The following is a 53568-nucleotide window of genomic DNA, read 5'->3' as shown; positions in this document are numbered from 1 at the left end:
ATTTTTAAATGGTGCTATCTTTACATATATCAAAACTAAGCAGTATGATTTAGCCGCAAGATTAATGTTCAAAACTTTGATTAAATCTGGGATGAAAGTTAATGCAGCGTCTCTTGCAATAGAGTTGGGATACTATGGATGGAAATGTCGAGGGAAGTGGTAAAAATGTCTCCATTAACAATAGTTGAAGTCATCTTAGCGTTAACCGTTTTAGGTTTATTTGCATGGACATTTAAAAGTAAAAAAAGTGCTGATGACGATGATGTGTATAGATATGCAAGGTACATGATTTATTTACTTGTAGCTGAAGTTGCGATATACGTCATATTCAGTTTCATTTAAAAAAACCCCCATTTGGGGGTTTTTATTGTGCATAAAAGAATTTTGAATATCGCCAAAAAATTTTCTTTACTTTAACAGAGATTCAAGTTTCGCCTTTGTCTTCGGTCCGTAAATACCGTCGGCAGACAGCCCGTGCATCATTTGGAACCGCTTGACCGCATTTGCCGTTTTCGGCCCATAATAACCATCAATACCGTTATTTTTGGCACCCTTGTCTGGGTAATAATAAAGGGCAGCTAACGCCTCCTGAATCTGCCGGACAGCCGTTCCTTTCATCAGCGGGCTTTTGACTTTATAGATACCAGACGGCAGCGTGTAGGATGATTTTTTGCCGCTTGATGATGATTTTTTCTTTTTCGCTTCAATGGTCGCGAGTGCCTTTTCGGTAGCCGGTCCATAAATTCCATCTGCTGTAATCCCTGATTTCTTTTGAAGGGCTTTGACAGCTTGCACTGTTTCATTGCCATACGAGCCATCGGCCCCGTACTTCGGCAGCGAGAAGCCCGCAGCAATCAAACGTTTTTGCAGCTCTTTTACTTTGGAACCTGACGATCCCTTTTTGAGGATGGTCCCTGTTGATTTGCTCGACTGGCTGGTGGGTGCCGTCGTGTTTGACACAGTTTTATTCCCAAGCAAGGCGGCGACTTTTTTCCGAAAAGCTGTAAGCTGGCTGGAATCGCTCACCCAAGGCGCCGGACAGTTTTTGTTTGTCACATCGTAATGCCGGACAATTCTGTCTGTAGAAAGGCCGTAACGCTTGCACAGATCGGCAACCAATTCAGCAGCATTTTGAACGGTTTCGCTGTGAATCTTGCCGTCTTTTTCAACGCACATTTCAACACCGATTGCCGTCGTGTTGGCATTCGGCTTTAGGAAGCTCACAAAGCAGCGGTTCCCGTCATGTGCATGGTATGCGACTTCATTTTCAGGAATAATCAGTTGCGCTTCTTTACGGTCCACAAAATAATGAGCTGAAGCTTTGCGTTTAATGGCTATACATGTGCCATTGAAGTAATCCCTCTCATTCAATGCAGAAGCGCCCGGCGTCGCCGTATAGTGCATAACAATCCCTTTCACTCCCGCCAACTTCAGCCCTGGCCGGGTATACTGATTGACTTTCACATAATTCTTCACAACTTTAACCATCTGAACCACTCCTATTTTGTTTTAAATAAAAAAAAGGCTGCCGGTCGGCAACCTCATTTCGTTAACCCTTTTTGTTTCAGAACTTCTTTCTGCAGCTTTCCCTTGCTTGTCACATAGTTATTTTTATACCAAGAGACAAGAGCCGTGACGATAGTAAACACGGTTGATCCGGCCAAATACAAAGCATCTGCCAGCGTATTGACCTGATCCTCATCGATCGGTAAAGCTGCCTTTCCGAACATGATCAAAGTTTGGTTTACCAATGCAATAAAAAGAAGCACCGTGCGAACCACCGTGCCTTTGTCAAAGTTTTTCATAGTGTGTTTTCCTCCTTATTTTTGAATAAAATTAATGAAAAGCGCCGCAATTCCGGAGATCACCAGCGTACAAACCGCCGTTATGATAGCACCGGTAATGCTGCGCTTGATCCATGTTGTGTTTTCTTCAATCTTGTTGAGCTTATCATTGATGGACATAATCTGTTGGTCGTGTCGATCAGATGCCCTTTCCAGCGTGCTGACACGCTGTTCGAGCGTTTTGTGGTCAGCTTTTAATTCTGTGATCTCCTTTTGGAAAACGTCCATTTCATTCCCTTGTGGCATGTCCCTTAATCCTCCTGTTCTCACATCGGTATTTCACCTCCTCCGAGGCAAAAATAAAAACACCCTTATAGGGTGTGTGCCATGCCTAAGTCCACACTAACGGCAGGCTTATCATAGCTTCGGCCTGTTATTTCTTCATATTCGGCCGGAGTAATCCACTTAATTTTTACGTACTCCCGCATCTCATCATCTGTATAACACCCCCAGTCATAGAAGAGTTTTATATCTGCAAGAGTGGGATACTTCATGAAGTCCCACCGCCTTTCAGTGCTGCAATGTCTGCCTGCATTCTTGCTATTTGCAAGGAAAGCAGAGCACTTTGCTTTTTCAGCAAATCGGTAGGGTCCGGCTCCGGCGCGGGCGGCGTTACACTTTCGATATACTCTTTGGTTGCTGATTCGACCCATTCGTCTTTTTCCGGATCATACTTCGGAGCGTATATACCTTCGGGAACCGGGGTTGTCGTGCTATTCGGCGGCAATTCTTCACCGGAAAAATCATCTTCGCCAACATATTGGTAATTTTCATCGTAAAAAAGAACGTGCATGCTTATCGCCTCCCCTACCATAACGGTATTGATTCATTAAACGACACCCTCGTTACCTTCGTTTCATCATTCGCTAACATGCCGTCATATCTTAAATCGCCGTCTGTCGTTAGCGCAAACCGGGCTGTTCCGTAAGAACCGATCGTAGGCACGACAAAATCGACTAGCTGGGTCGGCTTATTCGTAAACTTAGCGACGGATGTTCCAATAGCCGGCAGGGAACCGAAAGAACCGCGTAGCCATAAAACGTTGTTGCTAACGGAAAATTTCAACGGATATACCGAATCCTGCTTCGCTCCATTTATGAGTGTTACGGAGTTCCAGGCCGGGGATAAATCCGCATCCGTCAGAACTTTTTTCCAGCCTTTAAAAATTCCATCTGTATGAATGGTTGAATGCCACAAAGTATTATCATAGCTGCGCCATGCAAATATTGTTTTTCTACCCATTCCAGTCTCAATCACATCATAATTAAACCAGGAGGCATCATTTGGTGCAGGATTGTTTTTCACTTGGGTACCTGACGCATAATAAAAACCAGTGGGTAAAGATAACAAGTCAGTTCCATCCACCAATTTTGTACGATTTCCGTTGTCACCAGTTATTTTGTATAACTGTGCGCCATTCCATTTTTCTTTGTCTGACTGCGTGACGTGGATCAACCCGTTTTTTGCATGGGAATCCGTATAGGCTTTGGCATCGCTCAGCGCTTTATTTGCTTTTTCCTGCGCGCCGCCCGTCGACTCCTTTGAGTTCCAGGCTTTCCTTTCGTCAGCGGTTATATGCTTCACCGTATCGGCTGCATGGTTATCTGTATAGGCTTTGGCATTTGATTCAGCCTTGTCCGCCTTCTCTTGAGCGCCGGAAGGCGTCTCCTTTCCGTTCCACCCCTTTCTTTCATCGGCAGTGATATGTTTCACTTTGTCAGCCGCATGGGCGTCCGTGTAGGATTTCGCATTTGACTCCGCAGCGTCCGCTTTTGCCTGGGCACCTTCTTTTGTTTCGATGTTCTCAAGGTCGGCAAACTTGGCCTTGAGCTCCTCAACGGTTTGACTGATTTCATCCACAGTTTTGTTTATGCTAGCCCGCAAAGTTTCAAAATCGTCAATGTAGTACTCAGCAACCGGCACAATGTTCTGATCTTCGAGCGTTTTCGCAATGGTGAAAGTAAAAAATACTGTGGCAAGCGCTTGACCGTTCGTATAATAAAGCTTGATTTCGGCCTTAACTTCACCGTAATGCTTGAGCTCTTCATCAGATAGAACATATTCTGCTTTCCCGTTTACCTTGTCCGTCAGCGTCAAGCTGCGTTTATAAAATGAGTCATCCGCATATAGAAGAACGATTTTTGCGTCTACGGCCGAAAGGGGCAACGGGGCGCCGTCTTTTGTAAAAGAAAAGGACAGCTTTGCGCTGCCCGTATCCTGGGTGAAAAATTGTATATTGGTAGAGTTGGCTGCGGATTTCCGCGCGTTAATATCAAAAGATACTTCGCCTTCCTTATAGATCATCGCTGAACCTCCTTACATCTGTGGGTGCATGAAGACTAATGCGACTCCATACCCTTTTTCGGCGGAATATGGCCGCTTTATACGCATCACGTAAAAACCTGTGCCATCCTCTGTTTTTGTCCCGATTCCGTCAGTTGGGACGATGTAGTCTCCTACCTGGACAGTCTCATCAATCCTGACAAATACCTGACCAACCAAACCGACGACATGCCACTCGTCCCGCTCTTCCCGGGGGATGTATTCAAGATCAGGGTTATAGTTTGGATTTTCCATGGGTACTATGATTTCTCGACCATTATCATTAATGGTTTCATAGATAATGCCGCCAAATTCATTTCTAAGGTAACGGTCGTTCCAATAAAATGCTGCACCGCCCATAATGACGCCGGCCGTCTCGGAAATAACGCCCAATACCTTGTCCCCTTTTTCAGCTTTCCTGATCTTGTCGCCATCCAAAGTCACCAAGAAGCCGGATTCAATTTTACGGCCGTCTTTGGATTCAAAGTATTCTGCAAGGTCTTTAAAATCAGACACGCTTTCCACACGTCCAACACCTCGGATATTCCCTCCTGTGGAATCAATTTTCCATTTGATATTATTTTTAGACGGTGATCCGGTGCCGTATCCGCCAACTACAGAATAACTGTCATCGTTCGTAACTGCCTGGGCAGCCATCACCACTCTTGCAGGTCCGTCCCCTTTCGTTTGTGAGTTGTTCGCTGCTATAATGGCCTGCCGTGATCCTTCTGTAGAAGAGCCGCCAGAAACGCCACCCATGAAATTCCGCGGGCCTTTTGCTATGTTGTCGCCTGTGGCCGCAATAATCGCACTTGTTGGATCTAAAGGAGCCCCGGAAGTCGTCGCCCCTCGGAATCCTCCTTTGAAATTCGTTGGTACAAATTTGTACTTGTTCCCCTTAATCATGGCCGCGTAGGAGTAGCCGGACGTCTGCACATTATTAATGTTTGCCTGTGAATTGGGCGACGTAATCCCGTAGGTCCCGCCTTCTCCTTCCATAATTCCATTTGAGATATTCACGGAGTACACCCCGCCGCCGATCCCGATTCCCTGCTTAGCCGACTTATAAAGTGCAAAATTGGACAGGTTGACATTATCCGTTTTTTGCGAGCCGCCATAAAGACGAATATCACAGCCTGCTTTTTTAAAACCCCTGATTGTGATATTGTTCAATGAAATGTTTCGGCTTCGATACTGCAAGGCAATGACCGGGTTATCCTTATAGTCATATGAAGGATCACCTATTGCGGTGAAGTTGTTGACAGCTACGTTTTTATAAGCTGAAACCACTAACGCACGCGGGGATAGTCCTTCATACATATCATTGAATATTGGTTCGATTGCTGTACAATCCGTAAGGGTGACATCGTAGGCCGTTGTGCTTTCCGGATCCTCTGCTTTGTGATGCCCGATATGTCGTAGATCAAAGCAGCGCACATCACGATAGGACACATGCCCAATGATATGAACGTTTTGAGATGCTGGCCATTCCTTATGTGCTTTGACTTCTACGCCCCGGATATTACCAGATGTATAGTTATTGATCAGCCAAACATGTTTTGATCCGTCGTCAATTTCAATGCCGTTTGAGTTTGACTGGCCTTTCGCGTGCGCTGTGCCGCGCTGATCATACGAGTAAGAATTTGAAATAAAGATGTATTCGCTGTAGTGCGTAGTGATCCCGTCGTCTCCTGCTCCATAGGCGACACAGTTATCGAGCCAAATATACCGGCTACCATCTTTTGTATACTGTGTGGACGGTAGATGATCATAGGTTGGCGCCGTAATATCGAAACCGTGCAGCCCCGCATTGATAGCCTCGACATCCTTCACCCATCCAAATTGTACATTTGCAAGGGTCAGACAGCTTGAATGTTGGCCGCCCGTAGCACCGACGCCGCCCTGTCTGTCCGGGTTCCAATCAAGGGACATTCCTTGTACGAAAATATTTCTATTCCCCTTTTCATAATCGGCGTTTGTAATCACCCATTCGCTGGCCGGTGTGTCCTCATGTAATTGCAGAATTGTCACGCCTTTGCCCTGGCCGACAAGATAAGTCCAGGATGGGAGCTTGATTCCTTTAACAATGTATGTCCCCGCACTTAAAACAACACGGACACGACCATTACCGACCGCTTTTCTGAATGCCTCCGAGCTGTCAGTTTTTCCGTCCGGAACGGCCCCAAAATCGTCCACATTTACCGTCCGTTTTATTTTCTGCTCAAGCCGGTTAAATTCCAAATCCAGCCGGTCTTTCAATGTTCGGGCAATTTCACCGTCAGTTGTCACCCTGGCGTCCACGACTTCTTTTACATCCTTCCCGTCGTGATTTACGACCAGGTTAGCAAACCGCGCCGAATGATTATCTAACCGGTTCGCAACAGTAAAACCGCCATGGTCGATCTGATCCGATGTGTGGGCGGTTTTGGATGATCTATGGCTTTTTAAATTATACTCATGATCATTTAACGCATTTTCAATACTCTGCATGTCCCCGCTTAACTGCGATTCGTAGAGAGAATTTCGAGTCATATTGTAGTTTTTAGTCAGCCGCACCATCTTACCCACTCCTTTTTGTCAAAATAAAAAACGCTTATCTGAGCGTTTTAAACAATTGATCTATATATCTTTTTTGATTCCTTAACCTTTTTGCCTGGTCAACATTGATGTCTTGGATGTCTTTGCGGAAATTTGCAAACGTCAGCTGCGGGCTGCTGTATGGATCCAATGGATTGTACTGAATTGAAATCAGCCGCACATCGTCTTCAAATGTGATGCCTTCCGCTGTATCAGCCAAGACATGAATTGTGTCGCCTTTCCAGAAGTCTTGTTCAATTTCTAAAAGTTTTGGCTCATAGATTTTTTGGAAGTCAGCTTCGATCGTCATTTCTGGATAAGGATTCACATGCTTCTTCAGTGCTGAAACCATGCGACTGGATTTTTTTATTGTTTCATCTTTTATCGGTTCAGCCCACCGCGGCTTTCCTTCAATTAAGAATTTATCTTCATCAGGATGAACATATAAAATAGGCTCAAATTCATATTTTGGATTCTTGTCAGTACTATTGCTGCCTTCTTTTAAGGCACCGTACCCCCAGGCACGTGTGGTACTATTTTGAGAACTTGTTTTAATTGTAATGCCGGGCATGTTATAACGGGAATCTAGTGTAAAATCGATTCGGTTCCCCATTTTTTTATAGACATGGATTTTATAGTTATCGACATCTATTTCAAGCCCATAATCTTCAATAATTTCATCCATCAATTCAGTAGAGTTTTTATCGCCAAAATTCTCCTGATCAGCGCTTGGAAACTCGCTCTCTGGCGCCTCCAAAATATATTTGAAATCTGTATCTTTCAAGGCAATGTCCAGCGCTTCTCTAAGCTTTAATTTTTTTGTTACGGTATCATTCACATAATTATTGATCAGCAGAACAGAAAAAATATGAGCTGCCGTGACGGTTTTTGTAAGGATGTTATTTTCCTGTCTTACCTCTACATCCGTAATATAGTATTTTTGATGATTGAATTTTTTCTCATCCAGATAAAGTATGTTGTCGTTCACCAATAAATCGAATTCTGTGCCGTTTTCCTGCGTCTTTGTGATCGTGAAGGTAAAACTCTTCTTACCTGTCGTATCGTCCGTCAAATCAACGGAAACACCCGTTATTTCAACGACACTTTTACCATCCTTCGTTGAAACATGCAGCTGTGGAAAATCAACATCTGAAGGCAAATTCTGATTGAGTGTGATGTCTTTGCCGTCATACTCCTTACTCGGAAATTCCGGCTCCGGTATCGGTGTGTCAGGTTGATCAGGATCATCAGGAATACCGTCCACAGAATCATATTGTGTAAGATTATACGTTTCAATTAGATTGTTTAATTTCGTTGCATAAGCCGGATCAGTAGCATAACCGGCTTTTACAAGGGCTGCTGTCGCTTTCTTGTAATCTTTTTCACCTACTATGGCTTTATAATGGTCGGGATCCCAGCTTGTTCCGTTAACATAAAGTTTGGCTAAATCTTGCAGAGAAGCATACCAGGATGGGTACTTGCGGAATTTGGCTTGTACCCGGGTCGCATTCCCTTTCCGATCGTATTCAGTCGTCCACATGAGAACATATTGCCCGTTATAAGTCCCCTTAATTCCGAATAGATTTTTTCCTTTCTGAGCGAGCCCGCTTGTCCCCCATGCGCTCTCTAAACAGGCCTGAGCAATAATAAGAGACGCAAGAATATCATATTTTTTGTAAACCCGTTGTGCATCTGGTGCAATTTCTTTTATAAACTCTAAATTTGCCATTCTACTTGACCCCTTATGCGTAATAGAATCGTGTATCAAAAGTGATTTCAAAATCATCAGTATTTTGTATTTCAAAATCATTGCTCCCTATATCAAGCCCCGGGAGCCTGCCGGAGGTTTTAACCGGCTTATTATTGATCACGGTATACTGTTTGATAAAAGTGACAGGCTGTGATTTTTTCAATTCCTGTTCAATTTTCAGCTTCTCCCCATTTGTATGGTTGATGATCGTCACGTTTTTACCTGAAGCCCGTAAGGTCACACTGTAGTCATGCTGCATGGGATTGATAAAAGCATCCCCCGTATTGTAAACCTGAAATCTTTTTCGATTTTTAAACACATATTCCAGGTTGTCGTGCATCTGAATATTCATGCCTGGGCTCCAGTATTCTCCGTGAAAATTCTGTTTTGTCAAAGTAGTAAATTTTGACTCAGCCAAACCAGTGTAGTTGTTAAATTCCACAGTAAAAGAAACATGATTTTTTTCTTTTTCTTTTGGAATACTGAAATTCCCATCACATGTGACACGAAAACGGAGATTTGGCAACAAGTCGGTTGAAATATAGTAAGGGAACGGTTTAACCAAAACCGCGTATAGTTCCCGTCGATACTGATAAAAATTTTCGGCAATGACTGAATTCAGATAGATTTCAACTGATATTTTTCTTTCTGTATATTTGACGTCACGGGGATGCTGCGGCAAAACGACTCCATTTATTCTCGGGATATTTGTTGTTTCACGCTCAATGCCTGGTGACTCAGGTGTAAAACTTAAAGGTTCAAAAAAAGGAAGCAGGCTGCTTAAACTCTGCTCCCCTAAACCATTATCATAGTCAATGTACAATTCCACTATCTCACCCCATTCAAGTATGAAGTTCGAGTATACCGATCCCCGGATGATTGATCGATTTTCTTCCCATCAAGATAAGTGTTGTTATCTTTTAATAGGATCTGTTGCAAGAGCTGCACATTTTTATTTAGAAAATCAATTTGTTTTGCCATCATACTGATCTGTTTTTCTTGGTTCTGCACAACACGGCTGATGTCCACAGAAAAGTCTTTAGGCGAGGCCAATTCCTGTGCAGGCTTTTCCGAAACTTTTTGAAGCAGGAGGAGCGCTTTTGAAATCATTCCATCCTGCAAATCCGGAAGTACGCCAAGCTTTCTACCAACACGGGCCCATAGCCCAATATTGCGCTCCCGATAAGATGGATCCTCTGTGATGGTCGTTTCATCATACCCGCGTTCATTTAAGATCGCCCATTTTGATCCACCACGGCCAGGCGAAATACCGCCTTTTGCATATCCAACATATCCGCCGCCTCGGGCCATCGATTTTAACCCCGGATGATTGTTTATGTCACCATATCGTCGTTTGATATAGTTAATGGCAGCCAGGATATTATCGATCGGATTCAAAATGTTATTATGTCCAGGAAACTTATTCGCGTTGAACGTGCTTGGAATCGTCTGCATCAGCCCTTGTGAAGGGTGCCCAGCTTTCGCATTAGAATCCCATAAATTGATGGCGTTAGGATTACCGCCACTTTCTTTCATGGCGATAGTAACAAGCCCCGGGATCCATGAAATCGGCACACCCGCGATGCCGACCGCTTCAGTCACCCACTGGTTTACAGCTTTCGTTCCGCCGGCTCCTTTAAATGTGCCTGGATCCGGCATGACCCCTTTCAGGAATTGAGCTGCCCCATCCTTCAATGTCTTGAGTATACCGGTTCCTAACATGTCGATGCCTTTTCCTGTTTTGTAGGGGATAAGCCCACTAAATAGTTTTTTGATTAAGTTGCCAGGACCCTTTGTAATCAAGTCCATTGCACTTGAGCTGACATCCCCGACTTTATCCACGATGCTTTTTCCAAAAGATACAGCCCCGTTGACCATCTTTTTAGAGCCGTCAATCGCTTTTTTGAAAAAGTCGCCAACCCCTCCTGCATATCCTGGTAACCCTGTGGCTGCTAATTTTTTTGACTGGTCATGCGGTAGTACGGAGGTGCCTCGTGGGAGATCCCAAATTTGCGGGCCGCCCATACCGACAACATACGTTCCGATGCCTGGTGTATGGGCCAGCTCCCATCCTTCTTCACCGACAAGTGCCTTTCCACCAGGGTGAAAGTCCGTCCCTTTTGCATAAGCGACACCAGGTGCAACTTGCATTTTAGAAGTATCTTGATAACCTTTGGGCTTCCATTCCGGAATCTTAGTAGGAATATGAAGAAAATCAAAAACGTTATTAATATAGCCGGTGATCTTATTGACTACCCCAGCTAAATCAATTAGGTGATGATCCCATGCATCAAGGATTTCACCTGTCTCAATATCAACTTGATCAAGATGGCCGGCAGCTTGAAGCTTTGCCTCCTCGACTACGCCTTCATGTGTCTCTTTTGCTTGTTTAATTGTTTTTTTGGCTTGGCTTTTGGCTTTCTCAACAATGTCATCGTGCTCTTCCTTTGAAATTGTGCCTTTTACGTAATATTGATCATTAGCAGCGTCAATAACAGCATCGCGCTGCTTCTCAGCAGCTTTAATTGTTTTCTCTTTTGCTTTATTACTGTTTTTCACAACAGCGGCTGCCTGTTTGGCGGAAAGGTTTGAAGATTCTTCCTTCAACTTTCTCGAAATTTTGATTTGCTCACCTTTACTACGGGTAAGTGCAGTCTCCATTTGGGAGAGCATTTTTCCTTGAATTTTAGTAACTTCTTCATTTTCTTTGTCCGTAAGCTTACGATGCTCTTTTGCGGCGTTTCGATAAATATCATTTACACGATCCACGTATCCTTGTATTTTCTTTTGTTTCTTTTGGTTTCCATTTCCAACTTTATTTAGAATCTTAGCCGCGTATTTATCTGATATTTCCTCATTGGACGCAAAAAACTCCTGTAATACCTTGGTGGCTGAATCAGTGCTTGTTTGGAATCCTTTTTTCAAAGACTCTCCCATCGCTGTAAACTGTGTTGCGACATCGTCCGCTATTTGCTTGGTGATTTTTGCATTGGTTATACGGAGATAATCAAGCTTAGCTTTGACTTTAGTGTTCATATCCTCGTAGGCATTCACAGCTTTTGCAGTAGACTTTGAAACCCCTTTACCAAAGTCAATAGTCGATGGAAGGACCCTTTTCTTCAGGTTATCATAATAGTTCATTCCGGCTTCAGTGAGAAGCGTTACACCTGTAACGGCAAGGCCAATAGGACCACCCAGCAGGCTCAATCCGCCGCGTAAAAGACCGACAACTCCCGCTCCTTTTTTGAGAATGTTGAAAAGGCCAAAACCACTTTTCGCTAATTTCATGAAGCCGCCAGCGCCTTTAATGGCATTGGCCCCGACTTTTAAAATATTTCCGCCGAATTTTAAGAGCTCAGGCGCAAACGAAAGAATAAGACCGGCGATTGTCCCGACGGGGCCGCCAAATAAACTTAGACCAAACCCGGCAACACGTGAAGCACCGCCCAGTCCCCGCATAGCTCTTGTACTTCTACTAGATGACTGCTCAAGCCGTCCTACTCTCGTTGTTGCGACTGCGGTTGATTGATGAAAACGTTCCATCCTTGTAGACGCTACAGCCGCCGCCGTGGAGGTCGTGTTCATTCCTGCAGCCGCTGTCCTGGAAGCTGCTCCCGCCGCAATAGCTTCTGTGGAATAAGTGCTGAGGCTTGCTGAAGCCCGATTTACACTGCCTGTTAAATAGCTTCCGGCAGTCCGCAACATGTTCCAGCCTGCTGCCACCTTTGGCAGAGAACCTAAAATCAATAAAAACGCCCCACCTAAAAGCGAAAACACTGTTACCGCTCCGCCAGTAATCGCAATGGTACTCGCAACGGAAGGGGGTAATGAATCAAACCAGGTGACGAATTTTGTTAGGCCGTCAGTGGTTGCACGAATCACAGGGAGAAACTGATTCCCCAAAGTGATAAGAGCGTTGTTCACAGCAGATTTCAGATATTCAACAGATCCGGCGAGGTTATCCATTTGTTTTTTGGCTACCTTGTCTGCGGCGCCCCCGCTGTTCTCAATTTCCTTAGTGAAATCTTGGAGTTTGTCTTTTCCTGCATGCATTAAAGTAATAAATCCAGAAAGAGCGTGCTGCCCCGCCAATTGTTTGGCAATACGGATTTTTTCAGTTTCGGTATAATTTTTTGTTTTCTCATTGATCTGGCCGATTATATCCGAAAGCGGACGCAATTTCCCTGTGGAATCAGTTACTTGCAAACCTAATTCATGGATCGCATTTCCAGCTTGTTTTGGCGGAGATGATAAGCGGGTTAGTGTAGACCGCAAAGCTGTTCCCGCCATATCAGCCTTAATCCCGCTGTTTGCCATGATACCCGTCGCCGCCGCTAACTCTTCCATGCTGAGCCCTGCCGTTTTTGCCGCCGGAGCCGCATATTTCATCGTTTGGCCGATCTCTTGAAGCGTTGCGTTTGAATTGGTGAACGTGTATGTCATCGCATCCGCAACACGGTTTGTATCTTCAGCTTTAATATGAAATTCCGTCAAGATATCAGAAACGATGTCAGCTGTGACCCCAAGGTCTGTTTGACCGGCTGCAGCAGTAGAGAGAAGACCAGGCATAGCTCCAATGATTTGATTCGTTTTATACCCGGCCATCGCAAGATATTGCATTCCCTCGGCAACTTCCCCGTCGGTAAACTGAGTTGTTGCACCTAAATGCCGGGCTGTTTCTGTCAGCTTAGCCATTTGGTCGTTTGTGGCATTCGCTAAAGCACCCACACGGCTCATAGCTTTTTCAAAATCAGCCGCGGCTTTTACACTTACTCCAATCCCCAGCGTTCCCGCTGCGCCAACAGCCGAAAGGGCTGTTCCAACCTTAGAAGCAGAATGGTAAACAGCGTTTAGCCCTTCAGATACTTTCCCTGAATCTCGTCTGAACACAGAAAAAACACCCGACGCGCGACGGGTGCTGTTTGTCGTGTTTTCAAATTCTCTTGTTACACGTTGCAGTTCGTTTCCAAGGCTTTGGTGAACTGCAATAGCATCATTCAGCCTGCGGCCTTGTATTTGGGTCTCTCGATTGTCGATCCCTTTTTCTTTTGCTAATTTCTCGTATTTGGCTCGATGCTCTTCCACTAAACGGCCTTGGATACGATATTTGCTATTGAGACCTTCTACTTGGGATTGGAGGAATTTAGATTGATTGCCCGCCGCCTTATAAATAGCACTGGAGGCTTTCATTTCAGAATTTGCTAAACGCATTTGCCGCTTTAAGCCTTCAATTCCTCGGTTAAAACCTGTATCATCAAGGCCTACTTTAACGATCATATTTCCGATAGGTTGCGCCATATGTATCCACCCCGCTTCCCTGGCATAAACTCAACTAAAAAAGACCGGCTGTTAAACCCGCCTTAGAAAAACACTTGATCAATTGGAACAACTTTAGGTTTATTTTCATGTGCCAAGACTTCTAAGTAATGGTAAATATCCATCTCGTCAATTTCAGTCATGGTCCAACCCTGCTTTAAAAGGGCAGCGTAAATATCATTGAGCTGCTCTATTCCTTTTTCGAATGTGTATTCATCTCCGGTTCCTCCGGCAAAAAATCTTTGTCCTCTTCCTCAATCTCTTTATAGCCGGTTATCTCAGCAAGAATGCGGCTGATTTCTTTCGCAATTTCAAAAGATTGAAGCCCATCTTCTAAGTCCTCATAAGTGAACTGATTGCGGAACAATTTCACAATAAAGTGCATTTGTTTCTCTAATGTTTTGATGCTTTTTTCCAGATTGTCCGCCGTTCTTTCAGCCTCAGCATTTAGTCTTAATGCTTCAAGAAGCGTTTTTGTATTAGTACGTGGAGCAATAAATGTCTTAAATTTCTGTTCATCTTCAAACCATAATTTAATAGAAATATGCTTTTGAGCCATGTTGACTCCTCCTTTATTTTGTTTGATATGAAAAAAGAGAAGCGCGCGGGCTTCTCCTTATGTTTTACTTTCCAAGATCAACGCTCGAGCTGTCATCTGATCCGGAATCAGAATTTTTATAGGCACCACCAAACACTTTTTCATAAAACTTGTCCAAATCAAAATTCGGGGCATCCTCATCAGCCAATACTTTATAGATGTCATCCTGTTCTCGCTCCATAAATTCAGCAGAAAGTTTGACTGTTTGGAAGTCTGTCTTTTCTTCTTTTGTTTTCCATTCATCATCCGGAAGGGAAAAACGCCCTTTCACTAAGCCTACATGGCGATTCTTGCCGTTCGCTTTTGGTCCATAGAAAGACATAGCAACCCATGGCGCGATAACATTCTTTTTGAACATATAGAGCCCGTCTGTTTCTTCTATCCCAAACAATTCCTCCAAAATTTCCATTGGCAGATCCCGCATTTCAAGCTCCAATTTTGTGGAACCAGTCGTGACAGCCATATCCACCAGTTTGTTGTCTGCATATTGCTTTTCTGTTGATGTATCCGTATTGACCTTCGCGTTAATTGCGTAAGGGTAATCAATAATTTTTGTAGCCACATAAAAGCCATTTTCCTTTTTTAAAGGCGCAAATTTAACGCCTTCCAATCCGGTAACTGAACTGTATTCAGGCATTCTAAAACCTCCAATTATATTAAAATATTGGCCTCAAATCGGCGTCCCTTCCGAATAAGACCCTCATCTTTTAAAAAGTCATTGATTAAAATTCCTGTTTGAAAATCCAATCGATTCATGACCCCTATAACGGCAGCCAAAATCTGATCGCAGGATGAATCGTTGTATACATCAATTTGATAGACAGCGCTGTCCTTAATCGGCTTTCCATCAGCCCACTTGGTAGTTCTGTAGTCCAATTCCTGTACGACGATATAAGCTGGTTTGCTTTTGATGCCAATCGGCACCGCAAGTTCAAAAATGTTTGCAGGATCGGCTAATAATAAAAGCGCCGGATCAGTTTCCAGCGCTTCAAATACTTTATTTTTTAATTGCAAAGCTCTTTCCGCTACATTCATAGCTTGTACCCTCTTTTTATAACGCTTGCCATCGCCTGAAGCATCCTCTCATTGGCACTTAGCATACTCCGCTGAATAGACGGGTTAGCCGGCTGATGAATGGTTCCGAATTCAGGCAAGTGGACACGGAACTTCGTATCTTTTGTAGGACCAACCACTGCATATATCTCACCATCGGGGTCCTTTCTCGTACGATTACCAACGATAATATCTTCATCAATGTGGGGATGGCTCCCCCCAATATTAGAACGGGGAGCATTCTTTTTAATTTCCTTCGCAAGAATCGCGCCACCAGCTTTCACAGCAGCTTTATTTATCGCTTCATCTTTTCTTGCAAGAGAAGCTAAATATGAATCCAATTCTTTAAAGCCCTGCATTTCCATTTCGATCTTCATTATTCCACCGCCTTTGCCTTGATTGTGGTGAAATTTTTTCGGGAATAGTTCGGAAGGATCGATTCGATCTCATATGATTGGTTTTGAAAAAGAATCCGCATATGTTTGTCGATGTCCTCTCTGTGTCGGATCGTAAATTCTACTGTATGTTCTTTTTGTACAGCCGCCGCTGCATAGTATTCCCGGCCTTTCAATCCTTCAGCTTTTGCCCAGCACTCCACGACCGTTTCATATTCACCTTCCACAGGGAGGCGGCCGCCCTCTTTTTTCTTTTGAAACTTGATCCGATACCGCATATCATTCAGCATAGGAATCAGTCTCCGGAACCGTGTATTTTAATTGATTGATCATCATCGTAAGCACCCCATCAAGATTTGAAGTCGTGCCGGCCACTTCTCGGTTTTCATACCAATGCGTAACAAAAGCCTTTACACACATATCAGCCCGCGCTGAATTGTTAGGGAATTTCAACCCGGTTGCAGCTGTAATGTATTCTTTTGCAGAAGCGATAAACCCAAGAATTAAATCATCCTCCAGATCACCATCGACCCGGAGGAATTTTTTCGCCTCTTCAAGCTCTTTTTGTTCCATTTCAGTCATAGGGCATCACCTATCCTTCGTTAGCTAGATGTTCCGCCACCTTTTAATTCATCAATTTGCTTTTGTAAACCATCTAAAACAGCCTTTACTTCGCTGTTTAAGTTGTCCAACATGACGCTGCCGGTTCCGAGGTTGTTGCTTCTAACAGACTTGTCCGCAAGCATTTCATGTAGGATACTTTTCTCCCCAATGTCAGCCGGATCACCTTTATCACCTTTCGGACCTTGGGGTCCTGGCTCTCCCTGTGGACCTTGCGGGCCGGTATCTCCTTTGTCCCCTTTTGGCCCTTGAGGTCCCTGCGGCCCAGGTTCCCCCTGCATTCCCTTAATGTACAAAGGATTATCCTCGCTGTTTCCTTTCAAATAAACCGGTGTTACCGGCTTTCCTGTACCGTCGTCCTCTGCAGAAGTATAGACTCCGTTACTTTGGTTTAAAAATTGATCTGCCATATCTCATCATCCTTTTCAATTTTTTTATTTTCCAACGTCAACTGATTTATCTTCTGTGTCACCGGTACTTGGAGTTTCATTGTCAGGAACGGCATCTTTAATAGATGAAAATTCTGCATAGACCACCGCATCAGTATCCCAAAGAACGACGTCCTCACGTTCAATGATTCGCATATCTGTAGAGTTACGATAGAATGCTTTACCACCGACATTTGTCGTTAAAATGGAATATTGCTGACGATCAAAGAGTTTGACAGCTTCTTTAAGATCTCCAATGATTAATGGATATTTTGGAGTCGTTTTTGTACCGCCGTTTGGCAAATACTTATCAGAAATGACGGATACCGGCTTACCGAACAATAATTTTTTAGTTGGATCAGTAGGGTTCGGCTGAAGCAGGTAACGGCCGAAAGCGTCTTTCAGTTTATCTAACACGTTAAATCCTGATTGGTTCGTGACAACTTTAGTCGTGGCATTAATAGCCGGATCAAGTTTGACATTGAGAATGTCTTTAATGTCGTCCTGTTTTGAAACCGTTGTTTTTGCAAGTGTTCCTAATTGATTAAGAATCAACGTATTACGGGTCACGGCTGATTTTTTGGCAAGCCAATTAGAAAGGTACTGCAAAAGCGCCTCTTGTGTATCTGCAAGCAAATCATTAGAAAGAACCAAAATCCCGGCATAGTCTTTAATGCTATATTTAATGTTTTCAAATTTAGGGTTCTCTAATTCTTCAATATCCGCTAATTCCTCAAGATTTACTAACGGGGTGATATCCGCTAGTTTTTCAAGAACCCTTGACCCTTTGTTTGTTGATACCGGAATGACATCGACGAGATTTGCCAGCGTATCAAATTGACGTCGTTTTTCATTAATTTTCGTGGAGATATCCTGCGGTACAATAAGGCCGCCGTCCTCATCCACACCTTCTTTCATCGCGGCAAGAGGTTGCGGTACTTTGCCTGTTTTAAGGGCAGATGCGAAAAGCTGAACATGGTTTTTCGCATCTGTTTTGGCGATATCATCCGTTGGCTGTTGCGAGTTCTTGGCCGCTGGATCTTGCTGCGGCTCTTCCTGTGCATATGAAACCTGCATGTTTCGTAAATCCTCATATGTCTGAATTTGATCTTTAATTTGCTGAGCTTCTGCAAGTAGTTTTTTGGCTTCATCAAGTTTTCCCTCATCGGTCAATGCTTCAATTTCCGTACGCTTTTCCGCCAAAGCCTGACGTAATGCTCGTTCTTGTTTAGACATTCCGCCCCCGGCGAAAAATTGAATATCGAGTTTCAAAAGTTCTTTCTGTTTCAAATGCTTATCCTCCTTAAAAATGGCATAAAAAAGAACCCTTAAAGATTTAAGAGTTCAAGTTTCATATTGATCTTTTGTTTTAGTATTTCATTCGGGCTTGTTTCTTCAGCCGGATTTCCAGCAGCAGATTGAGCAACAATTTTGCCTGGAACATGTTTAAAATGTGCCAGCACCTGATGATCAATGCAGGCTGCTACATCCTTTGATTCTGAAACCATATCGATCAAGCCATAATTTAAAGCTTCATCGGCGGTGAGCCAGGTTTCCTCATCCAGCATCTGGCGTAAAGTCCCGTCGTCCAGTTTGTCTCCTGCTTTCGCAAGATATGTGGAAACGATACTTTCAGTAATCTTATCCAGATCATCGGCTGCCTTCCGGAATTCCGCGGCATTCCCGACCATCCCCATGTATGGGTTGTGAATCATCATCATGGCGTTACTTGGCATCGTAATCTTATCACCGGCCATTGCAATGACGGAAGCGATACTCCCGGCCAGCGCATCCACATAGACATTGATTTTGGCTTTATGACGCTGGAGCATCGAATGAATAGCCTGCCCCTCGAAAACATCTCCGCCTGGCGAATTGATGTACAAATCAATAGAGCTCACGTCACCTAAACTTTTCAATTCAGACTGAAAGGCCTTGGACGAGCTCTCGCTAAACCATCCTTCGCCGGTAATAGAACCGTAAAGCGTGATTTCAGCAGTCGAATCATTCAGAACCTTCATGTTCCAATACTTGTTTTTCTTCTTCTGTTCCGTTGCCATCACCCCCTTTCAGTCGATCTGAAGACCGTTTCGTCTTGCTGAGCTGATATTCTTTCATAATCGAAAGGGGAACAAGGTTTAAGTTTCCATAATGCTCATCACCGATCTCCCCGATACCTGTCATATCCTCTTTTTGAAGAATAGTATTGACACTAAAGGCGCCGACACTTTGCATCGTTTTATAAAATTCAGCACGTGATTTACTGTCCCCACGGAGCTCCGATTCCAGGTTAAATTTAAAGTAATAGCCATTGTTTCGCTGATTCTCTGTCAAAACCTTATCGTTCAACTCTTGTTCAATATTTGTGACGATTGGCTGTAAAGTGGTTTTGACATAATCTAAGGACTGCTGTTCAATATTTGAGAAAGTCGCCCGATCAAGTTCACCAATTTTATGCGGTGGCACCTTGTAAATAGATGCAATCTGTTGGCGATTCCATTTCATCGATTCAATAAATTGGGCATCTTTCATAGGCATGGTTACTCGTGAATAATCAAGCCCGGCGTCTAAAACTGCAATAGACTGCCCCGCATTCACCCGCTCCCAGTCTTCTCTAAGAATTTGTTTACTTTTTCGGTCTAAAAGGGTCGGCGCTTTAACAACACCGAACGGTGCACCTCCATTCTTGTAAAATTTCGCGTTGAATTTTGTGGCAGCTCTATTTGACCCTATATTGTCCCGAATAACTGAAATCGGAGTTTGCCCCACAATTCCGTCAAGAGACAGGTTTTTAAAATGCAGCACCTCTTCATAAAAAAACTCACGGTATCTGCCGTCAATCGTTGTGGAGTACCAAACACGTCCGTTATCGGGATCAATATTTGTGTTGGTTGCTTCCGGATCCAATGGTCTGATCCCCGTCACATTTCCGTCTTTATCAAAAAGTAAAAGGTTGTAGCTGTTTCCCCAAGTGCAAAGCCTTGTAACCAAAAGCCGCTTCCACACAAAGCTTGTCATATAGTCATTGACTTTGTTCAGAATGATATCGCTGACTTTATTTTGAACCTGTTGTATGTTGCCGTTTTTGTTCTGAAAAAGTTTGATCGGAAGTTTAGCAATATCATCCGCCAAAACAATCACACAGGCATATACATCCGGATGAAGAACGGCCGTTTTTGTTGATACCCTTTCACCAGATGCGCTTTCAGATCCAGCAAAAATATTTCTAAACCACGTAGCTGGATGAAGAAGGGAGCCGCTATCCTCTTCAGCAATTTCATTTTTTATCCCGCTTTTCAAACGGCTTAATAGCATCTATTTCCCTCCCCCATCCTTATTTTTTTGACGAGCGAACCCTACCAAGCTCGCAAGTGAAAATAAAAAAACACCGGTTGCAATTAAACCCGCGTTTACGTTTATTCGGTATATGGCTATTGAAATGAATACCATTCCTGCAATAAGCAAAATATCTTCTAAAAATAACTGTAAGGCTTTTAAAACTTTCAAGTTCTCACCCCCTACAGGCTGAAAGATCCAGACTGAATATAAGCGTTTAAATCGATCGCTGTATCAATCTGAGAAGCCCGAACATGTGCATTAATAAGTGCAGCTGCCGGGTCAATCCGTTGTGTGGACTTGGACTTGTCCAGCATTATATTTTCCTGGGCATCCACTTTTGTAACTGCGTTCCCCATAGCCCAAGTCAGCAGATCGTTTTTATTATGGATGATCTTTTTCGCCTTTACTTTTTCGCGGAAGTCTTTCGTAGGCTCTGAAAGTGTGGCTACACCCTGCCGAATTTCAATCATCACATATCCGTCTGCTTCCATCTGTTGGGCAAACTGTGTAGCATTGTACGGATCGTAGGCTATTTCTTTTATCCGCCAGCCTTTTTCTTTCTCCATTTTTTTAATGAAGGTTCTGATATAGTCATAATCGACAACAGCGCCGTCGGTAACGGTTAGCCAGTTCTTTTTTCTCCACAGATCATAAGGTACGTTATCAGTCTTCATACGCTCATAGAAAGTATCTTCAGGCATAAAGCCGTGACTCTCAACAGCAAAGCTCCCATTATCCAATGGGAAAATAAACGAAACAGCTGTCAGGTCAATTCGTTTTGACAAGTCAATCCCAACATAACACTCACGGCCGGATAGATTAGGGAACTGATCAGATCCGCAATCCTTCCAAGCCTGCATATCCATATAGCCGTTCTCGCGCATGTTGACCCAAATATTCATGTTTTTAGTGAGGAAATTACGCATTTTTTCAGGAACTGCAAGAGCGACTTCAAGCTCGCCGCGCAAATATTCGAGCCCGTGTTCATTCGCAGCAACAATAGGATTTGCTTTTATCCAGTTCCGCTCGTCCTTAATGTCATCGCCCTTATCCAATTCATTGATCATCACAAAATATTGTTCATTTGTTTCTACTTTGTTTGGGTCCAAAATCCGAGAGACGTAATCATATTCCACCCGGTAAGCAGGATTGTTTAACTCAAAACCGGCAGTTGTGATAATAATCATCAAAGGTTGGTTTCTTGCCCCCATTCCGGAAGCAAGAACGTCATAAATTTCGGATGTTTTATGCGCGTGATATTCGTCAATAATGCCACATTGAGGGTTGAAACCATCCCCCGTTTTACCAGCATCCTTAGATAAGGCTTTTATAATTGAATTTGTTTTTGGGTGCTCAATGGTACTGTATGCTATCCTGTATTTTTGCTCAGGTTGGTTTAGTAGTTCGCACCCTTCGATTTGGGCTTTTATTTCTTTCCAACATATTTGAGCCTGCTCAGTTTTTGTGGCCCCAATGTACACCTCTGACATGTTTTCACCGTTTGCCATAGCCTCATATGAAGCGACACAGGCCAAACTCTGAGTTTTTGCATTTTTGCGGCCAACCTGCCAATACACTTTTCTGAAACGGCGGAATCCCGTATCTTTGTGAACCCATCCGTAAACATTCCCGAAAATAAAAATCTGTATCGGTTCAGGGACAATATTTTGTCCTTGTAATGGCCCCTTGGTATGTTTAAATTGAGTCATCCAATAGAGAAAACGCCGTGCCTTCTCGTCATCAAACACGTAGGGGAATTCTCTTGTCCCTTCCCTTTTAATATCATTTAAAAACCGCTGACAAGCCCATATATGCTTTTCGCACGCAACAATCTCGCCCGATATCACATCGCGCGAGTAATCAATCATAAACTGTTTAATTGTATTCATACATTACTAAACTCCTTTTCTGCTAAAGTCTTCTCCCGTTCTTCCTGGGTTTTCGTGATCGCGAGCTTGGCGCGTGCAGACGGAGTGAGCCCAAAGTCATTTGCAGCCGATTTCATTTGATCATAGAAATTTTTCTGCCGTTTCAGCAGGGGATGCTCTTCTCCAACCAACTTGACCGGCTCCCCTTTTTCATCTTGACCCTCTGTATGAATCATGATGCCGTCTTCTTCAATAATTTTCGAAATAGAGATGTACTGAGAATACGCATTACAGTAGGCGGCCAACATGCTGATATCCGCCTCCGTGATGATTTCCACCTCCGATAAAAGAGCAGCAACCCGTTTAAATTCTTTTTTAGCCACCTTATCCAACCAGGAAGGAGGTTTGATATTGTCAGCGCGCATTTTCATTTTTTGTTCGTGTTTAGCCCGCGCGGTCAGTTCTTGCGTATTCTTTTTATTCGGATTGCCCTGTATTAATTGAAGGGCCGCGGATTTTGCAGGTCTCGGCATGTTTTTCACCTCATTCCTTTTAAAAAATCGCAATTTTTCGCTTGTTTTTTTCACAAAGCATGCTATGATGAAAGTAACAACAAAACCAGTCATATCAAGCCCTCTCGGCAAATCTGTCGAGAGGGTATTTTGCGTTTCGGGAACTTTGAAAAGCGGTGTTTGTTTACAGAAAAGGGGGCGCCGTTCCCGCGGCGGTTGCTTTCCAAGGATTTTCATAGGGGGGTATCCCTACTTAATCGGTTTGCTCCGGTCGCCGTGAACCTTGTTATGGCAAGCATTACAAAGACTTTCAAGGTTTGAAAGGTCTAAACGCTTGGACCAGTCCTGCTTTACCTCCACAATATGATGGACCATGTCGGCAGGAGTGAATCGATGTTCTCTCAAGCATCGCTGGCAAAGACGATTGTCTCGAAGCAAAACAAGTTCTCTTGTTCGTTTCCAATCTGTTGATTTATAAAAACTTGTTAATGTTTTGTTTCTTGAATGTTTGTTGTATTGTTTCGTTTCCTCCTGCTGGACATGCCTATGGTCAGGACAGTACCCCTCCCTGGTAAGGGCCTTACACCCATAGGCCTTACACTCCCTTAACGGCTTAGGTGGCATTGTTGATCCTCCTTCAATGTCAATCGTTCATTGGTTCAACTCTTTATTTGCCTGATCGATTAACGGCTGCATAAGTAGGCCAATGCGCTCTTTTAAACGTCCATACTCTGCAAGAAGACGCTCAGCCTTCTTTAATCTCTTGGCCCTCACATATTGATTCTTTACGCTTCTGATACGTTTTTGCAGGTCTCTTATTTGTGGGGTGGTCACAGAGAACACGGCCCTATGCTGGCAGGCTGGGCACTGGATATACCCAACGACAACACTATTCTTCCTTCTCTGCTCCTGCATAACGATTCCATGAACGTCTCCACAACGCTCGCATTTACTAAGAGGTTTCATGAGCTTCCCCTCTGATCATGGAAGTATCGATTATAAACGATTGACTTTGTTCCAAACTCACTCTCCGGATCATCATATTTAATATCAATATGTGTCGGATTAATTGAAGTGTCGTTTGTTAAATATGAAAAATCCACACTGACTTTATCTTTAATCTCTTTTCCTTTGTAGAAAACACGCGGTACCGAATCAATATCCTCAAGCTCAATCTGTAGCAAAGGCGTTTTCTTTGCCGATTTTAAAGGTTGTGGTTCTAGGCCGTTTGCATCTCCTGCTGGAATAGCAGTACCAACGCCAATAACAGGCATTGCATATTTACTTCCAACATAATTAACAGCATTTATCACGCCCTCTTCAGGAGAAAAAGACTTCACTTCTGAAAACGGTTCACTAATTTGGAATTCATCAACTTCAATCGTTGACATGTCCATCCCACCATCAAGAACCATAACGCCTGTTTCAATAGCTCTTTTAACTTCTGATCGTATTGCTTTTTTTGCGTCTTCGCTGAGGTACGCATCTGTTTTAATAACCATGACTTTCATTCACTTCATCCTCCTGGTTTTGGTCATCTTTTCATACCGGCCATGCCCTGTCCTTAGCCCTCTCACCTTTTAAATACCTAGACATTGTCAGCTTTTTCTGACCAGGTTTAATTATTAAGCTCCTTCTAAGAGGTGTACGAAATGGGATATATAATTGACCTAAACTATAGTCTCTTTCGCGCCACTGCTTACGTAAATACTTGTATCTCTTCTTGCGTTCCCTATTCATACGACTTTGTACCAATCGCCATCCCCTCATTCGTAATTAACCTCCGCTGCATTCTCGACTAAGTAACGAAAGAAATCGTTTTTCACTATGGGATTCTCTAAATAGCCCGTCAACAAAACGAGTACCATTCTGTCAGGAGTAAGACCGTCTATGCTTGCAGGGTTACGTGAAATAAATATCGGGTTTTTGTACTGCGGATAACGCGACCGTATGTTGCGCCATTGTTTTTTCGCATCTATAACCGTTCGACCGACCACGTACACATACTTGCGCGAGCCAGACCGAGTTATATTATGACCGTCGTTCAGTAATTCCAATGCTTCACCGAATTTCATCGTTTGTTCCTCCTTCTTTGACGAATAACTCACGTATTTTCTTTTCTGCTTTTGAAAAGCTCATTTCCTGTTCGCCCGGAAAATAAAAGCTGCCTTCAACTTTGGGTCCAGACTTAAAACGAACGGTGGCTTTTATCAAAAACCCATAGGTTTGAAATACCATTATGCTCCCGCCACTAAATAGGGTTTCTCCTTTTCTCTCAATACTTTCTATAACGACTTCCATATGCAAGCCTCCTACATAAAAAAACGCCTTCCCGTTTGGGAAAGCGCCTGTTTTTATCATCTATGTTAATTTTCATTTCCAACTAATTCATTGTATTCTTCCAGCCACTCAGCAGGTATTTTCCTATTAACTTGTATATATCTCATCATTGCGTTGCTCAATTCTTCTGCCCTTTGTTCATCATGAATGAATCTCGGTTTCACCCCAATAGGTGGTTTTACGAAGCCAATCGGGGACGCACTATAAGAAGAATTCTCTTTCCCTTCAATATCAACCGAATCCACACTCACCATCTCATCACAAACAAAAACCCCTTTTTCAATTGCTTTCCTTGCTTCCTCTCTAATTTTCTCCCGCTGCTCGTCTGATTTAATTAATCCATTACATTTAACGACTAAGATTTTCAATAGGAACACCCTCCTGTATATTCTTTCTAAACCGGGCCCACACTCAGAGGCTCTCATTGGCCGCCAATCGTTTATTCTGAGATTTACTGGACCCGGTTTACAGAGAACATAAAAAAACGCTCTCCCGTTTGGAAAAGCGTTTTGAATTTGATTCCCAAGTATGTAATAGCATAAAAAATATGCTTTTTAATCGATTTTATTCAATGCTTAACAAGTCTTCAACTAAATCCAGAATTTCAAAATCACTCAAAGAATTATATAGAAGAACGGTCCCGTCAACATTTATTTTAAATGTTACGGCTGCCTGAGGCATATCATAATTTATAATTACTGCTGATAATTCACCTCGTCTAAGCATTTCTGAATAATACTGAGTATCATGAACTCTAGTACCTCCCATACTTACAGAACTGACTGTTTCAATTTTCACTTTAAATCTTGCATTTCTAACATCGGACGCAGAGTCTATAATCTTAAGGATATCAAATTTGTGCTGTTCATATTCGTCGCCAAAATTTTCTTCTAAAATTTGTTTTGCTTTTAAAGAACTGTCTTTTCTACAAAGAGTTACTAGATTTCCTACCCCTCTCTTTCTTTTATTTCTTACCTTAATATAGGCTTGATACATATCCTGTTTTATTACTTGATGAACCACTTCACCTTTAACTCGGACTGTTTGCGCAAATATTTCATCATTTATTATTTGGATATTTTGATACCCAGTCGGAGAAATATTGTTGAGTAGAATATAGGTTTTTAATTCTTCATTATAGCCATTAACTAGCTCATGTTTTTCATGCGAGAACACTTTAAGTTCCTCATCTTCCCCAGTATCATTAAGCTTATCGTAAATGTTTATGCTGATAATGCTCATCAAATCACCCCTCCAATAAAAGACATTTTCTTGTAACGTCTTCTATTGTATCATAATTATGGTGATTTATAGCTATATAATCTTTAAATACTGTCAATTCTTGATCGATTTCTTCATTTTCTGTTCTCTTTCCTAATGTTTTTTGAGTTAATTTATTTATTGAAAATGTGCATTCGAAATAGTCTACATGCTCCGACCCAAGTCGTTGTATCATTAAACCGTAAAAAGGATTCTTCATAGTTGTAAAATAGACTCTCATGCTATAATTTTCATTACTTAAAGCTATTCTGCTATTTAATGTACTAAAGAACCTGCGTAAATTCCTTAACTTATCTACAGCTGTTGATTTAGTTGCGGTTATTGTCCCAAATATTAAATCTACAGTAACGTATTCAGTTTGACTACAATCCAGATCGTATTGAACAGTAAGTGTAAAGTCTGCGAATTCATACTGCTTTTTATTTTTTAAGTTGAATACTTTCCGTTTATTTTTATAAATTTCATTAATTACCTCTTCAAAAGCCCCGAAAAAATCGACACTTTTATGCACCTGAAAACTAACTGCTAATTTCCACTTTGTATCTCGCCACTTCTTGAATCTTTTGACCCAAAAAAAATAGTACTTCGGATATTTGTTATATAAAAATTGATGTAGGGCACCTACACTTAATATCCATGGCAATGCGGAGAAGATTATTTTTAATACTTTAAAAATCGCAATCCAATCCATGAGGATACCTCCGAATTTGCTATTGTTATCATTTTACACTAATCAAGTCATTTTTAGGCGTTTTTAAAGAAAAAAACAAAAAGTTCTTTACACGTATTTTAATACGTGTTATAATAAATTTGTAGAAAGGAGATGGTAACCATCAAATGAACTCAAGAGAGCTAATCAAGAAAATCGAGCAAGATGGTTGGTACCAAGTAAGGGTTAAAGGAAGTCATCATCAGTTTAAACATCCAACAAAACCCGGAACGGTTACCATCCCACATCCTAAGAAAGACTTTCCAAAGAAAACAGTAAAATCAATCCTAAAGCAGGCAGGGCTTCAATAGCCCTCCTGCCAAAAGAAAAATTTAGAATATAAAATTTAACAAAAAAGGGGTTATAAATTATGAAAAAAGATCGTTACATTTATCCAGCCCTTTTCGATTATGACGACGACGGAATCACAGTTACTTTTCCTGATCTGCCTGGCTGCATCACTTGTGGTGACACAGATGAAGAAGCTCTTACAATGGCTAAAGAAGCTATGGCACTCCATCTATATGGCCTTGAACAAGATGGTGATGAAATTCCTCAGCCGACATCTTCAAAAGATATCGAAACAGAAGATAGCCAAAGCATCGTATTAATCGAAACATGGATGCCGCCTTTCCGTCATGAAATGGAGAATGCGGCAGTTAAGAAAACATTAACTATCCCGCGCTGGATGGACGACATTGCAAAAGAGCATAAAATTAATTATTCGCATCTTCTTCAAGATGCTATTAAAGAACATCTTGGTATTTACAAAAACCCTAGATCATAAGACAAAAGAGCAGCCAGTCGGTTGCTCTTTTTTTAAATTTCACTTTCGTTGTTTTTGACCTATTACCATATTAACCGATCTAAAACAAAACAGAGTGCCAACGTTGTGCCATAATTGTGCCAAAATCATTTTGCTGTCATGCCTCTGCTTTGCCTCCTTTGCAAGTTCTCTTTTAATTCACCCCATGTCATATTGATGATTTGATGATCAGGAAGCTTTAATTTCTTTTTTAAACCGGAATAAAGTTTGTATTGGCTGTCTGAAAGCTGAATTTTTCTGATAGAATCCATTTCTTTTTCAGTTATGAAATCAGACATATTTGATCGGCTCCTTCGATTTTTTTCTACATTATACCATGCAAAAGTTTTTATTTATCCACATTATCCACGAATTAACCATATCTTATATTGTGTCCAATTCACGGAAACGCGGAACCCTTTGTCCTGCATAGTTTCAAGCCATTTTGTCAAAATGAGTTGGACACTTTCTCATTATGGTTAGTTTGTTAAAATAGGCAGAAAAAAACTCATCCGTTTTGAAGACAGATGAGCCTATAAGCTGAATGAATCCATCGTTTGATCCATTGTATCTTGAGTAATCCCAATATATCGAAGCGTGACGTCCGGGCTTGAATGGTTGAATATCTCTTGCAGCAGGGCCACGTCTTTGAATTTTTTATAGTGCCAATAACCGAACGTTTTCCTCATGGTGTGGGTGCCGATGCCATCAAGACCGACGTATTCCGCCGCCTCTTTCAACATGTTGTATGCTGTGCTTCTGCTGATCGGCTTATTTAGTCCTTCGCGGCTTTTGAATAAAAATTCCTGGTCATCTTTATCTTTAATGTAGTCGGCCAGGGCCTTTTTTAGCGCCTTATTTATTTTGATGCGTTTTTGCTTGCCGGTTTTCTTCTCTCGCAAGTCAATATACATTCGTTTCGCGTCCCGGACCCTTAAACGGAGTAAATCAGATATACGCAAACCCGAGTTAATGCCGGTAACGAAAAGCAGATAGTTTCTTTCACTCCGTTCTCTCAGGAATTTCTTAATATAATAAATCTGGTCCTTGTCCCGGATAGGTTGCACAAAATTCATTATGAAGCACTTCCCTTCACGTACACTTCCTCTTTCAATGCAAAAGCCAGGTTGTAAAAAGCGCGGGATTTTATTCGGAAGTATGTGCGCGGGCTTAACCCGATTTCGTTGTAAACCTCATAATCAAAACGGTGATCTTGGGACATATACCTCATGATGATGATCTGCCGTTCATTGGCCGGCAAGCGATTCACAGCCTTTTGAACTTTTGCCAGAAAGGCATTTCGTTCTTTTTCCATTTCGACTCTTTTGATAGCCGTATCCTCCGTAGATGAATGAAACGCGTTTGTATTTGACGGCGGCACGAGGTTAAATCCTGCTGTGACCTTTGGCAGCAGATCATCTGGTACTTGTAGAAGAACTACCCTGTAATTATCTAGTATAGCTTCAATTTTCTTTTTCGTCGCTTCTCTATCGATTTCAGGTAATTGAAATAACATCGATCATTCCTCCTTTTATTTGCGCTTATAAGCGCCGCCTTTGCCTCGTTTAAGAATCTGCTTGTTTTGCCCCATAATCTCTTTCCAAAAGCGCTCAGAGCGCTCTTGCGCTTTTTCAGGGCGTTTTCTTTTGGTGGGTTTCATTTCTATTTCTCCTTTCGCTAGACCGCAGCCGGAACAAATAAAAAACGGACACCAAACAAACAGCGTAAAAGCTGTAAGTTCAGTGTCCGCAGGCATTCCATCTAGGACATTATTCTATTTCCGTCCGCCAACGGTTTTCATCAAATTGTCTTGCAGCCAGAGCATGAGGTATAATCTGCCGTTCGCTCCATACTTTTGATCAAAAATATCGATGGCTTGCTGCAGAGTGGTAAACAACTTCCCCTGCTTCTTGTTTAATGACTTTTTCCGCATGGCGGAAAGTCCAGGTATCTCTAAGAGACTTCGCATAATCAGAATCACTAAAGTTGATCAGATCAAGTAACTTGATGAGAGCATTTCTTGAGTTATTTTGAAGTCCGTCTTCTGTGAATTTTTTAAGCATTTATTTCAACCTTCCCGGTCCCTGCCGCTGTTTTAATTAGTGATTGGCTCATACACCATATTCAGTATTTCGTTATACCAATATTCGTTATCAAAATCTGTTGATAAATGAGTTGCTACTGGTTTTTCTGATAACGGTTCATATACAAAAAAGTGTCCGTTTGTTGTGTTATAAGCAATTTGTCTAGGCATGCCGTCATTACTTTCGACTTGACCATACATATCTCTTAAATAAATCCAATCGCTTCCCGTCTTATCAAACTTTTCTGTATCGACTACCCATCCTTGCATTTTTGCATTTAATATAACATCATCTAGTTTTTTATTACCGCCGAATTTTTTCATCCCTCATTCTCCTTCCCGGCTCCGGACGTGTAATGATAAGAGGGGCGCAGCCCTCATACTGATTATTTAATATAGAATTTCACAGATTCGAACGTCCCAATGTAATTGTTTTTAGCTGAATCCGTGTAACAATCAAGCTGAATAACATAAGCCCCTTTCCCGGTGCGCTTGCGGAGCTCGCTGACACTAAAGGGTTTCAAAGGTGTGGAATGTTTAAAAGATCCGCGTTGTACAAGGTTCGTATCAATCAGACCGCCGTTAGAACGCTTTTTGTAAACGCCGGCCGTGTAGTAAAGCGTGCCAGAACCTTTCTTTTCCGCCCGCCAGACGACCGTTTTTGCGCCTTTATAATAATGAGTATCGTCGGTGAAAATGCGGGCCTTATGGCCGAATAACTCCGTTTGCCAAGGCGACCAAACAGCCGCAGCAGATTGAGAGAAAAATAGTGTTCCAGAAAGCAAAAGTGACAGCGTAATAATGGTTTTGATTAGTTTTTTCATCGTTCATTCTCCTTATCTTTTACTATGGTATCCCCTGTTTGTTTCGAGTTTTTCGATAATAGTCAATTCTTTCTCTGTCTTCTTTGTTTTATCACTTTCATTGTCCGCCGCTTCGATTTCAACGGCCGCAACTGCATCAGGATTCACATAAAAGCCCGTTGAACCTTCAACCAGTCCGACTTTTCCCGTCATAATAGCTTCCAAAAAGGCTGCGATAGTCATTCGTTTGTCTTCTGCTGTTTTCAACTGGTCAGGGTTCCCGGTTGCTTCATAAGTTTTTTCTATTCCGCTTTTGTATAACACTTTGATTTTGAATATCTTCCCCATTTTCCATTCTCCTTCCGGCGCCCGTCGCGCCTATAAATTTTAATTAGCCAGCATCGGCAAGATCACGATTGCCGCGAACAGGCCAGCAAACCCAAGCACCGGCAGCAGAAACGATTGTTTTGGAGCATAGACGACGTTGCCCTTTATCGCCAGCCCGTCCATTCGTTCAACGAGAGATTTCACGTGTTCCGGGTGTAGCGCGTATATATTGGCCAGCTCGTCAATGGTCATCATGTTATCCCGCTGTGCCTTAATTGTATGGAGTAAAGAAGATTGTAAAAGTGTCATTATTCGTCACCCCCAATCATTCCGTTCTTTCATGACGTTGTATTGCGCTTCTGTCAGATTGACATGAACAGGATCATAATTTTCTTTGATATCATCGACGCTCGGGCCATACGAAAACCCTTCGCTTGATAAAAGATGAATCACATCAAAAAAGTGATCTATGTCATCATCCGTCGGCCTTTGTTTGTCTTTTCTCACCAAACATAAGGCATCCTCTATGTCTGAAACGTCCAAATTTTCATCTGACCAGTCGCCGCAATCCGGGCCATCACACAAATACCTTTTTTCCTTATCCTTCGCTTTAAATGCTATTGCTGGAATTGTTTTCATTCTTCATCATCCTCCAATCCAAAAGGGAATTTTCCTTTTAACGCTTGTTGCACAACACCGAATGGATCAAATTCGTCATCTGCAAAGGTAGAGAGTAGTTTTTTCAGTTGTTTATTTTCAGCAGCCAATTGTTCGATCTCTTTTGACTGTTGTTTCATAAAATCAATCATATATTCCACATAAGATTTTTCGATGATATAGCAAGGTCCAGCATTAATGTCGAACGGCTGCAGCTCTTCTTCGGAAGCTAAATACCATAGTGATAAGTCGCTTATAATTTCTCGCAATTTTTCATTCATTTTGCATCACCGCCCGTCGGCTCCCAATGGATAACAACATCATTTGAATAAATCCGTAAGAAATCCCCTGTATCAAATCGGACATCAAAGCCGCCTTCTTTATGCGACCAAGCACCACGATTGTCCACAATATTTATGACTGTCGCCGCCTTTGTGAAGCCTGGCGGCTGATATTTTTGACCAAGCTCATAGGTTCCAGAATTAAAGGTAATTGATTTTGCTCTTAACATTCCGTTCACTCCCCCCAGGGGAAACCCCCTGCTATTAATTGAATTTGTGTGATGATTCAAGATGAATCCGAGAAAAGTCACCTTTAAATGTTTCGATGATCGTTCTGCCATGTTCCGGGGCATCTGCTTCATAAGCCTTTCCGTTTCGACCATCTAAAACAATGACAGTGACCTTCCCGTCTTGAATTTTGCTCGATAAATCTTGATTGACGTTGATCTTTTTAGGACTGTTCACCAGCCGCACCCCCGTGATAAAATAAAAGTGTCAGGTTTTTATTTTCCGGGGCTTTTAATAGCTCTGGTTTTTTTATGCAAACACATCGTCTGTTTGCCGGAGCATTGCCAGGTTATAAAGCTTTTCAATTTCCTCATCGCTCTTCTGTTTAAGCGACTCCTTGCCGTACCTTTCGATCAAATTGATCCATTCGATTTTTTCCAAACGCTCTTGTTCCGTCATGAAGATTTCACCTCTTTAAAAGATTTTTCATAGCAGCATTTTTTAAATGCTTGGGACAAGATTCAAACCTGATAATGACTAAAAGCTGCTGTAAAGATGCTTTATCAAACGATAAGCCTGAACTGCCTTTTTTCGTTTTCTGACGCTTCCGCACCTAAAAGTCCCCCATTTCGCGGCCGAATCATTTCCTTGTTCCCCTGATCGATCACAAGGAATAAAACTTCTTCAATCTCTCTCTTAAAGACTTTTGCCATTTTGATAATAGACTGGCCGTTATTCCACAAAGCTCTGAATTTAAGAATGTCACTGTTATACCAAATGAAATTATTGTCTAAGAACGGGATATACACAGGGCTGTCATCGAAAAGCTGCCGCAACCCATTCTTTTTGGCTTTCATTCTCGATGGGAAAATACATATTCTCTCATTCGGCCCTATTCCGTTTCTCCGGTGCGGCAGAATGGTTCTTTTTGCAAGGTCCACAATCAGAATTAAAAGCTCGTCCGGGTTTCTTTTCAGAAGATCGGCAGCGTCATACAATGACTTGCCGTCGTACCAGTAATCTATCACTTTACAAAGCTGGACATATGACCATTCATAATTCAAGTTATCAAGTGCAATTTCTAAACGATCAGCGTGGGCAGCCATTTTCATGCCCAACACTCCCGCACGGTCCCGGTGTGACGATGAACGATGATCAATCTTTGCTCATGCTGTAGATTCTTTGATATAAGCCAGTTCTCAGGGTTTAAACCGTTCTTTTTGATGATTTGCTTTTGCGCGCGCGTTGGTCTCTTACCATGTTTCATGCGTTATCCCTCCGTACATTTGACCAATAGGCCAGAAAGTTTTCGAGCTTCGTTTCTAGTTCCTTTAATCCTTGTTTGAGTTCCTCGGGTGTTTTATTGGTTTCCACATGCCCCCAGACACCCGGCATGATCGGTTTTAAGTTGGTGTCCTTCACTTGTTTTCACCTCCTAAAAGGTTAGAGCCGGAGCCGTCCGCCCCTTTTTCTCCGTTTGTTTTTCTAAAAATTTGATAGCCTCAAGGTGTGCTGTCAATCGGCTAACAGTCTTTTTGTCATATAGTTTTGTTAACGCTACGCCTGAAAGGTTCGTCGTGATGATTGTCACTTTTCCTTGACGTCCAGTAGAAACCCCATACCATACACGATGAATAAAATCATTTGCGGCTCTGTTTTCGTTGTCTGTGTCCCCTACTTCGGCGCCCAGGTCATCGATTACGAGATAATCAACCCTTGTAAGTAGCTCGATTGCAAAAGCTTCTGTCAGCTTTTCGGAATCATCTTTAAATGATTTTTTAATTCGCCTCATGAGGGCATCACTGTTAACAAAGAGGGCTGACTTCGCGTACTCTTCGGAATCATTTTTGTTCAGTTCTTTAAGGGCGGCCATTGCAAGATGACTTTTTCCGGCGTTAGATTCTCCTGTCAAAAAGATGTTCATCACAGCGCCTGCCTTGATTCGGCTGACAAGTTCCATCATCCTCCGTTTATTCTGCTCGTCCTCTTGGTTGTAGCTGCGGAACGTTTCGAACGTTGCTTTTTTAAGGGTAGGATCGGCAATAAGGGAATAAGTCGATAGAATCTGTCGTTCTACCTGACGGCGCCATATCTCGGCTTCATGCTCGATTTCCTTATTACGTTGTTCTCTTTCGCACATAGGACATTTTATTGAACCGTCTCGGAGTTTCATGAGTTGGACCGGGTAAGGCTTTTCTTCACCGCCGATGATCCTTGTATGCTTGTTGCAATAGACAGGCTTTCCGTTCTCATCAGTATGGAATGTCATCCTCCGTGATAACTCTGCCTTGACTCTTTCCGCCCGGTCTTTGGTGAATGTTTCTGTCATGAGGTCTACCTCCTTTTGGCTTTTGATTAAGATAATTTTCAAATTTAGTGCCGAACAGCGTTTCAGGCCTTAGATACTTGTCCAGATCAGTACCGCGCCATTCTTCGCATTTGACTAGAATGACATGTTTGAAATCATCAAATCTAAAACCTTCGTTCCATCTCGCCTTTATTAAGGTCTTGGTTTTTGGTGTAGTATGACGGTACTTTGTTCCAGCGACTTTGTTTAAAAGGTCAATGATCAGTTTGTAAGGAATTTCATCTTTTTCAGGAGATGCGTCGTCGGGCTTGCCCGACAATATATTATTTTCTTTTTCTTTTTCTTTTTCTTTTTCTTTTTGGTCACTTGTCGTCGACGTATCGTTAACGTATCGTAAGAATAGTTGTTTTATAGATTCATTTGGAATGTGAGGATAAATCAATTGAATCAATGATCTGTCCTTGACTTGCCGCAGCTCCTTTTGAATGCAATCGAGCATCGGTTTACCCGCTTTTGTCAGGTTGTATTTACCCCATTTGATAATTGCAATTTCTCGTGTCGTAGGATTAAATTCCACCAGTTTATGATGTTTTAAAAATCTTTCCATAAGGCTGTTAATTGATTCAATGGAATACCCTAAATCAAAAGCCATTTGTTTTTTTGTAATTGAATAAATGCCTATTTGAGATGTATTAGGGTTTGTAAGTAGGTAAAGATAAAAGTACCTATCTTCCGGTGTCATCTCTTCAAGAACTTTTGGGTCTTGCCAAAACTCAGTATGAACGTGACGATACTTAGCCATGTTGTTTACCTCCAATTACACGCCCTTCCGACTTGGTCAAAGGCCAAACTGATCTTTTCCCGTTCACGATCACAGAGCCGAGAGCATTGTTTTTGCATTCATTCTGAATGATGGAACCGCCCTGCTGCATTAACCCGTTCAAAGCCTGATTATGCGTATGGACAGATTCACTGATTACGACATGAATTTGGTTATGTAGCCATACATGGCCAACTAAAAACATGATTGCTCCTCCTTTTTTGGTATAATGTCCCTATCAAGATAATAGGAGGTGAAATATTATGGACATTAACATTACTATTTGGCTATCTATTGCTACTTGTTTAACAGCATCTGTTACATGTTTTATTACCTTCTTAAATTATTTAGCTAAGAGACCGAATTTAACATGTGAACAAATGTTTCCTCGCTCTGTAAAACTATTTAAACCCGATAGAGAAGACTTAAATATTCCAGATGTATATTGGCAAGATGATTACCGAATAGTTTTTGATGTAGTTATTGCCAATAAAAGTGAGACTCCAATCTCTATTGTTGAATTTACTTTGAACGACAAATTAATTTTTAATTCTTACAGTAGAACAGGTAAACAATATAAAATAACGACTGATACAGGTATAAAAGAAGAAAACGGTATGCAATTCGTATCAGCAACTTCTAAAATGACAGTGTACGATTTAGAGAACAAACTTTTAAATCCAATTATTGATATTCCTGCTCACTCCTCAGTACGAGGTTATATTTTGTTTCGAACAAATAATAAAGCAGATGTGAAAGCAAAGCGAAATATCTTAAGAATCAAAACCACTAAGAAGATTTTCAAATTCAATTTAGATACATTCGGATACTTAGAGAGTTGCCTTCCGCTGCCAGAAAAAGTTCTGAAGGCTCGAAACCAAAATTTTCAATAAAATCAGATGTTAACTCTTTAATGTACTCATCAATATCTTTTAGTCGTGTATCTTTTATGATCAGTTTTATACAAACTTGATTTTCAACCTCTGTTGCCGCAGGGGTTGACTTATTTTGTTTGTTCATTTCACAAGCTCCTTTCTAATGGGATGCTATTGATCTCTTGTTTAACAAGTTTTTTAGCATACTCGGCAATTACTTGTTCGGTCTTTGGCTTATATCTAAATTGATCTAAACAATGTAGTAAGTCTCCATATGTCTGACAAAATGATTTGAGTTGTTTAATGAGGTCTTTTGCTGTATTCTCCAAAGCTTCTTCATATTCAACTGATTTGATTTTTACTTTTTGCATTTCCAATCTATAAGGCTTCATTTTCTTTTCTCTCCTTTACGTTTTTAATCGCTTTCTGCACAGCTAGTCCGTTAAGAACATGCGTAAATTCAATTGCGTTCTTCTTTTCGCCGGTTAATTCGTTAAAAATCATCAGTAAAGCTGTGTTGGCCGCCGTGAAAAACTCGGTCAAATCCACGTCCGTTAACTCTTCTATAAAGTGCTCTGATTCTTCATTAAAGACTTCAAAAATTGCTCCTGAAAGTGCAACAGAATACATTTGATGCTTATCCATTGATTTTCTCTCTCCTTCTACGCTGATTGACTTCCATTAAAAATCGGTCTCCATCCTTCAATGAAGCTCATCGCTTCTTCAAAGTCTTTTTGCAGAATGTTCGGATAGGCATTTACTCTGTACGCATCTTTTAGGTTTTTCCATAATGCTGCATAAACTCTTCTGGTCGTTTCATAGAAAGTTTTGTCGACCTTATTTTCATTCCAGAGCTTATGCACACGTTTGTTGACTGCGTTTCTCATGGCTTGTTGCTGAGAGTAATCAAGTGTTAACTTTTTATCGAGATCATGTCGAAGTTGCTTTATGTCTTCTTTCATTTCGCCAACATCTTCGTTGAGCTGGATGGTTAGTTTCATATTGGCAATGATGCTTTCTTTTGCGTTCATCGCTTTTGGTTGCTGCTGTTTCTGGATGTATTCCTTCATCCGCTTAAATTCTTGAATGAATTTAATTTTGGTTTGAACAGCTTCTTTTGTGTTGTAACCGAACACGACCAACGTAAATGCTTCTTCGGTAAGGTCGTATTTGGGATAAGTGCGACCTCTTTCGTTGGTGTAAGTTGACTCCCCAAAATTGGGGGCTGAAAATTCTTCACCAGCTAACACCATTTGATTTTCAATATCCCTTAAAACATGGTCATGTCGTTTACCAAACATTTCAGCAATTGTTAAACTGTCTGTGACAGCTGTATTTTCTTTAATGAAGACTAATTGATTTTCCATTGATGAAACCTCCAATTTCACTTGTTGAAAATGTCAGCAAAGTGTTTTTCTAAGAAGTCAGCCATCTTCGTGGCTTGAAAACTCCATGTTTGCCCTTTGGATTTTGGATAAAAAACAAACCCGCCTTTCTCAGTATCAAGCACCCTGCGGAAACGACTTGGATATAAGATATTCTCTTTTATCCATTCGCTCTTTTTTGCTGTCTTCTCTTCCAAGTCTTTCATGCTCCAGTAAACGCCCTTTAGTTCATTTGCTTTTAATTCTTCCAGTTCTACTTTATGGACAAGAACCATATTTTCCGGAACGGGAATGCTCAAGCTAACATTGAGTTGTTGCAAAGTGTCACCTCCTAAATAACTTTTAGTTCCTTTTCAGGAACGCCAGGTTCAAAAAAATAGGCGATAGGAACGCCAAGATAAAAGTGCATTTTTTTTGCATCTTCTAATGAAAAGTCACCACCAAAACCATTTAACTTTTTGCTAATAGTATTCGGCTTCACTTCTAATAAATTAGCCACATCTTTATGCTTTATTTTATTTTCTACAAAGAAGGCTTTAATTTTATTATACGGTTGCCTCTTTCTTGTTTTCATTTCCTTCACCCCCGTTCGTTCCTTAACAGGAACAACTCAAATATAAAACACTTTAATTCCTGTGTCAACAAAAAAAGTTCCTTTCCAGGAATTATTTTGAGCGTTTTGTTGCTTTTAAGGAACATATATTATAAAATATTCCCGTAAAAGGAATAAAGGATAGGAGAAGATGAAAACATGAACACTTTTGGTGAAAGGTTGAAAAAGTTGAGAGAAGATAAAGATTTAAGCATAGGTGATCTTATATCAGAATTAAATAAAAGGTATGATACTAAAGTTAGCAAAAGTATGATTTCTAGATACGAAAATGGACAAACAGATCCTAAAATGGAGGTTGTACGAATAATCGCAGATTACTTTAAGGTCTCTCTTGATTATTTAATCGGCCTTAAAGATGAGCCTCTCACAATTGCTGCTCACCATGATGGCGAAGACTGGACAGAAGAAGAACTTCAGACAATAGAAACATTTAAAGCCTATGTAAGATCAATTAGAAAAAAGGAGAAGTGATTAATGTACGAGGCTCTTCTAAATCAATGCACTAAAGAAAACATTTTAGTACAGGAAAGAGATATAGAAATAAAAGGGGGGATTAAGGGCCTCTATGCAGAAAATGTGATATGGATTAACAAAAGGATAAAAAGTATAGCTGAAAAAAGCTGTATCTTGGCTGAAGAACTAGGACACCACTATACCTCCTTCGGAGATATATTGGATCAAAAAGACATGTGGAAAAGAAAGCAAGAGGTGAAGGCTCGAGAATGGGCTTATGAACGGCTTGTTCCCTTAAATAAAATAGTACAAGCACAAAAACAAGGAATAACAAACCGTTTTGAACTCGCTGAATATCTTGGGGTTACAGAGGATTTTCTTCAAAATGCTCTTGATCGTTATAAAGAGAAGTATGGAATTTACACCTTCGTTAATGGACACCGCTTATTTTTTGACCCCCTTCGTGTTGGATAAGAGGAGAGAGGAATTAATGGCAAGTTTCCAAAAGAGAGGAAAGACATGGCAATATTGTGTGAGTGCAAAACCGAAACCAATCCGTAAAGGCGGATTTAAAACAAAAAAAGAAGCGATGATAGCAGCCGCTGAGGTTGAGGCAAAATTAAGCAAAAATGTTCCCGTTGTTGTAAAAGAGATTCCATTTGATGAATACTTTGAAAAATGGGTAAATCTTTACAAACAAAAGGTGAGTGATTCCACGCTATCACATTATGGCTATACCCTACAAGAAATCAGGGAATTTTTCGGGAGTAAGCCAATACAGAAAATACAGCGTCATGATTATCAAGAATTTTTAAATAATTATGGATCAACAAAATCAAAAGTATCTGTTGAAAAGTTACATTCACACATTAAAGCCTGTGTTGAGGATGCTGTAGAAGAAGGTATTATAAAAATTAACTTTACCCGAAAAGCTGTAAAGACATGGACTGTACAAGCAAAAAGAGATGAAGAAAAATATTTGAATTATTTAGATTCAAAAAAACTAACCCGTGAACTATATAAAAGGTTAGACCGTGGACTAGGCTACTACCTTTTGTTGTTAGGACTAACCTCAGGGCTTCGCTTCGGTGAGTTGGTCGGTCTCACAAGAAAAGATTTTAATTTTTTTAACAACACAATTACCGTCAATAAGACTTGGGGCTATGCGAAAAGACATCCCGAAGGATTCGGACCAACTAAGAATGAACAATCAAAAAGAGTAATAAAAATTAATAAGGGTACTATGACGGTTTTTCGCCGTTTGTTCGAAAAAATGCCAAGCAATATTCATGGACTTGTTTTTTACAGTCCCTCATCAAAATATAAAATCATCAGCAATACAAATGTAAATAATCTACTTAAAAAAGTATTAACTGATTTAAAAATCGACCCCATTATTACTGTACATGGATTAAGACACACACATGCAAGTGTACTACTTTATCGAAAGGTGTCTATTCACTATATTAGTGAACGTTTAGGACATGCTGATATAGAAACAACATCAAAAGTATATGCTCACTTAATTAAAGAGCTGAGGGAACAAGATGAAAGTGAAACAGTTAATATCTTTGAGGAAATGGCAGGTGAGGGAGTTGAAAATACTGAGGAAATCGAGGGAGTGCTTGTGTAAAAAATGTGAAAAACTATTTCAAATCATACCTTTTTCTATCCAGTTCTTAAAAAATCCAAAATACCAACAAACGTTGGTGTATCAACATTTATGATCGTTTTGAAAAGTCTTATCGACTCTAAAAAACACCAAAGGATACCGAAGCATAGTATCAAACCTTTCTTTAAAGCTAGTAAAATATATGATTGAATCATGAAATAGGCTGAATGGGCTCGCAAAACATTTGTATATTGTAACATATTTTTTCGATCGTGGAAGTGGATTGCTCATGACCTGGCGGGATAAAATAAAACCGGTCAGAACCGGCCAGTTTATCTATCATTGAAATGACATGGAGGAAGGAGTTATCTAAACTTGAATGCAGTAAATACGATAGGTTGCTTCACGATTGTTGAAAATGGCGAAGGAAAAATACTTCTCGTAAAAAGAAAAGATTACCCTGTCTGGGATTTGCCGGGAGGCAGAATGGAAAAGCATGAACAGCCGGAGACATGTGCCATAAGGGAAATGGAAGAAGAAACAGGCTGCCGCGTTTCTATTACGTGCAAAATAGGAGAGTACGATCAACCCCAATATCGAGACGTGCAGTATATCTATTCAGGAAAATTACAGGGCGGGGAACCCATTAACCAGGGGCCTGAAACAGCAAAAATCGGATGGTTTCGCAAAGACAGATTGCCTTTGTTAATGGTTCCCCATAGAAGAAAACAAATAAATAATTTTATAAAACATCATAACAAACTAGTAAAAGGAACTTTAAAAACGCCGTTTTTGATCAGGTTCATCACGAAATTCAAGAAATAAAAAGCTTCTTCTTATGTATAAAGCATTATTTCATCGCCTCAACGATAAGCGCCGTCAAAGCCTCCGCTCCTTTCGGCACGAGGTGTACGCCGTCTGAGGCAAAATATTCGGGATGCTCGAGAGCTTCGCTGTGCCAGTCAAGGAGTGTCACATTTCGGCGGTTATGCGCCTGCTCGCGCAGCGATTCGTTCACTTTTTTCTCCCATTGCCGCGGCACACGCGTGTTCACAAGATAAATGCGGGCTTTTGAGAAAGCGTCAAGCAGCGCATCCATTTGGCCGTCCGTAAAATAGCCGTTTGTCCCCAGCTCGATAATGACGGCTTTGTCCGGCTGATTAAACGATGCATATTGCGGCGTCAATTGAAGCGCTTCTGATACCTGCCTTCCGACCTTTCCGTCTATCGTAACATGAGAAAATGTGCGGCGGAGGTTTGGGGCAATGTCAAGCATAACGGAGTCGCCGATGGCCAGCACTTCCTTCTCTCTAATGCCTGCCATCGTTTTCTGATGCAAATTCCCCTTCTTTTCTTCCTTGGATTTTGTTTGTTTCCCCGGTTCTTCTTTTGCAGCTGCCGCCTGTTTTCCCTCTTTGTCAAAGGATGCGCTTGCCTGCTGATGGGACTGGGCAGGCGTCGACTGCTGCTGTTTCGGTGCGCCGGCTATTCCGGACAGCCCGCCCGCAAAAATGATGAGGGCGGCAAAAAGCAATCCCGTCGTCATTCTGCTGATGGTGGACGACGTTTTCCATTCCACAATCCTGTTCAAAAAAACGCGGCGGACAAATGGCGTAAAGCCGTCCTTCCGTATCGGCTGCTCAAGGAAACGATAGGAAAGCTCGGCGAGAATCAGCGTTGCAGCGACCTTAACGGCGGCATGCCAATAAACCGGATTTCCAATTTCCTGAACGGGCGTGCTCAGCACGATGACAGGATAATGCCAAAGATAAATGCCGTATGATCTCGTTCCAACCCACCTGAGCGGTTTCCATGAAAGCAAATGCCCCAAAAAGCTGCTCGGATGGCTGACGCATGCGATCAGTACCGCAGCGATGATGCTGATCAGGAGCATGCCGCCATGATAAAGGAACGGAGCGTATTCATCAACGAAATGGATGCAGAGAATCAATATGACAAAAGCGGCCAGCTCTGTTCCGTGCATCGCATGCTTCAAACGGCTCGGCAGCCTGTTTGAAGAGAGCCTTTTCATCGGCCATACAAGTGCTAACGCGCAGCCGAGCAGCAGCTCAAAAGAGCGTGTATCCGTTCCGTAGTAGACGCGGCTCGGATCTCCGCCGGGGACATACAGCACGCTCATCAAAACGGCCGAGAACAGCACGAGTACGAGAATCGCCGACGCCAGCCTCGTTCGTTTTTTGCATATGTACATTCCGGCAAGCAAAATGATCGGCCAGATGATATAAAATTGTTCTTCTATCGCCAAAGACCAAAGGTTTTTTAACGGCGACGGAGAGCCGAAGCTGTCGAAATAAGATAGATCATGAAAAATAAACCACCAATTGCTGACATACAATAAAGAGAAGACCGCATCTCCCCGCACTGTATGCAGCATGTCAGGTTTGAACAATACGACCCAGATGACGGTCGCGACAATCATGAACGAGGCCGCCGGTACGATCCGCCGCATCCTCCGGATCCAAAAGCTGCGGAAATTCAATGTCATGTCATTTCCATACGCCGGCAATACGATCGATGTGATTAAATAGCCGGACAATACGAAAAAGATATCGACCCCGATGAAGCCTCCGTCGGCCCAATCAAAGTCAAGGTGGTAAGCGATGACCGCGAGAACGGCAAAAGCGCGAAGTCCGTCTAATCCCGGTATGTAGCGATGATGATGTGCCTTATCTAACATGGTATTCCTCCAATAATGCGTGCTCCCCTTCTTCGGTTGATTTCGATAATAGTACAGACGGAAGGGCAAAAATCCGTGACAAAAGAAGTGCCTGCTAACGGATGTATCGGGTTCCGACAAGCAGATTTGAAATCGCGCCGGTCGGAATTTCAAACTCCGCAATCCCCATATAACCGGGCGCAACTTCATATTCATCGAACGAAATCATCAGTTTATGGTCTTCGGTGATATAAAAGTTTTGGTCGGCATGAATCTGTTGAAATGGTTCTATCTCCTCATCCCCGACCCAATATATTTTATCAGGATTTTCCTTCATTTGCTCCTTCATTTGCTTTTTTATATTTTTGCTGATGACGCCGATATAGCGTTTATCCTTAAATAAGCTCTTCAGCGTAAGCAGAACGCCGTTTTTCTTGTCGATGGTCACATAGCGCCGCTCAGTGTAAGCGGATGCCTGCGTTTTTTCGGTTTCGCGGCGGATTGAGATCAATTCCGGCGTATCCGTTACAGTCTTAAAATCGCTGTAAATGCTGATGTGCCCTTTTTTGTGCTTCGATGTTGTCTCCATAAATTCCCGATACAGCTGTTGGCTTTCTTTCACATATTTTTTGTTGATGTTCTCCTCCAGCTCACGGTTGGAAAGCCCTGACAAAGCCGGGGTTTTCACATCAATGCTCGATTCGTCTTTTTCCTGTTTGATCTCGGTGATTGTGATCGCTTTGACGACCTTGCCGATGACGGGGATTCGCGACATCGCTTTCGCCGCCTCGGGGTTGATATTGACGGCCGCAAAAACGAAAACAGCCGCAGCTGCAGCGATCGATACGGGCCACATTACGATCCTTCTTTTCCTTTTCGGATGATGCTGTAGGGCTTTTTCGACAATCGCATCCAGCTCTTTTGGAATGGGCACCTGTTTATACTCTTTTCTTAATTGTTCCAGTTTTTTATCCATTACGAAAGCTCCTCCTTCGTCAACTGAATGCGCATGAGCTTCAGCCCTCTGTAGAGCCGTGTTTTGACGGTATTGATGTTGTCCCCCGTGATGTCCGCGATCTCTTCGATTTTCATGTCTTCAAAAAACCGCAGAATGATGATCGTTTTATATTGGTACGGCAATTCTTCAAGCGCTTCGCGAAGGTCTGTATCCTGATAGGTATCTTCCTTTCCCCGGCTTAAAAACTCCAGTGTCCGGTCATCCATTACTTTGAGTTTTTTCTGCTTCCGCAAAACATCGATCGCGGTACGGACCAAAATTTTGTAAAACCAGCTTTTGATCGTATCGGGATTTCGCACAGAACCGACGGAAGCGAGCGCTTTTTGGATCGATTCCTGAACGATGTCTAACGCGTCTTCTTGATTTTTTACATAACTGTAGGCCAACCGGTAAAAATCTTCTTTTCCGCCGGTTATGAACGCTACAAGCGACGCTTTGGCTGTCTGTTTCTCCATGGCAATACAGAGCTCCTTTTTCCATTAAGCTTTTCCAGTATGTATAGACGCTGAAGCGTGAAAAATAGTTTGCGCTTAGCCCAACTTTTTTGTGTATGATGATGAAAGCCGCTCTAACCAGGAGGTGACGACTATGGCTGAGATCAGAATGCCGGTTACTCAAGCGACTCATGCAAAGCCTGTGATTGGAAAGGCGATACTTTGCATGGGGCGTACTTTTTCATCAATCGCCTGAAAGTTGGCTTTTCTGATGATAGGCTTTGCACCTTATTTTGCGATAAAAAAATAAGGAGCTCATCAATATGGCTTATCTCAATGCAACGGCTGTTTTGCCGGAAAAGCTGATATCAGAAATTCAAAAGTATGTGCAAGGAGAAACGATCTACATTCCAAAACCTGAATCCGCCCGCGAGCAATGGGGGACGCGTTCAGGGGCGAGAAAGCTGATCGATGACCGGAACGCTTTGATGAAACGTGCATTTAAAAAAGGCAGAACGATTGATCAATTGGCCGACGACCATCACCTTTCCGCCGAAACGGTGAAAAAGATTGTGTACTCTAAATAAAATCAAGCACTGATCGCCTCGCGGTCAGTGTTTTTTTCATATGGCGAGTTTGTTTCTCAGCCGTTTTCTGCATTTATATCTCCCCGTGCACGCTGTAATGTAAAGACAGCGATGTATAGAGAGGAGCGTTTTTTAATGACTGTAGCCAAAAATGGCATATTGAAGGTGCCCGGTGCAAGCCTGTATTACGAGATGCGCGGGTCGGGTCCCATATTGCTGATGATTCACGGCGGAAACGGTGATGCTGATTCGTATCCTATGAAAGACCTGCTGTCAGACCGCTACACCGTCGTTACCTACGACCGCCGCGGGCATTCCCGGAGCATACTCGATGATCAACATGAACATTATCAGATCGAAACCCACAGCGATGACGCCCACCGGCTGCTGGCAAGTCTGTCCGATGAACCCGCCTTTGTGTTCGGGTGCAGTTCCGGGGCGGTTATCGGCCTTGACCTGGCGATCCGTCACCCTCAGCAAATCCGGATTCTCGCTGCACACGAACCTCCGATCCCGGAGCTCTTGTCAGGCGGCGACCGCACCTTGGGGATAAGGAGCCTTGAGAAGCTTGAGCGCCATTATCGAACAAACGGTTTACCGGCTTTAGCCGAGTTCGCAGAAGCGATGGGCATCGCGTCATCTGCTCAGCCGCAGCAAAACGAAGCCCGGATGGAGCAGATGATGGCTAACATCGATTACTTTATCTTATCCGAGGTGCCGGCTCTGAGGGAATACAGACCTGATATAAGCAAGCTGAGTTCCCAGGCGATCGTGGTACCTGCAGGAGACATTGATTCAAAAGGATTTCTTCCGTACCGCTATGCCGAAGCACTGGCTGATCGCTTAGAGACAGAAGTCGTTGATTTTCCCGGGAACCACGTCGGCTGCTCATTATACCCCGGCGAATTTGCAGAGAAGCTGCATGAAGTCTTTAGAAAACATGATAAAAACAGATCCATTTAGCTGTCTCATACCAAGGATTCAACAACCTTGGTATTTTTTCATGCAGGAAGGCGAGCATGATATTTGCAAAAAGAAAAAAAGGCCTGTATATTAATTGACATATCAATCATTGATACATCAATTAATTGGCGAACAAGAAAGAAGGGATCGGTTTTGCCGTCATATTGTTCACAGGAAGGCGAGATTTTATATCAGCTGCAATGCTTAAACAAAGGGATTGGCATGAAGTTCGAAGCTTGCACCGGCATCAGCCAATCCCGTCTGGAATTGCTCGCTTTGCTCTATCATGTAGACGAAATCAGTCAAAGCGACCTTCAAAAAAAGGTGAATATCGACAGCGCGGCCGTTACACGACACGTCAAACAGCTTGAAGCCAATGGAATGGTGTCAAGAAGACGGAAGCCTGAGGACAACCGTATCACGCTCGTCCGTTTAACCGAGCAGGGACGGGAACGAATCGAGTCTTCCAAGAGAGAAAAAGAGCGTTTTATGAAGGAAATGCTCGCCGGCGTCAGCGCTGAAGAACGCCGTGTGCTTATTGACATACTGGCGAGGTTGCAAACAAACATAAACAATATACAAGCATAGAGGAGTGTTTTTTACATGGGAACCGAATTAAAAACAAACGATTTTATGAAGATTATGAAAGGCCGCCGTTCGATTCGCAACTACGATCCGACGGTCAAAATCAGCAAGGAAGAGATGACTGACATTTTGGAGGAAGCAACGACAGCACCGTCCTCGGTCAACGCGCAGCCATGGCGCTTTCTGATTATCGACAGCCCTGAAGGCAAAGAAAAGCTCGCGCCTCTTGCAAAATTCAATCAAACGCAAGTCAACACTTCGTCTGCCGTCATAGCTGTATTTGCCGATATGAACAATGCCGATTATTTGGAAGACATTTATTCAAAAGCCGTAGAGCTCGGCTACATGCCGCAGGAAGTAAAAGACAGGCAAATGAAAGCCTTGACGGCACATTTTGAACAGCTTCCGGCACAGGTAAACCGGGAGACCATCCTGATTGACGCCGGCCTCGTCTCCATGCAGCTTATGCTGACTGCCCGCGCCCACGGGTATGACACAAACCCGATCGGCGGCTATGACAAAGAAAAAATTGCTGAAACCTTCGGGTTAGATAAAGAGCGCTATGTTCCGGTTATGCTTTTGTCGATCGGAAAAGCTGCCGACGAAGGATATGCTTCATACCGTCTCCCGGTCGAAACAATCGCACAGTGGACATAATTGCAAAAAAACCCCAAGACTCTGATATGCTCCCCTAAAGGTAGACAGATGAAATAAAAAAATCTGTTTGCCTTGGGGGAGTTTTTTCATGGCTGGAAAATGGTTTTCAAAAGAAGAAAAATTGAATATTCTATCAGAATGTGATCAGGGCAATAATTCGGTGAAGGAGATCGCAGAAAAATATGGCATTCATGCCGAAACGATTCGTGAATGGAGAACATCGCATGATATGGCGGGTGTGGAGAGTTTGGAACGTTCAAAGCGCCATAAGTTCTATCCCGCAGAATTAAAATACAATGCCGTGAAAGACTTCTTATCCGGACGCTACTCTCAAAGAGAAATCTCGAGAAAATATAAGATTTCCAGTAAATCCGTACTCATGAAGTGGGTTGAGCTTTATAATGGTCATAAAACGTTAAAAGACAGCGGGAGAGGAAGGAATCGTTTGATGACCAAACGGAAGAACGTTTCATTGGAAGAACGGATTGAGATTGCGAAGGATTGTCTAGCTCATGGAAAGGACTACGCCAGATCAATGGAGATTCATCAAGTCTCCTACCAACAGGTGTATCAATGGGTGAAAAAGTATCAAGAAGGCGGAGAAGAGGCCTTAAAAGACAACCGAGGGAAACGCAAAACCGAAGAAGAATTGACACCTGAAGAAAAAATTCAACGGGAAAACAAACGGCTGGAACAGGAAAATGAGCGTTTGCGCGCAGAGAATGCGTTCTTAAAAAAGTTGGAAGAGATCAAAAGGAGGCGGTTCTAAGTCAGGTTCGGTACGAAGATCGATATCTCGCCATTTTAGAGCTGAATCGAAAAGAAGGCTTTTCTGTCCAAATGTTATGTGAGATTGCCGAAGTTTCGCGCCAGGGGTATTACAAATGGAGGAGCCGAGTACCTTCAGCGAGAGAAAAACAGAATGAAAAGATTATCGCCAAAATGGCGCTACTTCACGAACAAATTGGCGGTATCTACGGATACCGCAGAATGACCTTAAACATGAACCGCCGCTTTAAAGAGCGCCTCAATCATAAGCGCATCTATCGGCTGATGAAAATTGCCAAGCTGGAGTGTGTCATTCGGCGGAAGAAAAAACGTTACGGCAAAGCGACGCCTCAACATGTGTCCGAAAATATCCTGAATCGAGAGTTTAAAGCGGACAAACCAAATCAAAAATGGGTGACTGATGTGACAGAGCTAAAATACGGCCATCGGAAAGCGTACCTCAGTGCCATTTTAGATCTTCATGAGGGAATGGTCGTGTCTTATGTGCTGGGGAAATCCAATAATAACGCCCTTGTGTTTAAAACCTTGAACCAAGCGCTTGAGGCAGCCCCAAACGCACGTCCTCTCCTTCACAGCGACAGAGGTTTTCAATACACGTCCCACCAGTTTAGAAGGATGATTGAAAACGCAAATATGACACAGAGTATGTCCCGCGTCGGCCGCTGTATTGATAACGGCCCCATTGAGTCGTTTTGGGGGAAATTAAAATGCGAGAAATACAGACGGAATTCGTACGAGACATTTGAGGCACTTCAAAGCGCAATTGATGAATATATCCACTTTTACAACCACGATCGTCTACAAGAAAAACTAAACGGCCTCAGCCCAGTGGAATACAGGGCTAAAGCCGTCTAGTGTGTTTTAGTTATTTCCACTGTCTACTTGACAGGGTGCAGATCAATTTTTCGCTGACCAGAAATTCGATCACATTTGCGATGTCTTCCGGTTCGCCGATGCGGCCGAGCGCAATCGACTGTTTCAGTCCTTCGATTTGCTTCTCTGTTTTTCCTTTGGTAAACAGCTCTGTGTTGACCGGACCAGGGGCAACCGCATTGATCGTAATCTGCTTTGCGGCGAATTCCTTCGCAAGCTGGCGGGTGAACTGTTCAACAGCCCCTTTTGTTCCTGCGTATACGCTGTATGCCGGAAACATCTGTCCAGCGACAGAGGTGGAAAAGTTGATGATTCTGCCCTTTTCCTCCATGTATGTCATCGCCTGCCGGCAGGCAAAAAACGTGCCTTTTACGTTCAGATTGAACTGCCGGTCAAAGTCCTCTTCCGTGATATCCTGGATCGGTTTGAAAATGCTCACTCCCGCATTGTTAATCAGGATATCCACTTTGCCGAATGCCTCAATCGCCGTTTTGAATAATGACTCCACACCGGCGACCGTGCTGAGGTCAGCCTGAACGGCAACAGCCTCACCGCCCTTTTGCTGAATGCTATCCACAACATCTTTTGCCTTTTGCGGACTGCTTGCATAATTGACGGCGACTTTAGCTCCCAGCCCGCCGAGCTGTTCGGCAATGGCGCGCCCGATTCCCCGGGAAGCGCCGGTTACAATCGCTGTTTTTCCTTTTAGATTTTCCATATATTCATCCCCGCCTAACTGTTTGATTTCAAAAACCCGTTTTCCAAAAGACGCCACACGATTTCAAATTCCTGTTTAATCGTATCTCTTTTCCATTCACTCGCATGACCGGGGTGATGGAACCGTTCTGTTGCGTAAAAAATGCCTTTTGCCGCTTCTGTATGATCGCTTGACTTGACATCACAGCCGGTGATCAGCTTGCGTAATTGCATCACGATCTGTTCAATGCTTTTGTCGACAAGCTCAGAAGATTCATTTGTCACTTTGGCGTACATCGCAAACAATTCTTCATCCTCGGCGGCATAGTGCATTTTAAGCTCAAACAGTTTTTTCATATAAGCTTTTACATGCCCGGCTCCCCCGAGGGAAGGATCGTGAAACAGATCGGTAAGCGGCTTATGGATCTTTTCATTGAGCCATTTTTCGGTAGCTGTTTCGAAAATCTCTTTTTTGCTTTTGAAATGGCGGTAAATCGTGCCGTGGCTGACATTCAACGCTTTGGCCACATCTGTTATCGATGTTTTTGCAACGCCAAACCGCCTGACCGCTTCTTCCGTAGCCGAAAGTATTTGCTCTTTTGTTAACACCTCAGAATTCTTCATCATTGTGCCGCTTCGATACACCTCCTTTGAAATATCATAACAGATCAAATATCAAATGACAAAATTTATTTTTTGTCATTTGTTTTTCTTCTATAAAAAAACGACTATCTCAATAGTCGTTCTCAAAATGAGCCGTTAAGATGTAGCATTCGTGAGCTGCAAAATCTGTTCATAGGCTTTCATTGTAAGGACAGGATCGGGGTCTACGCCTTTTTTCTTTGGTACATCAAAGTCTGACAGTACAAAATGATGCTTCGGCTGAACATCATGTTTAGCCAAACAGCTCTTGCAGCAGCACAGTGGGCAGCCATCAATGGCAATGATATCCCGCCCTGATGTCGCCGTTTTGACAAGGGGTTTCACATCACCGCCGACACCGGCAATGCATGACATTTCGGCAACGTTTTCCCGATCCATTTTGATGGCAATCGTGTTGGCCGTTTGTGCGGCTGAAGAACATCCCGAGCATGAATAAACAAGAGGCAAATCGGTTCTTTTCATCGGTTAACTCCTCCCCCGGCAAAAACTATCATTCACTTTACACGAATGGCATCTCATAAACTGTGAGCTATATCACGTTTCCTAGTTTATATAAATCTGAGACACTTTTAGTAAATCTGCAGGTTGTCCCAGCTGTGATTCGTTATTAGAATGAAAATGAAAATGAAAAGGCTATCATGCCTCTTTAATCTGCTAAAAAAGGAGAAAATTGATGAAAATACAACGAATCGTTGATCTGTCAGTGTCCTTAAAAGGCAATATTCCGTCTGATCCCCCGGGCTTTATACCTGAGATTGAGTATGCAAACCATAAACAAGGGGCGCAGCAGATGATCCAAAGCTTTCCCGGACTTTCCCTGCAAGACCTTCCCGGACAGGAAGGCTGGGCAGTGGAACATGTGAAGATGTCGACCCACGCAGGGACTCATATCGATGCGCCTTATCATTACCGCTCCGTAACGGACGACGGCAAACAAATGCCTACCATAGATGAAATTCCTCTTGATTGGTTTCATGGCCCCGGCGTTAAACTGGATTTTAGACATTTTGAAGACGGGCATGTCGTCACTGCAGAAGAAATCGAACGAGAGCTTAACCGGATCAACCATAAGTTAGCGCCCGGCGATATTGTATTTGTCAATACATCAGCCGGTGCAACATACGGGGAAAAGGATTACTTAGGCAGCGGATGCGGAATGGGGCGCGAAGCAACGCTCTATTTAACAGAACGCGGCGTCCGGCTTGTCGGGACTGACGCCTGGAGCTGGGATGCGCCGTTTAGCATAACTGCCAAACGGTACGAAAACGAAAAAGATCCTTCGATTATATGGGAAGGGCATTATGCCGGAAGCAAGATTCCGTACTGCCAAATCGAAAAGCTTGCCAACCTTGACCAGCTGCCTTCCGCCGGTTTTTATGTGATGGCTTTTCCGGTTAAAGTTGAAAAAGGCTCAGCGGGCTGGGCGCGTCCTGTTGCGATTTTTAACTCTGAGGAATAATGTAAAAAGGACGTTTGACAGATCTTCATTTCGAGGAAATGGAGGCGGCGTTTTTTGATTTAGCCTAAACGATACAAAGCGTTCTTTCACCAAAAAGAAAATTTTAACAAGCCCTTAACGATCAAAAATCCCGACGGCGTCACCCCATTTGGGTGAGCCACGTAACGTGTCATCACGGCAATGCCAGGTGCCTAGAAGCCCTTGGCATTGCTTTGATGAGACCGGATTGCCGGGGCCTTCCTGCATATAATCCGAATGATGCATTCAGCTATCAGGACATTGAGTGCAATCGAACCGTACACCCCAACCGTATAGCTGGTTTCATATGTCAAGCCTAATCCTCTGTTGAATCCAAAGGTAATCATATGAATAAACAAATTCGTAAAACAGAATAAATAGCTGCGGATCATCCAGTTCCGGTGCTTATCAAACTGCTTTCGCCTTGCTTGAAGGATCGAGATAAACACAGCCAGCGGCCAATACATATTCACCGTGTTAAAAGCGATGCTGACGATCCTCCCTCCGGTAGAGTCCGGCGCCATATAGCCTGACGACAGCGTCACGACAAACACGCACACGGCATAGATGTATCCATTAAAGCGGTGGAACCTGCGGCGTTTCGCTCTTCCGAAGAAATTAACCGCTCCAGACAGCATCGCCAAACAAGCCGCAACTACGTGGACATACATGACCTTCAGCCAAACCGGAAGATGAAACGAATCGCGCGGCTCTGTTTTATGGCTTAGAAACGACGTTGCCCCTGGATCCGCAATCAAATTCTCAAACAAGGTGTACAGAATATATATCGCGATCAGTGCCAGCATGGCTGAAAATATTGTTACCCTTTTTTTATTCAGCTTGTGTACCTCCTTATGCTGTTGGAACCCTTTTTTTAGGATACACCAATTGCGGCACGATGCAAACACGGATGAGGCCGAAAGATGAGAGATCAATGCAGGCGGTTTGATATGACAGGGGAGCTGATCGATGAAACGGCGGAAAGCATGTATGTTTGGTCTCCCCAATTTAATGTGATATCAAGATCTAAGCGACAAAATCTTTCCCATTAAAAAAAGTCCGAGCACTGCTTTTGGTTTGAGCATCTTCAAGTAGATTTTTTTCTGCAAATGATGTTCGTGCTGTAATGAAAGCTGTGCAGCGCTTTGAACATCGGGATGGTTTACGATGTTAGAAATCAATTGCCATTTTTCCCGCACCGATTTTTTACAGTCCGGTTTAAATTCATTTTGAATGCATCCATTTACGGCAATAAAGCATTTTCTCCTTGCTAAGTCTACGGCCACCTTTTCATTATAAAGTCCCCAGCGTTTCGAATATTTTTCCAGTGTATTGTGATTGATATATGAATCGAATAATTCAGGGTTATATCTCCTCATTAAACTCGTATTATTAGATTTTCTGTAGTGGTAGTACGGTTGATCAATATAAAAAGCCGAAGTGCAATACGTAAAAGCTTCCATATTAAACAGCCAATCTTCGCCGAGAGACTTTCCCTCGGGAAACGTGATGCCGTTCTCTTCTAACAAAGACTTCCTGAATAATTTACAGACTTGTCCGTATGCGCCGTTGTATAAAAAATCGGTTAAAATGACGTCTTTAATCGTTTCTTTCGTCAGCGGCCGGTTTGGTGGGGCAGAATAATGCTGGATACGCTTCCCGCCCGCTCCATCGTTCCCACATCAAGGAAGTGAATACGATATCGGCGTTATTGTCAATTGCCGCATTGTACATTTCCTTATAAGCATCTGGCTCAACCCAGTCATCTGAATCAAGGAAAGCGACAAACTCGCCTTTAGCCATTTTTAGCGCACAGTTTCTGGCCGTGCTTGGGCCTGCATTGTCCTGAAAAACCGGAACGATTCTGTCATCTCTTGCTGCGTATTGTTTGATGATCTCTCTGCTCGAGTCGCGCGAGCCGTCATCAACCACAATCGCTTCAAAAT

The 53568-nt window shown here is 42.6% G+C and carries 75 protein-coding genes and 3 pseudogenes (2 of these 78 running past the window's edge); 14 read left to right on the top strand and 64 right to left on the bottom strand.

The window, feature by feature from the left end; all coding sequences use genetic code 11:
- Window positions 1-163, top strand: partial view of a hypothetical protein gene (locus MHB78_RS03995; protein ID WP_046129176.1) — the end only. 407 nt of this gene lie to the left of the window's left edge; only the last 163 of its 570 coding nucleotides appear in the window; its start codon lies beyond the left edge, outside the window; its stop codon occupies window positions 161-163.
- 245 nt (window positions 164-408) lie between these two features.
- On the opposite strand, the pseudogene MHB78_RS03990 reads toward MHB78_RS03995, so the two are convergent.
- The 31 genes and pseudogenes from MHB78_RS03990 to MHB78_RS03840 form a co-directional block, all read right to left on the bottom strand.
- Window positions 409-663, bottom strand: a pseudogene (locus MHB78_RS03990) (peptidoglycan-binding domain-containing protein); the annotation flags it as partial.
- A gap of 63 nt (window positions 664-726) precedes the next feature.
- Window positions 727-1488: pseudogene (locus tag MHB78_RS03985) on the bottom strand (N-acetylmuramoyl-L-alanine amidase); the annotation flags it as partial.
- Between the two features lie 53 nt (window positions 1489-1541).
- Window positions 1542-1805 carry a phage holin gene (locus tag MHB78_RS03980; protein ID WP_340033572.1) on the bottom strand — a complete coding sequence of 88 codons (264 nt, stop codon included), beginning with the start codon at window positions 1803-1805 and terminating at the stop codon, window positions 1542-1544.
- A gap of 15 nt (window positions 1806-1820) precedes the next feature.
- Window positions 1821-2090: a hemolysin XhlA family protein gene (locus MHB78_RS03975; protein WP_301207896.1), complete on the bottom strand. Its 270-nt coding sequence runs from the start codon at window positions 2088-2090 to the stop codon at window positions 1821-1823.
- Window positions 2091-2155: 65 nt separating this feature from the next.
- A complete protein-coding gene (locus tag MHB78_RS03970; protein WP_301207895.1) occupies window positions 2156-2338 on the bottom strand; it encodes an XkdX family protein in 183 nt (60 codons plus the stop codon).
- Window positions 2335-2637, bottom strand: coding sequence for a hypothetical protein (locus tag MHB78_RS03965; RefSeq protein ID WP_301207894.1), 303 nt, complete (start codon window positions 2635-2637; stop codon window positions 2335-2337). The genes MHB78_RS03970 and MHB78_RS03965 overlap by 4 nt, the downstream gene beginning before the upstream one ends.
- Window positions 2638-2651: 14 nt before the next feature.
- Entirely contained in the window at window positions 2652-4148 is a 1497-nt protein-coding gene (locus MHB78_RS03960) for a BppU family phage baseplate upper protein (RefSeq protein WP_301207893.1), read from the bottom strand.
- A 12-nt stretch (window positions 4149-4160) separates the two neighbouring features.
- Window positions 4161-6725, bottom strand: coding sequence for a peptidase G2 autoproteolytic cleavage domain-containing protein (locus MHB78_RS03955; RefSeq protein ID WP_301207892.1), 2565 nt, complete (start codon window positions 6723-6725; stop codon window positions 4161-4163).
- Window positions 6726-6759: 34 nt separating this feature from the next.
- Window positions 6760-8472, bottom strand: coding sequence for a phage tail protein (locus tag MHB78_RS03950; RefSeq protein ID WP_340033569.1), 1713 nt, complete (start codon window positions 8470-8472; stop codon window positions 6760-6762).
- A gap of 13 nt (window positions 8473-8485) precedes the next feature.
- Window positions 8486-9322, bottom strand: coding sequence for a phage tail family protein (locus MHB78_RS03945; protein ID WP_301207890.1), 837 nt, complete (start codon window positions 9320-9322; stop codon window positions 8486-8488).
- The gene (locus MHB78_RS03940) at window positions 9322-13791 is read right to left on the bottom strand and encodes a phage tail tape measure protein (RefSeq protein ID WP_301207889.1); all 4470 of its coding nucleotides are present in this window, start codon (window positions 13789-13791) and stop codon (window positions 9322-9324) included. The genes MHB78_RS03945 and MHB78_RS03940 overlap by 1 nt, the downstream gene beginning before the upstream one ends.
- 208 nt (window positions 13792-13999) lie before the next feature.
- Window positions 14000-14368 carry a hypothetical protein gene (locus MHB78_RS03935; RefSeq protein WP_073425521.1) on the bottom strand — a complete coding sequence of 123 codons (369 nt, stop codon included), beginning with the start codon at window positions 14366-14368 and terminating at the stop codon, window positions 14000-14002.
- Between the two features lie 64 nt (window positions 14369-14432).
- The gene (locus MHB78_RS03930) at window positions 14433-15044 is read right to left on the bottom strand and encodes a major tail protein (RefSeq protein ID WP_301207888.1); all 612 of its coding nucleotides are present in this window, start codon (window positions 15042-15044) and stop codon (window positions 14433-14435) included.
- Between the two features lie 14 nt (window positions 15045-15058).
- Complete coding sequence (locus MHB78_RS03925; RefSeq protein ID WP_061576101.1) at window positions 15059-15442, bottom strand: hypothetical protein; 384 nt, start codon at window positions 15440-15442, stop codon at window positions 15059-15061.
- Window positions 15439-15837, bottom strand: coding sequence for an HK97-gp10 family putative phage morphogenesis protein (locus tag MHB78_RS03920; protein ID WP_301207887.1), 399 nt, complete (start codon window positions 15835-15837; stop codon window positions 15439-15441). The genes MHB78_RS03925 and MHB78_RS03920 overlap by 4 nt, the downstream gene beginning before the upstream one ends.
- Window positions 15837-16145 (bottom strand): phage head closure protein, encoded by a 309-nt coding sequence (locus tag MHB78_RS03915; protein WP_270568581.1) that lies wholly within the window; start codon window positions 16143-16145, stop codon window positions 15837-15839. The genes MHB78_RS03920 and MHB78_RS03915 overlap by 1 nt, the downstream gene beginning before the upstream one ends.
- Entirely contained in the window at window positions 16135-16437 is a 303-nt protein-coding gene (locus tag MHB78_RS03910; protein WP_145608080.1) for a head-tail connector protein, read from the bottom strand. Before MHB78_RS03910 ends, MHB78_RS03915 begins: the two co-directional genes overlap by 11 nt.
- A gap of 20 nt (window positions 16438-16457) precedes the next feature.
- Window positions 16458-16886, bottom strand: coding sequence for a collagen-like protein (locus tag MHB78_RS03905; protein WP_048354906.1), 429 nt, complete (start codon window positions 16884-16886; stop codon window positions 16458-16460).
- A gap of 24 nt (window positions 16887-16910) precedes the next feature.
- The gene (locus MHB78_RS03900; protein WP_301207886.1) at window positions 16911-18194 is read right to left on the bottom strand and encodes a phage major capsid protein; all 1284 of its coding nucleotides are present in this window, start codon (window positions 18192-18194) and stop codon (window positions 16911-16913) included.
- A gap of 38 nt (window positions 18195-18232) precedes the next feature.
- A complete protein-coding gene (locus tag MHB78_RS03895) occupies window positions 18233-18964 on the bottom strand; it encodes a head maturation protease, ClpP-related (RefSeq protein WP_301207885.1) in 732 nt (243 codons plus the stop codon).
- Window positions 18909-20219 (bottom strand): phage portal protein, encoded by a 1311-nt coding sequence (locus MHB78_RS03890; protein WP_301207884.1) that lies wholly within the window; start codon window positions 20217-20219, stop codon window positions 18909-18911. Before MHB78_RS03890 ends, MHB78_RS03895 begins: the two co-directional genes overlap by 56 nt.
- A complete protein-coding gene (locus tag MHB78_RS03885) occupies window positions 20220-20411 on the bottom strand; it encodes a DUF1056 family protein (protein WP_128748240.1) in 192 nt (63 codons plus the stop codon).
- An 11-nt stretch (window positions 20412-20422) separates the two neighbouring features.
- Window positions 20423-22132: a terminase TerL endonuclease subunit gene (locus MHB78_RS03880; RefSeq protein ID WP_301207883.1), complete on the bottom strand. Its 1710-nt coding sequence runs from the start codon at window positions 22130-22132 to the stop codon at window positions 20423-20425.
- Window positions 22129-22644: a phage terminase small subunit P27 family gene (locus tag MHB78_RS03875; RefSeq protein WP_301207960.1), complete on the bottom strand. Its 516-nt coding sequence runs from the start codon at window positions 22642-22644 to the stop codon at window positions 22129-22131. Before MHB78_RS03875 ends, MHB78_RS03880 begins: the two co-directional genes overlap by 4 nt.
- A 228-nt stretch (window positions 22645-22872) precedes the next feature.
- Window positions 22873-23247, bottom strand: a complete 375-nt coding sequence (locus MHB78_RS03870; protein WP_175076750.1) for an HNH endonuclease — start codon at window positions 23245-23247, stop codon at window positions 22873-22875.
- Window positions 23248-23585: 338 nt separating this feature from the next.
- Window positions 23586-24134 (bottom strand): hypothetical protein, encoded by a 549-nt coding sequence (locus MHB78_RS03865; protein WP_340033555.1) that lies wholly within the window; start codon window positions 24132-24134, stop codon window positions 23586-23588.
- Between the two features lie 255 nt (window positions 24135-24389).
- Window positions 24390-24698 (bottom strand): hypothetical protein, encoded by a 309-nt coding sequence (locus tag MHB78_RS03860; RefSeq protein WP_340033554.1) that lies wholly within the window; start codon window positions 24696-24698, stop codon window positions 24390-24392.
- Window positions 24685-24924 (bottom strand): hypothetical protein, encoded by a 240-nt coding sequence (locus MHB78_RS03855; RefSeq protein WP_340033553.1) that lies wholly within the window; start codon window positions 24922-24924, stop codon window positions 24685-24687. Before MHB78_RS03855 ends, MHB78_RS03860 begins: the two co-directional genes overlap by 14 nt.
- Window positions 24925-24989: 65 nt before the next feature.
- Window positions 24990-25331: a hypothetical protein gene (locus MHB78_RS03850; protein ID WP_340033552.1), complete on the bottom strand. Its 342-nt coding sequence runs from the start codon at window positions 25329-25331 to the stop codon at window positions 24990-24992.
- Between the two features lie 196 nt (window positions 25332-25527).
- Window positions 25528-26205 (bottom strand): hypothetical protein, encoded by a 678-nt coding sequence (locus MHB78_RS03845; protein ID WP_202049364.1) that lies wholly within the window; start codon window positions 26203-26205, stop codon window positions 25528-25530.
- A 4-nt stretch (window positions 26206-26209) separates the two neighbouring features.
- A complete protein-coding gene (locus MHB78_RS03840) occupies window positions 26210-26935 on the bottom strand; it encodes a hypothetical protein (RefSeq protein WP_175076754.1) in 726 nt (241 codons plus the stop codon).
- A 146-nt stretch (window positions 26936-27081) separates the two neighbouring features.
- Here MHB78_RS03840 and MHB78_RS03835 point away from each other — a divergent pair, with 146 nt between their 5' ends.
- The gene (locus MHB78_RS03835; RefSeq protein ID WP_048356389.1) at window positions 27082-27264 is read left to right on the top strand and encodes a type II toxin-antitoxin system HicA family toxin; all 183 of its coding nucleotides are present in this window, start codon (window positions 27082-27084) and stop codon (window positions 27262-27264) included.
- Between the two features lie 59 nt (window positions 27265-27323).
- The gene (locus tag MHB78_RS03830; RefSeq protein WP_043054106.1) at window positions 27324-27740 is read left to right on the top strand and encodes a type II toxin-antitoxin system HicB family antitoxin; all 417 of its coding nucleotides are present in this window, start codon (window positions 27324-27326) and stop codon (window positions 27738-27740) included.
- A gap of 125 nt (window positions 27741-27865) precedes the next feature.
- Here the strand turns inward: MHB78_RS03830 and MHB78_RS03825 are convergent, their stop codons facing one another.
- From MHB78_RS03825 to MHB78_RS03735, 19 genes are all read right to left on the bottom strand, one after another.
- The gene (locus tag MHB78_RS03825; RefSeq protein ID WP_340033548.1) at window positions 27866-28057 is read right to left on the bottom strand and encodes a hypothetical protein; all 192 of its coding nucleotides are present in this window, start codon (window positions 28055-28057) and stop codon (window positions 27866-27868) included.
- 234 nt (window positions 28058-28291) lie between these two features.
- Window positions 28292-28834 (bottom strand): site-specific integrase, encoded by a 543-nt coding sequence (locus MHB78_RS03820; protein WP_301207882.1) that lies wholly within the window; start codon window positions 28832-28834, stop codon window positions 28292-28294.
- Window positions 28834-29274, bottom strand: coding sequence for an ArpU family phage packaging/lysis transcriptional regulator (locus tag MHB78_RS03815; RefSeq protein WP_301207881.1), 441 nt, complete (start codon window positions 29272-29274; stop codon window positions 28834-28836). Before MHB78_RS03815 ends, MHB78_RS03820 begins: the two co-directional genes overlap by 1 nt.
- 15 nt (window positions 29275-29289) lie before the next feature.
- Window positions 29290-29418 (bottom strand): hypothetical protein, encoded by a 129-nt coding sequence (locus MHB78_RS03810; protein ID WP_301207880.1) that lies wholly within the window; start codon window positions 29416-29418, stop codon window positions 29290-29292.
- Window positions 29419-29617: 199 nt separating this feature from the next.
- Complete coding sequence (locus tag MHB78_RS03805) at window positions 29618-29821, bottom strand: hypothetical protein (RefSeq protein WP_301207879.1); 204 nt, start codon at window positions 29819-29821, stop codon at window positions 29618-29620.
- Window positions 29822-29853: 32 nt separating this feature from the next.
- Window positions 29854-30165 carry a hypothetical protein gene (locus MHB78_RS03800; RefSeq protein WP_301207878.1) on the bottom strand — a complete coding sequence of 104 codons (312 nt, stop codon included), beginning with the start codon at window positions 30163-30165 and terminating at the stop codon, window positions 29854-29856.
- Between the two features lie 62 nt (window positions 30166-30227).
- The gene (locus MHB78_RS03795; protein WP_301207877.1) at window positions 30228-30665 is read right to left on the bottom strand and encodes a hypothetical protein; all 438 of its coding nucleotides are present in this window, start codon (window positions 30663-30665) and stop codon (window positions 30228-30230) included.
- 12 nt (window positions 30666-30677) lie between these two features.
- Window positions 30678-30992, bottom strand: a complete 315-nt coding sequence (locus MHB78_RS03790) for a hypothetical protein (protein WP_096892016.1) — start codon at window positions 30990-30992, stop codon at window positions 30678-30680.
- Window positions 30993-31031: 39 nt separating this feature from the next.
- The gene (locus MHB78_RS03785; RefSeq protein WP_301207876.1) at window positions 31032-31280 is read right to left on the bottom strand and encodes a hypothetical protein; all 249 of its coding nucleotides are present in this window, start codon (window positions 31278-31280) and stop codon (window positions 31032-31034) included.
- Window positions 31281-31286: 6 nt separating this feature from the next.
- A complete protein-coding gene (locus tag MHB78_RS03780; RefSeq protein ID WP_301207875.1) occupies window positions 31287-31610 on the bottom strand; it encodes a hypothetical protein in 324 nt (107 codons plus the stop codon).
- Entirely contained in the window at window positions 31607-31909 is a 303-nt protein-coding gene (locus tag MHB78_RS03775; protein ID WP_175076758.1) for a hypothetical protein, read from the bottom strand. The genes MHB78_RS03780 and MHB78_RS03775 overlap by 4 nt, the downstream gene beginning before the upstream one ends.
- A complete protein-coding gene (locus MHB78_RS03770) occupies window positions 31906-32139 on the bottom strand; it encodes a hypothetical protein (RefSeq protein ID WP_175076759.1) in 234 nt (77 codons plus the stop codon). Before MHB78_RS03770 ends, MHB78_RS03775 begins: the two co-directional genes overlap by 4 nt.
- Before the next feature lie 34 nt (window positions 32140-32173).
- The gene (locus MHB78_RS03765) at window positions 32174-32374 is read right to left on the bottom strand and encodes an XtrA/YqaO family protein (protein ID WP_175076760.1); all 201 of its coding nucleotides are present in this window, start codon (window positions 32372-32374) and stop codon (window positions 32174-32176) included.
- Between the two features lie 72 nt (window positions 32375-32446).
- Window positions 32447-32596 (bottom strand): BH0509 family protein, encoded by a 150-nt coding sequence (locus MHB78_RS03760; protein WP_128748284.1) that lies wholly within the window; start codon window positions 32594-32596, stop codon window positions 32447-32449.
- A gap of 104 nt (window positions 32597-32700) precedes the next feature.
- A complete protein-coding gene (locus tag MHB78_RS03755; RefSeq protein WP_046129148.1) occupies window positions 32701-33249 on the bottom strand; it encodes a hypothetical protein in 549 nt (182 codons plus the stop codon).
- 151 nt (window positions 33250-33400) lie between these two features.
- Entirely contained in the window at window positions 33401-33559 is a 159-nt protein-coding gene (locus MHB78_RS03750; RefSeq protein WP_340033540.1) for a hypothetical protein, read from the bottom strand.
- A 13-nt stretch (window positions 33560-33572) separates the two neighbouring features.
- On the bottom strand, window positions 33573-34406 hold the full coding sequence (locus MHB78_RS03745) for an ATP-binding protein (RefSeq protein WP_046129263.1): 834 nt from the start codon (window positions 34404-34406) through the stop codon (window positions 33573-33575).
- Window positions 34390-35247 carry a conserved phage C-terminal domain-containing protein gene (locus tag MHB78_RS03740; protein ID WP_046129147.1) on the bottom strand — a complete coding sequence of 286 codons (858 nt, stop codon included), beginning with the start codon at window positions 35245-35247 and terminating at the stop codon, window positions 34390-34392. The genes MHB78_RS03745 and MHB78_RS03740 overlap by 17 nt, the downstream gene beginning before the upstream one ends.
- A complete protein-coding gene (locus MHB78_RS03735) occupies window positions 35240-35470 on the bottom strand; it encodes a hypothetical protein (protein WP_301207874.1) in 231 nt (76 codons plus the stop codon). Before MHB78_RS03735 ends, MHB78_RS03740 begins: the two co-directional genes overlap by 8 nt.
- A gap of 58 nt (window positions 35471-35528) precedes the next feature.
- Here MHB78_RS03735 and MHB78_RS03730 point away from each other — a divergent pair, with 58 nt between their 5' ends.
- Window positions 35529-36158, top strand: a complete 630-nt coding sequence (locus MHB78_RS03730; protein WP_268372340.1) for a hypothetical protein — start codon at window positions 35529-35531, stop codon at window positions 36156-36158.
- A 128-nt stretch (window positions 36159-36286) separates the two neighbouring features.
- On the opposite strand, the gene MHB78_RS03725 is transcribed toward MHB78_RS03730, so the two are convergent.
- From MHB78_RS03725 to MHB78_RS03705, 5 genes are read right to left on the bottom strand one after another with little or no spacing between them, the layout of a single operon-like run.
- Window positions 36287-36532 (bottom strand): hypothetical protein, encoded by a 246-nt coding sequence (locus MHB78_RS03725; RefSeq protein ID WP_301207873.1) that lies wholly within the window; start codon window positions 36530-36532, stop codon window positions 36287-36289.
- Window positions 36519-36785 (bottom strand): hypothetical protein, encoded by a 267-nt coding sequence (locus tag MHB78_RS03720; protein WP_145653541.1) that lies wholly within the window; start codon window positions 36783-36785, stop codon window positions 36519-36521. Before MHB78_RS03720 ends, MHB78_RS03725 begins: the two co-directional genes overlap by 14 nt.
- 17 nt (window positions 36786-36802) lie before the next feature.
- The gene (locus tag MHB78_RS03715) at window positions 36803-37507 is read right to left on the bottom strand and encodes a Rha family transcriptional regulator (protein WP_301207872.1); all 705 of its coding nucleotides are present in this window, start codon (window positions 37505-37507) and stop codon (window positions 36803-36805) included.
- Between the two features lie 17 nt (window positions 37508-37524).
- On the bottom strand, window positions 37525-37845 hold the full coding sequence (locus MHB78_RS03710) for a DUF771 domain-containing protein (RefSeq protein ID WP_017473907.1): 321 nt from the start codon (window positions 37843-37845) through the stop codon (window positions 37525-37527).
- An 11-nt stretch (window positions 37846-37856) separates the two neighbouring features.
- The gene (locus MHB78_RS03705) at window positions 37857-38099 is read right to left on the bottom strand and encodes a helix-turn-helix transcriptional regulator (RefSeq protein WP_017473906.1); all 243 of its coding nucleotides are present in this window, start codon (window positions 38097-38099) and stop codon (window positions 37857-37859) included.
- Between the two features lie 177 nt (window positions 38100-38276).
- Here MHB78_RS03705 and MHB78_RS03700 point away from each other — a divergent pair, with 177 nt between their 5' ends.
- The 4 genes from MHB78_RS03700 to MHB78_RS03685 all read left to right on the top strand — a co-directional run bounded on the left by MHB78_RS03700 (window position 38277) and on the right by MHB78_RS03685 (window position 41028).
- Window positions 38277-38609 (top strand): helix-turn-helix transcriptional regulator, encoded by a 333-nt coding sequence (locus tag MHB78_RS03700; RefSeq protein WP_301207871.1) that lies wholly within the window; start codon window positions 38277-38279, stop codon window positions 38607-38609.
- Between the two features lie 3 nt (window positions 38610-38612).
- Window positions 38613-39065, top strand: coding sequence for an ImmA/IrrE family metallo-endopeptidase (locus MHB78_RS03695; RefSeq protein WP_301207870.1), 453 nt, complete (start codon window positions 38613-38615; stop codon window positions 39063-39065).
- Window positions 39066-39081: 16 nt separating this feature from the next.
- Window positions 39082-40224, top strand: coding sequence for a tyrosine-type recombinase/integrase (locus MHB78_RS03690; RefSeq protein ID WP_301207869.1), 1143 nt, complete (start codon window positions 39082-39084; stop codon window positions 40222-40224).
- 354 nt (window positions 40225-40578) lie between these two features.
- Complete coding sequence (locus tag MHB78_RS03685; protein WP_046132325.1) at window positions 40579-41028, top strand: NUDIX hydrolase; 450 nt, start codon at window positions 40579-40581, stop codon at window positions 41026-41028.
- Window positions 41029-41053: 25 nt separating this feature from the next.
- Here the strand turns inward: MHB78_RS03685 and MHB78_RS03680 are convergent, their stop codons facing one another.
- The 3 genes from MHB78_RS03680 to MHB78_RS03670 all read right to left on the bottom strand — a co-directional run bounded on the left by MHB78_RS03680 (window position 41054) and on the right by MHB78_RS03670 (window position 44353).
- The gene (locus MHB78_RS03680; protein ID WP_046132324.1) at window positions 41054-42901 is read right to left on the bottom strand and encodes an acyltransferase family protein; all 1848 of its coding nucleotides are present in this window, start codon (window positions 42899-42901) and stop codon (window positions 41054-41056) included.
- Window positions 42902-42995: 94 nt separating this feature from the next.
- Window positions 42996-43856, bottom strand: a complete 861-nt coding sequence (locus MHB78_RS03675) for an RsiV family protein (RefSeq protein ID WP_046132323.1) — start codon at window positions 43854-43856, stop codon at window positions 42996-42998.
- The gene (locus MHB78_RS03670) at window positions 43856-44353 is read right to left on the bottom strand and encodes an RNA polymerase sigma factor (RefSeq protein WP_046132322.1); all 498 of its coding nucleotides are present in this window, start codon (window positions 44351-44353) and stop codon (window positions 43856-43858) included. Before MHB78_RS03670 ends, MHB78_RS03675 begins: the two co-directional genes overlap by 1 nt.
- A gap of 302 nt (window positions 44354-44655) precedes the next feature.
- Here MHB78_RS03670 and MHB78_RS03665 point away from each other — a divergent pair, with 302 nt between their 5' ends.
- The 5 genes and pseudogenes from MHB78_RS03665 to MHB78_RS03645 all read left to right on the top strand — a co-directional run bounded on the left by MHB78_RS03665 (window position 44656) and on the right by MHB78_RS03645 (window position 48768).
- Window positions 44656-44919, top strand: coding sequence for a CD3324 family protein (locus tag MHB78_RS03665; protein ID WP_046132321.1), 264 nt, complete (start codon window positions 44656-44658; stop codon window positions 44917-44919).
- A 135-nt stretch (window positions 44920-45054) separates the two neighbouring features.
- Window positions 45055-45882, top strand: a complete 828-nt coding sequence (locus tag MHB78_RS03660) for an alpha/beta hydrolase (protein WP_046132320.1) — start codon at window positions 45055-45057, stop codon at window positions 45880-45882.
- A gap of 94 nt (window positions 45883-45976) precedes the next feature.
- Window positions 45977-46470, top strand: a pseudogene (locus MHB78_RS03655) (MarR family transcriptional regulator).
- 15 nt (window positions 46471-46485) lie between these two features.
- Window positions 46486-47124: a nitroreductase family protein gene (locus MHB78_RS03650; protein WP_046132319.1), complete on the top strand. Its 639-nt coding sequence runs from the start codon at window positions 46486-46488 to the stop codon at window positions 47122-47124.
- An 88-nt stretch (window positions 47125-47212) separates the two neighbouring features.
- A protein-coding gene (locus tag MHB78_RS03645; protein ID WP_231947364.1) for an IS3 family transposase occupies window positions 47213-48768 on the top strand; the annotation gives its coding sequence in 2 pieces (ribosomal slippage) (window positions 47213-47870 and window positions 47870-48768; 1557 coding nt in all).
- Window positions 48769-48778: 10 nt separating this feature from the next.
- Here the strand turns inward: MHB78_RS03645 and MHB78_RS03640 are convergent.
- The 3 genes from MHB78_RS03640 to MHB78_RS03630 all read right to left on the bottom strand — a co-directional run bounded on the left by MHB78_RS03640 (window position 48779) and on the right by MHB78_RS03630 (window position 50607).
- A complete protein-coding gene (locus tag MHB78_RS03640; RefSeq protein WP_046132384.1) occupies window positions 48779-49504 on the bottom strand; it encodes a glucose 1-dehydrogenase in 726 nt (241 codons plus the stop codon).
- Between the two features lie 14 nt (window positions 49505-49518).
- Entirely contained in the window at window positions 49519-50109 is a 591-nt protein-coding gene (locus MHB78_RS03635; RefSeq protein WP_046132378.1) for a TetR family transcriptional regulator, read from the bottom strand.
- Window positions 50110-50241: 132 nt separating this feature from the next.
- Entirely contained in the window at window positions 50242-50607 is a 366-nt protein-coding gene (locus MHB78_RS03630; protein WP_046132379.1) for a putative zinc-binding protein, read from the bottom strand.
- 211 nt (window positions 50608-50818) lie between these two features.
- Here MHB78_RS03630 and MHB78_RS03625 point away from each other — a divergent pair, with 211 nt between their 5' ends.
- Entirely contained in the window at window positions 50819-51604 is a 786-nt protein-coding gene (locus MHB78_RS03625; RefSeq protein WP_046132380.1) for a cyclase family protein, read from the top strand.
- Between the two features lie 191 nt (window positions 51605-51795).
- On the opposite strand, the gene MHB78_RS03620 is transcribed toward MHB78_RS03625, so the two are convergent.
- The 3 genes from MHB78_RS03620 to MHB78_RS03610 all read right to left on the bottom strand — a co-directional run.
- Window positions 51796-52428, bottom strand: a complete 633-nt coding sequence (locus MHB78_RS03620) for a DUF2306 domain-containing protein (protein ID WP_046132381.1) — start codon at window positions 52426-52428, stop codon at window positions 51796-51798.
- A gap of 213 nt (window positions 52429-52641) precedes the next feature.
- Complete coding sequence (locus MHB78_RS03615) at window positions 52642-53085, bottom strand: hypothetical protein (RefSeq protein ID WP_152654494.1); 444 nt, start codon at window positions 53083-53085, stop codon at window positions 52642-52644.
- A 136-nt stretch (window positions 53086-53221) separates the two neighbouring features.
- On the bottom strand, window positions 53222-53568 hold the 3' portion of the coding sequence (locus MHB78_RS03610) for a glycosyltransferase family 2 protein (protein ID WP_052948556.1). 94 nt of this gene lie beyond the right edge of the window; the window shows 347 of its 441 coding nt (coding positions 95-441); its start codon lies off the right edge, out of view; it ends in the stop codon at window positions 53222-53224.

It is taken from the genome of Bacillus sp. FSL K6-0138 (assembly GCF_037982765.1).
Classification (GTDB): Bacteria; Bacillota; Bacilli; order Bacillales; family Bacillaceae; genus Bacillus; species Bacillus glycinifermentans.
This window is presented reverse-complemented; position numbering and strand designations above follow the sequence as displayed.

Coding starts and splice junctions, on each gene's coding strand:
- MHB78_RS03785 (WP_301207876.1), bottom strand. CDS start 31,280: ATGACACTTTTACAATCTTCTTTACTCCATACAATTAAGGCACAGCGG.
- MHB78_RS03830 (WP_043054106.1), top strand. CDS start 27,324: ATGAAAAAAGATCGTTACATTTATCCAGCCCTTTTCGATTATGACGAC.
- MHB78_RS03720 (WP_145653541.1), bottom strand. CDS start 36,785: ATGGATAAGCATCAAATGTATTCTGTTGCACTTTCAGGAGCAATTTTT.
- MHB78_RS03815 (WP_301207881.1), bottom strand. CDS start 29,274: ATGTTATTTCAATTACCTGAAATCGATAGAGAAGCGACGAAAAAGAAA.
- MHB78_RS03835 (WP_048356389.1), top strand. CDS start 27,082: ATGAACTCAAGAGAGCTAATCAAGAAAATCGAGCAAGATGGTTGGTAC.
- MHB78_RS03950 (WP_340033569.1), bottom strand. CDS start 8,472: ATGGCAAATTTAGAGTTTATAAAAGAAATTGCACCAGATGCACAACGG.
- MHB78_RS03955 (WP_301207892.1), bottom strand. CDS start 6,725: ATGGTGCGGCTGACTAAAAACTACAATATGACTCGAAATTCTCTCTAC.
- MHB78_RS03615 (WP_152654494.1), bottom strand. CDS start 53,085: ATGGAAGCTTTTACGTATTGCACTTCGGCTTTTTATATTGATCAACCG.
- MHB78_RS03790 (WP_096892016.1), bottom strand. CDS start 30,992: ATGGGGAAGATATTCAAAATCAAAGTGTTATACAAAAGCGGAATAGAA.
- MHB78_RS03755 (WP_046129148.1), bottom strand. CDS start 33,249: ATGAAAATGGCTGCCCACGCTGATCGTTTAGAAATTGCACTTGATAAC.
- MHB78_RS03795 (WP_301207877.1), bottom strand. CDS start 30,665: ATGAAAAAACTAATCAAAACCATTATTACGCTGTCACTTTTGCTTTCT.
- MHB78_RS03735 (WP_301207874.1), bottom strand. CDS start 35,470: ATGTTTTTAGTTGGCCATGTATGGCTACATAACCAAATTCATGTCGTA.
- MHB78_RS03665 (WP_046132321.1), top strand. CDS start 44,656: ATGGCTTATCTCAATGCAACGGCTGTTTTGCCGGAAAAGCTGATATCA.
- MHB78_RS03890 (WP_301207884.1), bottom strand. CDS start 20,219: ATGCTATTAAGCCGTTTGAAAAGCGGGATAAAAAATGAAATTGCTGAA.
- MHB78_RS03760 (WP_128748284.1), bottom strand. CDS start 32,596: ATGACGGAACAAGAGCGTTTGGAAAAAATCGAATGGATCAATTTGATC.
- MHB78_RS03640 (WP_046132384.1), bottom strand. CDS start 49,504: ATGGAAAATCTAAAAGGAAAAACAGCGATTGTAACCGGCGCTTCCCGG.
- MHB78_RS03865 (WP_340033555.1), bottom strand. CDS start 24,134: ATGAAAGTCATGGTTATTAAAACAGATGCGTACCTCAGCGAAGACGCA.
- MHB78_RS03860 (WP_340033554.1), bottom strand. CDS start 24,698: ATGAAATTCGGTGAAGCATTGGAATTACTGAACGACGGTCATAATATA.
- MHB78_RS03915 (WP_270568581.1), bottom strand. CDS start 16,145: ATGCTGAATGATATGCGGTATCGGATCAAGTTTCAAAAGAAAAAAGAG.
- MHB78_RS03725 (WP_301207873.1), bottom strand. CDS start 36,532: ATGAAGCCTTATAGATTGGAAATGCAAAAAGTAAAAATCAAATCAGTT.
- MHB78_RS03780 (WP_301207875.1), bottom strand. CDS start 31,610: ATGAAAACAATTCCAGCAATAGCATTTAAAGCGAAGGATAAGGAAAAA.
- MHB78_RS03680 (WP_046132324.1), bottom strand. CDS start 42,901: ATGTTAGATAAGGCACATCATCATCGCTACATACCGGGATTAGACGGA.
- MHB78_RS03940 (WP_301207889.1), bottom strand. CDS start 13,791: ATGGCGCAACCTATCGGAAATATGATCGTTAAAGTAGGCCTTGATGAT.
- MHB78_RS03800 (WP_301207878.1), bottom strand. CDS start 30,165: ATGAAAAAATTCGGCGGTAATAAAAAACTAGATGATGTTATATTAAAT.
- MHB78_RS03975 (WP_301207896.1), bottom strand. CDS start 2,090: ATGCCACAAGGGAATGAAATGGACGTTTTCCAAAAGGAGATCACAGAA.
- MHB78_RS03695 (WP_301207870.1), top strand. CDS start 38,613: ATGTACGAGGCTCTTCTAAATCAATGCACTAAAGAAAACATTTTAGTA.
- MHB78_RS03960 (WP_301207893.1), bottom strand. CDS start 4,148: ATGATCTATAAGGAAGGCGAAGTATCTTTTGATATTAACGCGCGGAAA.
- MHB78_RS03910 (WP_145608080.1), bottom strand. CDS start 16,437: ATGACTGAAATGGAACAAAAAGAGCTTGAAGAGGCGAAAAAATTCCTC.
- MHB78_RS03690 (WP_301207869.1), top strand. CDS start 39,082: ATGGCAAGTTTCCAAAAGAGAGGAAAGACATGGCAATATTGTGTGAGT.
- MHB78_RS03700 (WP_301207871.1), top strand. CDS start 38,277: ATGAACACTTTTGGTGAAAGGTTGAAAAAGTTGAGAGAAGATAAAGAT.
- MHB78_RS03730 (WP_268372340.1), top strand. CDS start 35,529: ATGGACATTAACATTACTATTTGGCTATCTATTGCTACTTGTTTAACA.
- MHB78_RS03635 (WP_046132378.1), bottom strand. CDS start 50,109: ATGATGAAGAATTCTGAGGTGTTAACAAAAGAGCAAATACTTTCGGCT.
- MHB78_RS03970 (WP_301207895.1), bottom strand. CDS start 2,338: ATGAAGTATCCCACTCTTGCAGATATAAAACTCTTCTATGACTGGGGG.
- MHB78_RS03905 (WP_048354906.1), bottom strand. CDS start 16,886: ATGGCAGATCAATTTTTAAACCAAAGTAACGGAGTCTATACTTCTGCA.
- MHB78_RS03630 (WP_046132379.1), bottom strand. CDS start 50,607: ATGAAAAGAACCGATTTGCCTCTTGTTTATTCATGCTCGGGATGTTCT.
- MHB78_RS03670 (WP_046132322.1), bottom strand. CDS start 44,353: ATGGAGAAACAGACAGCCAAAGCGTCGCTTGTAGCGTTCATAACCGGC.
- MHB78_RS03845 (WP_202049364.1), bottom strand. CDS start 26,205: ATGAGCATTATCAGCATAAACATTTACGATAAGCTTAATGATACTGGG.
- MHB78_RS03620 (WP_046132381.1), bottom strand. CDS start 52,428: ATGCTGGCACTGATCGCGATATATATTCTGTACACCTTGTTTGAGAAT.
- MHB78_RS03675 (WP_046132323.1), bottom strand. CDS start 43,856: ATGGATAAAAAACTGGAACAATTAAGAAAAGAGTATAAACAGGTGCCC.
- MHB78_RS03740 (WP_046129147.1), bottom strand. CDS start 35,247: ATGGCTAAGTATCGTCACGTTCATACTGAGTTTTGGCAAGACCCAAAA.
- MHB78_RS03825 (WP_340033548.1), bottom strand. CDS start 28,057: ATGTCTGATTTCATAACTGAAAAAGAAATGGATTCTATCAGAAAAATT.
- MHB78_RS03660 (WP_046132320.1), top strand. CDS start 45,055: ATGACTGTAGCCAAAAATGGCATATTGAAGGTGCCCGGTGCAAGCCTG.
- MHB78_RS03775 (WP_175076758.1), bottom strand. CDS start 31,909: ATGAATGAAAAATTGCGAGAAATTATAAGCGACTTATCACTATGGTAT.
- MHB78_RS03820 (WP_301207882.1), bottom strand. CDS start 28,834: ATGAATTTTGTGCAACCTATCCGGGACAAGGACCAGATTTATTATATT.
- MHB78_RS03625 (WP_046132380.1), top strand. CDS start 50,819: ATGAAAATACAACGAATCGTTGATCTGTCAGTGTCCTTAAAAGGCAAT.
- MHB78_RS03870 (WP_175076750.1), bottom strand. CDS start 23,247: ATGCCACCTAAGCCGTTAAGGGAGTGTAAGGCCTATGGGTGTAAGGCC.
- MHB78_RS03880 (WP_301207883.1), bottom strand. CDS start 22,132: ATGAATACAATTAAACAGTTTATGATTGATTACTCGCGCGATGTGATA.
- MHB78_RS03930 (WP_301207888.1), bottom strand. CDS start 15,044: ATGCCTGAATACAGTTCAGTTACCGGATTGGAAGGCGTTAAATTTGCG.
- MHB78_RS03875 (WP_301207960.1), bottom strand. CDS start 22,644: ATGCCGAGACCTGCAAAATCCGCGGCCCTTCAATTAATACAGGGCAAT.
- MHB78_RS03810 (WP_301207880.1), bottom strand. CDS start 29,418: ATGAAACCCACCAAAAGAAAACGCCCTGAAAAAGCGCAAGAGCGCTCT.
- MHB78_RS03980 (WP_340033572.1), bottom strand. CDS start 1,805: ATGAAAAACTTTGACAAAGGCACGGTGGTTCGCACGGTGCTTCTTTTT.
- MHB78_RS03920 (WP_301207887.1), bottom strand. CDS start 15,837: ATGAAGATCGAAATGGAAATGCAGGGCTTTAAAGAATTGGATTCATAT.
- MHB78_RS03895 (WP_301207885.1), bottom strand. CDS start 18,964: ATGGCAACGGAACAGAAGAAGAAAAACAAGTATTGGAACATGAAGGTT.
- MHB78_RS03715 (WP_301207872.1), bottom strand. CDS start 37,507: ATGGAAAATCAATTAGTCTTCATTAAAGAAAATACAGCTGTCACAGAC.
- MHB78_RS03705 (WP_017473906.1), bottom strand. CDS start 38,099: ATGAAAACAAGAAAGAGGCAACCGTATAATAAAATTAAAGCCTTCTTT.
- MHB78_RS03805 (WP_301207879.1), bottom strand. CDS start 29,821: ATGCTTAAAAAATTCACAGAAGACGGACTTCAAAATAACTCAAGAAAT.
- MHB78_RS03770 (WP_175076759.1), bottom strand. CDS start 32,139: ATGTTAAGAGCAAAATCAATTACCTTTAATTCTGGAACCTATGAGCTT.
- MHB78_RS03925 (WP_061576101.1), bottom strand. CDS start 15,442: ATGAATGTAGCGGAAAGAGCTTTGCAATTAAAAAATAAAGTATTTGAA.
- MHB78_RS03935 (WP_073425521.1), bottom strand. CDS start 14,368: ATGGCTCAAAAGCATATTTCTATTAAATTATGGTTTGAAGATGAACAG.
- MHB78_RS03840 (WP_175076754.1), bottom strand. CDS start 26,935: ATGGATTGGATTGCGATTTTTAAAGTATTAAAAATAATCTTCTCCGCA.
- MHB78_RS03650 (WP_046132319.1), top strand. CDS start 46,486: ATGGGAACCGAATTAAAAACAAACGATTTTATGAAGATTATGAAAGGC.
- MHB78_RS03965 (WP_301207894.1), bottom strand. CDS start 2,637: ATGCACGTTCTTTTTTACGATGAAAATTACCAATATGTTGGCGAAGAT.
- MHB78_RS03855 (WP_340033553.1), bottom strand. CDS start 24,924: ATGGAAGTCGTTATAGAAAGTATTGAGAGAAAAGGAGAAACCCTATTT.
- MHB78_RS03745 (WP_046129263.1), bottom strand. CDS start 34,406: ATGACATTCCATACTGATGAGAACGGAAAGCCTGTCTATTGCAACAAG.